54 protein-coding genes and 3 pseudogenes (1 of these 57 only partly in view) are annotated in these 55,382 nt (G+C 69.7%); 31 read left to right on the top strand and 26 right to left on the bottom strand.

The window, feature by feature from the left end:
* Together ACIBAG_RS40520 and ACIBAG_RS40515 are read left to right on the top strand one after the other, a co-directional pair.
* On the top strand, positions 1-1,199 hold the 3' portion of the coding sequence (locus tag ACIBAG_RS40520) for a putative T7SS-secreted protein (RefSeq protein ID WP_399112493.1). It extends 40 nt beyond the left edge of the window; only the last 1,199 of its 1,239 coding nucleotides appear in the window; its start codon lies off the left edge, out of view; its stop codon occupies positions 1,197-1,199.
* A gap of 40 nt (positions 1,200-1,239) precedes the next feature.
* Positions 1,240-1,734: a hypothetical protein gene (locus ACIBAG_RS40515; RefSeq protein ID WP_399112492.1), complete on the top strand. Its 495-nt coding sequence runs from the start codon at positions 1,240-1,242 to the stop codon at positions 1,732-1,734.
* A 78-nt stretch (positions 1,735-1,812) separates the two neighbouring features.
* Here the strand turns inward: ACIBAG_RS40515 and ACIBAG_RS40510 are convergent, their stop codons facing one another.
* Both ACIBAG_RS40510 and ACIBAG_RS40505 read right to left on the bottom strand, forming a co-directional pair.
* Positions 1,813-2,541, bottom strand: coding sequence for a hypothetical protein (locus ACIBAG_RS40510; RefSeq protein WP_399112490.1), 729 nt, complete (start codon positions 2,539-2,541; stop codon positions 1,813-1,815).
* A 98-nt stretch (positions 2,542-2,639) separates the two neighbouring features.
* Positions 2,640-4,031, bottom strand: coding sequence for an FAD-binding oxidoreductase (locus ACIBAG_RS40505; protein ID WP_399112488.1), 1,392 nt, complete (start codon positions 4,029-4,031; stop codon positions 2,640-2,642).
* Between the two features lie 169 nt (positions 4,032-4,200).
* Between ACIBAG_RS40505 and hemB the strand changes: the two genes are divergently transcribed.
* Positions 4,201-5,202, top strand: coding sequence for a porphobilinogen synthase (gene hemB / locus ACIBAG_RS40500; protein ID WP_399112486.1), 1,002 nt, complete (start codon positions 4,201-4,203; stop codon positions 5,200-5,202).
* Positions 5,203-5,243: 41 nt separating this feature from the next.
* Here hemB and ACIBAG_RS40495 read toward each other — a convergent pair whose 3' ends face one another.
* The gene (locus ACIBAG_RS40495; protein ID WP_399112485.1) at positions 5,244-5,447 is read right to left on the bottom strand and encodes a hypothetical protein; all 204 of its coding nucleotides are present in this window, start codon (positions 5,445-5,447) and stop codon (positions 5,244-5,246) included.
* A 425-nt stretch (positions 5,448-5,872) separates the two neighbouring features.
* Between ACIBAG_RS40495 and ACIBAG_RS40490 the strand changes: the two genes are divergently transcribed.
* Entirely contained in the window at positions 5,873-7,090 is a 1,218-nt protein-coding gene (locus ACIBAG_RS40490) for a PLP-dependent aminotransferase family protein (RefSeq protein WP_399112483.1), read from the top strand.
* Positions 7,091-7,350: 260 nt separating this feature from the next.
* Here ACIBAG_RS40490 and ACIBAG_RS40485 read toward each other — a convergent pair whose 3' ends face one another.
* From ACIBAG_RS40485 to ACIBAG_RS40475, 3 genes are all read right to left on the bottom strand, one after another.
* Positions 7,351-8,181, bottom strand: a complete 831-nt coding sequence (locus tag ACIBAG_RS40485; protein WP_399112481.1) for a DUF4253 domain-containing protein — start codon at positions 8,179-8,181, stop codon at positions 7,351-7,353.
* A gap of 360 nt (positions 8,182-8,541) precedes the next feature.
* The gene (locus ACIBAG_RS40480) at positions 8,542-9,609 is read right to left on the bottom strand and encodes a DUF2690 domain-containing protein (RefSeq protein WP_399112479.1); all 1,068 of its coding nucleotides are present in this window, start codon (positions 9,607-9,609) and stop codon (positions 8,542-8,544) included.
* Positions 9,606-10,448: a peptidoglycan-binding protein gene (locus tag ACIBAG_RS40475; RefSeq protein ID WP_399112478.1), complete on the bottom strand. Its 843-nt coding sequence runs from the start codon at positions 10,446-10,448 to the stop codon at positions 9,606-9,608. Before ACIBAG_RS40475 ends, ACIBAG_RS40480 begins: the two co-directional genes overlap by 4 nt.
* 321 nt (positions 10,449-10,769) lie before the next feature.
* Between ACIBAG_RS40475 and ACIBAG_RS40470 the strand changes: the two genes are divergently transcribed.
* Positions 10,770-11,213, top strand: coding sequence for a peptidoglycan-binding protein (locus ACIBAG_RS40470; RefSeq protein ID WP_399112477.1), 444 nt, complete (start codon positions 10,770-10,772; stop codon positions 11,211-11,213).
* A gap of 96 nt (positions 11,214-11,309) precedes the next feature.
* On the opposite strand, the gene argS is transcribed toward ACIBAG_RS40470, so the two are convergent.
* Positions 11,310-13,073, bottom strand: coding sequence for an arginine--tRNA ligase (argS, locus tag ACIBAG_RS40465; RefSeq protein WP_399112475.1), 1,764 nt, complete (start codon positions 13,071-13,073; stop codon positions 11,310-11,312).
* Positions 13,074-13,369: 296 nt separating this feature from the next.
* Here argS and lysS point away from each other — a divergent pair, with 296 nt between their 5' ends.
* The gene (lysS, locus tag ACIBAG_RS40460; RefSeq protein WP_399112474.1) at positions 13,370-15,115 is read left to right on the top strand and encodes a lysine--tRNA ligase; all 1,746 of its coding nucleotides are present in this window, start codon (positions 13,370-13,372) and stop codon (positions 15,113-15,115) included.
* Between the two features lie 58 nt (positions 15,116-15,173).
* On the opposite strand, the gene ACIBAG_RS40455 is transcribed toward lysS, so the two are convergent.
* The 3 genes from ACIBAG_RS40455 to ACIBAG_RS40445 form a co-directional block, all read right to left on the bottom strand.
* Positions 15,174-16,469: a DUF2637 domain-containing protein gene (locus ACIBAG_RS40455; RefSeq protein WP_399112472.1), complete on the bottom strand. Its 1,296-nt coding sequence runs from the start codon at positions 16,467-16,469 to the stop codon at positions 15,174-15,176.
* Positions 16,470-16,663: 194 nt separating this feature from the next.
* Positions 16,664-17,530 (bottom strand): DUF3558 family protein, encoded by an 867-nt coding sequence (locus tag ACIBAG_RS40450; RefSeq protein ID WP_399112471.1) that lies wholly within the window; start codon positions 17,528-17,530, stop codon positions 16,664-16,666.
* 137 nt (positions 17,531-17,667) lie between these two features.
* Positions 17,668-18,570 (bottom strand): DUF3558 domain-containing protein, encoded by a 903-nt coding sequence (locus tag ACIBAG_RS40445; RefSeq protein ID WP_399112469.1) that lies wholly within the window; start codon positions 18,568-18,570, stop codon positions 17,668-17,670.
* Between the two features lie 217 nt (positions 18,571-18,787).
* Between ACIBAG_RS40445 and ACIBAG_RS40440 the strand changes: the two genes are divergently transcribed.
* Positions 18,788-19,981, top strand: coding sequence for an RtcB family protein (locus ACIBAG_RS40440; protein ID WP_399112467.1), 1,194 nt, complete (start codon positions 18,788-18,790; stop codon positions 19,979-19,981).
* Positions 19,982-20,080: 99 nt separating this feature from the next.
* On the opposite strand, the gene ACIBAG_RS40435 is transcribed toward ACIBAG_RS40440, so the two are convergent.
* The 5 genes and pseudogenes from ACIBAG_RS40435 to ACIBAG_RS40415 form a co-directional block, all read right to left on the bottom strand.
* The gene (locus ACIBAG_RS40435; RefSeq protein ID WP_399112465.1) at positions 20,081-21,139 is read right to left on the bottom strand and encodes a recombinase family protein; all 1,059 of its coding nucleotides are present in this window, start codon (positions 21,137-21,139) and stop codon (positions 20,081-20,083) included.
* Between the two features lie 25 nt (positions 21,140-21,164).
* Positions 21,165-21,578, bottom strand: a pseudogene (locus tag ACIBAG_RS40430) (recombinase family protein); the annotation flags it as partial.
* A gap of 146 nt (positions 21,579-21,724) precedes the next feature.
* A complete protein-coding gene (locus ACIBAG_RS40425; RefSeq protein WP_399112464.1) occupies positions 21,725-22,990 on the bottom strand; it encodes a GNAT family N-acetyltransferase in 1,266 nt (421 codons plus the stop codon).
* Positions 22,991-23,033: 43 nt separating this feature from the next.
* Positions 23,034-23,255 carry a hypothetical protein gene (locus ACIBAG_RS40420; RefSeq protein ID WP_399112523.1) on the bottom strand — a complete coding sequence of 74 codons (222 nt, stop codon included), beginning with the start codon at positions 23,253-23,255 and terminating at the stop codon, positions 23,034-23,036.
* Positions 23,156-23,935 (bottom strand): SDR family NAD(P)-dependent oxidoreductase, encoded by a 780-nt coding sequence (locus ACIBAG_RS40415; protein ID WP_399112463.1) that lies wholly within the window; start codon positions 23,933-23,935, stop codon positions 23,156-23,158. Before ACIBAG_RS40415 ends, ACIBAG_RS40420 begins: the two co-directional genes overlap by 100 nt.
* A gap of 117 nt (positions 23,936-24,052) precedes the next feature.
* Here ACIBAG_RS40415 and ACIBAG_RS40410 point away from each other — a divergent pair, with 117 nt between their 5' ends.
* Both ACIBAG_RS40410 and ACIBAG_RS40405 read left to right on the top strand, forming a co-directional pair.
* On the top strand, positions 24,053-24,481 hold the full coding sequence (locus ACIBAG_RS40410) for an ester cyclase (protein WP_399112462.1): 429 nt from the start codon (positions 24,053-24,055) through the stop codon (positions 24,479-24,481).
* A gap of 95 nt (positions 24,482-24,576) precedes the next feature.
* Positions 24,577-25,041, top strand: a complete 465-nt coding sequence (locus ACIBAG_RS40405) for a hypothetical protein (RefSeq protein ID WP_399112461.1) — start codon at positions 24,577-24,579, stop codon at positions 25,039-25,041.
* A gap of 20 nt (positions 25,042-25,061) precedes the next feature.
* On the opposite strand, the gene ACIBAG_RS40400 is transcribed toward ACIBAG_RS40405, so the two are convergent.
* Complete coding sequence (locus ACIBAG_RS40400) at positions 25,062-25,481, bottom strand: winged helix-turn-helix transcriptional regulator (protein WP_399112459.1); 420 nt, start codon at positions 25,479-25,481, stop codon at positions 25,062-25,064.
* Between the two features lie 125 nt (positions 25,482-25,606).
* Here ACIBAG_RS40400 and ACIBAG_RS40395 point away from each other — a divergent pair, with 125 nt between their 5' ends.
* A complete protein-coding gene (locus ACIBAG_RS40395) occupies positions 25,607-26,497 on the top strand; it encodes an NADP-dependent oxidoreductase (RefSeq protein WP_399112458.1) in 891 nt (296 codons plus the stop codon).
* 143 nt (positions 26,498-26,640) lie between these two features.
* Here the strand turns inward: ACIBAG_RS40395 and ACIBAG_RS40390 are convergent.
* Positions 26,641-27,453 (bottom strand): annotated as a pseudogene (locus ACIBAG_RS40390) (DUF6597 domain-containing transcriptional factor); the annotation flags it as partial.
* A 79-nt stretch (positions 27,454-27,532) separates the two neighbouring features.
* Between ACIBAG_RS40390 and ACIBAG_RS40385 the strand changes: the two are divergent.
* The 6 genes from ACIBAG_RS40385 (at position 27,533) to ACIBAG_RS40360 (ending at position 32,881) form a co-directional block, all read left to right on the top strand.
* Positions 27,533-28,123, top strand: coding sequence for a TIGR03086 family metal-binding protein (locus ACIBAG_RS40385; RefSeq protein ID WP_399112456.1), 591 nt, complete (start codon positions 27,533-27,535; stop codon positions 28,121-28,123).
* 64 nt (positions 28,124-28,187) lie between these two features.
* Entirely contained in the window at positions 28,188-29,273 is a 1,086-nt protein-coding gene (locus ACIBAG_RS40380; RefSeq protein WP_399112455.1) for an LLM class flavin-dependent oxidoreductase, read from the top strand.
* Positions 29,270-29,854: an FMN reductase gene (locus tag ACIBAG_RS40375; protein WP_399112453.1), complete on the top strand. Its 585-nt coding sequence runs from the start codon at positions 29,270-29,272 to the stop codon at positions 29,852-29,854. The genes ACIBAG_RS40380 and ACIBAG_RS40375 overlap by 4 nt, the downstream gene beginning before the upstream one ends.
* A 73-nt stretch (positions 29,855-29,927) precedes the next feature.
* Complete coding sequence (locus ACIBAG_RS40370) at positions 29,928-30,656, top strand: response regulator transcription factor (protein WP_399112451.1); 729 nt, start codon at positions 29,928-29,930, stop codon at positions 30,654-30,656.
* Positions 30,657-32,078 carry an ATP-binding protein gene (locus ACIBAG_RS40365; protein ID WP_399112449.1) on the top strand — a complete coding sequence of 474 codons (1,422 nt, stop codon included), beginning with the start codon at positions 30,657-30,659 and terminating at the stop codon, positions 32,076-32,078. It begins immediately after the preceding gene.
* 101 nt (positions 32,079-32,179) lie between these two features.
* Positions 32,180-32,881, top strand: a complete 702-nt coding sequence (locus ACIBAG_RS40360; protein ID WP_399112448.1) for a bleomycin resistance protein — start codon at positions 32,180-32,182, stop codon at positions 32,879-32,881.
* Positions 32,882-33,040: 159 nt separating this feature from the next.
* Here the strand turns inward: ACIBAG_RS40360 and ACIBAG_RS40355 are convergent, their stop codons facing one another.
* Positions 33,041-33,655, bottom strand: a complete 615-nt coding sequence (locus ACIBAG_RS40355; protein WP_399112446.1) for a dihydrofolate reductase family protein — start codon at positions 33,653-33,655, stop codon at positions 33,041-33,043.
* 148 nt (positions 33,656-33,803) lie between these two features.
* Between ACIBAG_RS40355 and ACIBAG_RS40350 the strand changes: the two genes are divergently transcribed.
* Positions 33,804-34,388, top strand: a complete 585-nt coding sequence (locus ACIBAG_RS40350; RefSeq protein ID WP_399112444.1) for a hypothetical protein — start codon at positions 33,804-33,806, stop codon at positions 34,386-34,388.
* Positions 34,389-34,461: 73 nt separating this feature from the next.
* Here the strand turns inward: ACIBAG_RS40350 and ACIBAG_RS40345 are convergent, their stop codons facing one another.
* Both ACIBAG_RS40345 and ACIBAG_RS40340 read right to left on the bottom strand, forming a co-directional pair.
* Positions 34,462-34,656 carry a CGNR zinc finger domain-containing protein gene (locus ACIBAG_RS40345; RefSeq protein ID WP_399112442.1) on the bottom strand — a complete coding sequence of 65 codons (195 nt, stop codon included), beginning with the start codon at positions 34,654-34,656 and terminating at the stop codon, positions 34,462-34,464.
* Between the two features lie 16 nt (positions 34,657-34,672).
* Positions 34,673-34,993: pseudogene (locus ACIBAG_RS40340) on the bottom strand (ABATE domain-containing protein); the annotation flags it as partial.
* A 289-nt stretch (positions 34,994-35,282) separates the two neighbouring features.
* On the opposite strand from ACIBAG_RS40340, the gene ACIBAG_RS40335 reads away from it, so the two are divergent.
* From ACIBAG_RS40335 to ACIBAG_RS40320, 4 genes are all read left to right on the top strand, one after another.
* On the top strand, positions 35,283-36,725 hold the full coding sequence (locus ACIBAG_RS40335; protein ID WP_399112440.1) for a family 2B encapsulin nanocompartment shell protein: 1,443 nt from the start codon (positions 35,283-35,285) through the stop codon (positions 36,723-36,725).
* Positions 36,726-36,730: 5 nt separating this feature from the next.
* Positions 36,731-38,080: a family 2 encapsulin nanocompartment cargo protein terpene cyclase gene (locus ACIBAG_RS40330; protein WP_399112438.1), complete on the top strand. Its 1,350-nt coding sequence runs from the start codon at positions 36,731-36,733 to the stop codon at positions 38,078-38,080.
* 55 nt (positions 38,081-38,135) lie between these two features.
* Positions 38,136-39,011, top strand: coding sequence for a geranyl diphosphate 2-C-methyltransferase (locus tag ACIBAG_RS40325; protein ID WP_399112436.1), 876 nt, complete (start codon positions 38,136-38,138; stop codon positions 39,009-39,011).
* 89 nt (positions 39,012-39,100) lie between these two features.
* Positions 39,101-39,577 (top strand): 4-oxalocrotonate tautomerase family protein, encoded by a 477-nt coding sequence (locus ACIBAG_RS40320; protein WP_399112434.1) that lies wholly within the window; start codon positions 39,101-39,103, stop codon positions 39,575-39,577.
* A gap of 53 nt (positions 39,578-39,630) precedes the next feature.
* Here the strand turns inward: ACIBAG_RS40320 and ACIBAG_RS40315 are convergent, their stop codons facing one another.
* A complete protein-coding gene (locus tag ACIBAG_RS40315; protein WP_399112432.1) occupies positions 39,631-40,638 on the bottom strand; it encodes an arsenic resistance protein in 1,008 nt (335 codons plus the stop codon).
* A gap of 133 nt (positions 40,639-40,771) precedes the next feature.
* The gene (locus tag ACIBAG_RS40310) at positions 40,772-41,209 is read right to left on the bottom strand and encodes a hypothetical protein (protein ID WP_003974483.1); all 438 of its coding nucleotides are present in this window, start codon (positions 41,207-41,209) and stop codon (positions 40,772-40,774) included.
* A 618-nt stretch (positions 41,210-41,827) separates the two neighbouring features.
* Here ACIBAG_RS40310 and hemL point away from each other — a divergent pair.
* The 10 genes from hemL (at position 41,828) to ACIBAG_RS40260 (ending at position 51,889) form a co-directional block, all read left to right on the top strand.
* Positions 41,828-43,162 (top strand): glutamate-1-semialdehyde 2,1-aminomutase, encoded by a 1,335-nt coding sequence (gene hemL / locus ACIBAG_RS40305; RefSeq protein ID WP_399112430.1) that lies wholly within the window; start codon positions 41,828-41,830, stop codon positions 43,160-43,162.
* Positions 43,159-43,875, top strand: a complete 717-nt coding sequence (locus tag ACIBAG_RS40300; RefSeq protein ID WP_399112428.1) for a histidine phosphatase family protein — start codon at positions 43,159-43,161, stop codon at positions 43,873-43,875. The genes hemL and ACIBAG_RS40300 overlap by 4 nt, the downstream gene beginning before the upstream one ends.
* A gap of 162 nt (positions 43,876-44,037) precedes the next feature.
* Positions 44,038-45,366 carry a hypothetical protein gene (locus ACIBAG_RS40295; protein ID WP_399112522.1) on the top strand — a complete coding sequence of 443 codons (1,329 nt, stop codon included), beginning with the start codon at positions 44,038-44,040 and terminating at the stop codon, positions 45,364-45,366.
* A gap of 66 nt (positions 45,367-45,432) precedes the next feature.
* Entirely contained in the window at positions 45,433-46,062 is a 630-nt protein-coding gene (locus ACIBAG_RS40290; RefSeq protein WP_399112426.1) for a TlpA family protein disulfide reductase, read from the top strand.
* A 1-nt stretch (position 46,063) separates the two neighbouring features.
* Positions 46,064-46,834, top strand: coding sequence for a cytochrome c biogenesis CcdA family protein (locus ACIBAG_RS40285; protein ID WP_399112425.1), 771 nt, complete (start codon positions 46,064-46,066; stop codon positions 46,832-46,834).
* 3 nt (positions 46,835-46,837) lie between these two features.
* On the top strand, positions 46,838-48,571 hold the full coding sequence (locus ACIBAG_RS40280; RefSeq protein WP_399112423.1) for a cytochrome c biogenesis protein ResB: 1,734 nt from the start codon (positions 46,838-46,840) through the stop codon (positions 48,569-48,571).
* A 186-nt stretch (positions 48,572-48,757) separates the two neighbouring features.
* On the top strand, positions 48,758-49,855 hold the full coding sequence (gene ccsB, locus ACIBAG_RS40275; RefSeq protein WP_399112421.1) for a c-type cytochrome biogenesis protein CcsB: 1,098 nt from the start codon (positions 48,758-48,760) through the stop codon (positions 49,853-49,855).
* A 77-nt stretch (positions 49,856-49,932) separates the two neighbouring features.
* Positions 49,933-50,541 carry an RNA polymerase sigma factor gene (locus ACIBAG_RS40270; RefSeq protein WP_399112420.1) on the top strand — a complete coding sequence of 203 codons (609 nt, stop codon included), beginning with the start codon at positions 49,933-49,935 and terminating at the stop codon, positions 50,539-50,541.
* The gene (locus tag ACIBAG_RS40265) at positions 50,538-51,446 is read left to right on the top strand and encodes a CU044_5270 family protein (RefSeq protein WP_399112418.1); all 909 of its coding nucleotides are present in this window, start codon (positions 50,538-50,540) and stop codon (positions 51,444-51,446) included. Before ACIBAG_RS40270 ends, ACIBAG_RS40265 begins: the two co-directional genes overlap by 4 nt.
* Positions 51,447-51,484: 38 nt before the next feature.
* The gene (locus ACIBAG_RS40260) at positions 51,485-51,889 is read left to right on the top strand and encodes an SRPBCC domain-containing protein (protein WP_399112416.1); all 405 of its coding nucleotides are present in this window, start codon (positions 51,485-51,487) and stop codon (positions 51,887-51,889) included.
* Positions 51,890-51,967: 78 nt separating this feature from the next.
* On the opposite strand, the gene ACIBAG_RS40255 is transcribed toward ACIBAG_RS40260, so the two are convergent.
* The 4 genes from ACIBAG_RS40255 to ACIBAG_RS40240 form a co-directional block, all read right to left on the bottom strand.
* Complete coding sequence (locus tag ACIBAG_RS40255; protein ID WP_399112414.1) at positions 51,968-53,377, bottom strand: condensation domain-containing protein; 1,410 nt, start codon at positions 53,375-53,377, stop codon at positions 51,968-51,970.
* 136 nt (positions 53,378-53,513) lie between these two features.
* The gene (locus ACIBAG_RS40250; protein ID WP_399112412.1) at positions 53,514-54,527 is read right to left on the bottom strand and encodes an isopenicillin N synthase family dioxygenase; all 1,014 of its coding nucleotides are present in this window, start codon (positions 54,525-54,527) and stop codon (positions 53,514-53,516) included.
* Positions 54,493-54,978 carry a nucleoside deaminase gene (locus ACIBAG_RS40245; RefSeq protein WP_399112411.1) on the bottom strand — a complete coding sequence of 162 codons (486 nt, stop codon included), beginning with the start codon at positions 54,976-54,978 and terminating at the stop codon, positions 54,493-54,495. The genes ACIBAG_RS40250 and ACIBAG_RS40245 overlap by 35 nt, the downstream gene beginning before the upstream one ends.
* A 5-nt stretch (positions 54,979-54,983) precedes the next feature.
* Positions 54,984-55,160, bottom strand: a complete 177-nt coding sequence (locus tag ACIBAG_RS40240) for a hypothetical protein (RefSeq protein WP_399112410.1) — start codon at positions 55,158-55,160, stop codon at positions 54,984-54,986.
* Between the last annotated feature and the right edge of the window lie 222 nt (positions 55,161-55,382).

The raw sequence follows: 55,382 nt of genomic DNA, 5'->3' as shown, positions 1-55,382 counted from the left end.
TGATCCCCGGCGACGCGGGGAACCTGGAAAGTATTGCGCAGTCACTCAGGAAGTATTCCGGCAACTTCGAGGATGTTGGTGACGGACTGGGCGGCGTACGTATTTCCGGCTGGACCGGGCCGGCCAGCGACGGATTCTCCGAGAAGCTCGCCGGCGAGAAGAAGAACTGGCTTTACGCGTCCGACCAGATGTCCGAGGCCGCCTCGACGATCAGCACGTACGCCGCGGCGCTGAGCGAGGCGCAGCGGCAGGCCCGAGAGGCCATCGCGCTGTGGGACGGTGGCGACAAAAGCCACGCCGAGTTGACCTTGAACAATGCTCGGCAGTATCTGCGGGACGAAGGCGACAAGGCGGCAGACAAGCTCAAGGAACTGTCCGGCGACTCCGACAAGGCCCCGGACTGGCTGGCGCGGGCGGCGAAAACGGCCGAGAACCAGAAGGAATCCGGGAAGTCCAGCTACGGCAAGAATTTTTACGAGGCCCAGACCAAGGACCTCACGGGGGCAGAGCACCGTACCTGGGGCACGGCCAACGGCCAGTCCGCCGAGGATCCCAACGCCAAGCCCAAGGCAGGCCATGAGGCCAAGTTGTGGGAGAGGAGCGCCGAAGCGGAGGCATGGAAGGCCGAGGCCGAAGGCGAGACGGAGTGGGCGGGCGGGAAGGCCGCGGGAAAGGCCGGCGTCCAGGTGCTCTCGGCGCAGGCAACCGCAGGGGCGTCCATTGCCGAAGGCAGATTGCAGGCCGGAGTCGGCGCTTCCGCCAACCTTGTAGCAGCTTCCGCGGAGGGCAGTATCGAGAACGGCCCCTTTGCCGCCAGCGGAAAGGCCTCGGCATCCGTCGGCGCCGAAGCGTCAGCCAAGGCGGCCGTGGGAAAGGACGGTGTGCATGCCGGCGTTGAGGGATTTGTGGGCGGCAAGGCGGGTGTGGAGGGCCACGGCGATGTCGCCGGTGTCGGGATCGGTGGCAAGGCCGAGGTAAGTTACGGACTCGGCGGCAAAGCCACCTTTGATGCCGGTATGAAGGACGGGAAGTTCGTCATCGGTGGGGAGTTGGGTGCCACAGTTGGGGTGGGCGGCAGCGTAGGCGGGCAGATCGAGATCGACCCGGGTAAGGTCGTCGATTCGATCGGTGACGCAGCCGACTTTGTTGGCCTTGATGATGTCGGAGACACGGTGAAAGAGTGGAACCCCTTCGGCTGACGCTACTTCGAATTCCGCACACTGAAGGAGATGATCCACCATGGCGACCATGTTGCCGGTGAAGATCGAATTTTCATTGCCGGAGGGTTGGCAGCCCGTGTCCCCCGATGAGGTGGGTGCCCCGGAGGTCGCTTTCGTCGCGCTCCACCCCGAGTCCCGGGACGGGTTCACCGCGAATATCACCATCGCCGGCAAGATGCGGGAAGACCTGGTTGACCTGGTCACCCTCGCCGATGAGTCGGTCCAACGATTGAGTCAGGGCATGACGGTGCGCGTCGCCAAGCGGCATCAGGTGGGAACACCGGAGGCGCCCGTGCTCACCCAGACCCTCCGCCTCTCGGGCAGGCTGCGCGGGTTGCCCGTGGAGCTGGTGCAGAGCCAGGTGCACGTGACCATGCAGGATGTGCACGACCCGGCCAGGCGTGCGGTGCTCGAGTTCACGTTGACATCCAAGTTGTCCCAGCTCGATGCGGTCCAGGACGACTTCAAGGAGTTCGTTCGGTCAGTTCGCCCCGCGGACCCCGCCGCAGCGTAACTCTCATGCGTCACGGCACTCATGGGTGAGCCCCTCGCGGATCAGATCCGCGAGGGGCTCACCCATGAGCAGTTCCACTCAGACTGAGTGCCAGGCCTGTGCCGGCACCCGCTCCAGGGCGTCGCACAGGTAGTTCAGCTTCGCGTCGATCCCGTCCGGCCGCAGTCGTCCCTCGAACCACGTGATCAGCTCGTTCCCGTGGAACCGGAGAGGCCCATCCTTGACGCGCGGGTCGGAAAGGAGGAACCGCACCAGATCCTCGGTCATCACCGTTCGTGCGAACGGCTCGTCGTCAGTGATGATGCGAAAGTCCTCGTCGAATTCCGGGTTCCCCAGCTTCACCTCGTTGTCGCCGAGGCCGAACACGTTGTTGAGACGGTTGTCCGCCCGCTCCAGCATATTCGGCCTGTCGATGATCATCTCGGGCGTGGGTGTCGGCATCGTGACGGTGAACGCGACGAAATACCGGTGATCATTCGTCCCGGCGTCGTCGGCGTCGAAATCGCGCGGACGGTACTCGAAGCAGCTGACAGCGTGCCCCCGGAATTCACCGGCGACGTGGTCCCAAAGGAAATGACCCTTTGCGCGGAACGGCGGCGCTCCCACGTATCGCTCTGCCCCGCCGGGTATCTGTGCGGTGTAGTTCCAGCCGCGTTCCTGGGCGAGCTGGACAAGCCCCGCCTGATCCTGCTCGCTCCGCACGTCCCTTTTGTTCACACGTCTGATGCCGTAGATGACGCCGACGAAACCAGCGGCAATCACCAGGAACATGATCGTCGGCACGAGAACTTCCAGCACGTCATCCATGCTGCACGATTATGGCGGACACCTGTCTCTGCCCGCGGGTCGCCAAGGCCCCTGGCCGTGAGGGTGATGCGAGGACCGTGTGTGTTATTGGAGTCGGCCTACGCAGGGGCGACGATGTGGCCGAATCGGAGCAGGTTCTCCGGGTCGTAGGTCGACTTGTCCTTGCGCAGGCGGTCGTAGACCTCCGGGGTCCAGGCTCGGGCGCGGTCGGAGTCGTCGCCCGGGGTGCCGTGGATGTTGATCATTGTGAGGCCTGTGCCGTAGGGGGCCATCGCTGTGTGCAGGGCGGTTGTGGCCTCTTCTATGGCCGCGGCCAGGGGTGGCGCGGCCAGGACGCCGACCGCTTCCAGCAGGTAGTTCGCGTCCCGGGCGCAGATCGCGTCCTCCTCGCGGGCGGGGCGGGCGAGGGCGCCGCCCATGTGGCGGATCTCCACTATGAGCAGGGGGTAGTCGGGGACCTCGGGGCCCGCCTGGGACAGGAACGTGCGGATGGCGTCGGGTGGGAGATCGCGCATCAGGGTGCACGACTCGCGGGCGGGGAGCGGGTCCTGCGGCTCCAAGTGGATGCGGTCCAGGGCCGCGTAGGGCATCTCCTCCACCGTGTCGACCGCCACCGGTGCGGCCGCGCGGATCGGGGCCAGCAGGCGTTCACCCTCGGCCGGGTCTTCGGGCCAGGCGATCGCGACGCGGGCCCAGAAGCCGCCGCGCAGGGGTTCGGGGATCTCCGGGATGGGTGGCAGGCGGAGGAGGGCGAAGGCGCTGCACATCTCGTCCGGCAGTGTTCGTGTCCAGTCGATCCAGGTGCGCAGCACGGGTTCGGCGTGCTCGCCGGGGTAGTAGACGCCGCCGCCCAGGACCGTCGGCAGCGGGATCAGTTCGCAGGTCATGGAGGTGACCACGCCCACGTTGCCCTTGCCGCCGCGCAAAGCCCAGAACAGCTCCGGCTCGTTGTCGGGGTCGCACTCGTGGAGCCTGCCGTCGGGCGTGGCGACCTGGAAGGAGCGGACCAGGTCGGTCGCGTAGCCGTAGGCCCGGCCCATGACGGGCAGCCCGCCGCCGAGCGTGTAGCCGACCGCTCCCGAGTCGGTGGACGTGCCGCACAGTGCGGCCAGGCCGTGGGGTGCGGCCGCCTCCAGGACATGCGACCACTTCGCTCCGGCCGCGATCGTCGCCAGGCGCCGGTCCGGGTCGATGCGGACCTGCGTCATACGGGTCGTGTTCAGCAGCAGGCCGTTGGGGACGGGGAAGTTCGCTCCGTGGCCTGTCGCCTGTACCGCGACCGGTGTGCCGGTCGCCGACGCCCAGCGCAGCGCCGTCACCACGTCGTCGGCGCCCGTCGCGCCCACGACCACGTCCGGTGTGTGCAGCGCCGCCAGGTTGAAGCCGGTCACCTCGTCGGCGTAGCCGTCGTCGCCCGGGCGCAGGACCGGGCCGTGGATCTCGGACAGGGCGAAGAGGTCGGGGGTGTTGTGGTGGTGCGGGGCGGTCATGGTGGCCTCCGTTGTGTGGGTACGGAGGGGCGGTCCGGGGGGTGGGGGGCGGTGAGGATTTCCGGGCCCTTTTCAGGATGGACCCGTGCTCGTGGTCGTCGCATGCCGGGCCGCCGTCCCGACGTATCGTCGGCAAAGGTGCTGCCGGGGCGGGCGTAGCGTAGGTGGCATGACGACGTACGGATCCTTCCCCGGCACGCGGCCGCGGCGTCTGCGGACCACTCCCGCCATGCGGCGTATGGTCGCCGAGACCAGGCTGCACCCCGCTGATTTCATCCTCCCGGCCTTCGTGCGCGAGGGCGTCAGCGAGCCGGTGCCGATCGCCGCCATGCCGGGGGTCGTTCAGCACACCCGGGACAGCCTGAAGAAGGCCGCTGCCGAGGCTGTTGAGGCCGGTGTCTCCGGGATCATGCTCTTCGGGGTGCCCGAGGAGGGGAAGAAGGACGCCCTGGGTACGCCCGGGACCGATCCTGACGGGATTCTGCAGGTCGCCATCCGGGATGTGCGGGCCGAGGTGGGGGACGAGCTTCTCGTCATGTCCGACCTCTGTCTCGACGAGACCACCGATCACGGGCACTGCGGCGTGCTGGACTCGGAAGGGCGCGTCGACAACGACGCGACGCTCGAGCGGTACGCCGAGATGGCTCAGGTGCAGGCCGACGCCGGGGCCCATGTGGTGGGGCCCAGCGGGATGATGGACGGGCAGATCGGCGTCATCCGTGACGCGCTCGATCAGATCGGGCGCGAGGACGTCGCCATCCTCGCCTACACCGCCAAGTACGCCTCCGCCTTCTACGGGCCCTTCCGGGAGGCCGTCGCCTCCTCGCTGCAGGGGGACCGCAAGACCTATCAGCAGGATCCGGCGAACGTGCGGGAGTCGCTGCGGGAGCTGGCCCTCGACCTGGAGGAGGGGGCCGACATGGTGATGGTCAAGCCGGCCGGGCCCTACCTCGACATCCTGGCCCGGGTCGCCGACGCGGTGGACGTGCCGGTTGCCGCCTACCAGATCTCCGGCGAGTACTCGATGATCGAGGCCGCCGCCGAGAAGGGCTGGATCGACCGGGACCGGGCGATTCTCGAGACGCTGACCGGCATCAAGCGGGCGGGCGCGCGCAACATCCTCACCTACTGGGCGACTGAGGCGGCGCAGATGCTGGGCAGCCGTTCCTGACGCGGTAACCGCGTACCGGGTGCGGTACGGGGTCCGTCCGGTCATGGATTGTCGGGCGCCTTCGGCGTCGTGGTTGTGGTCGTCGTCGTGGTCGTGGCCGTGGGGGTCGTCGGGGTCGACGGCCCCTCGTCGCGCAGGCCCTGGCCGTCCTCGCACGCGGTGAGCGTGAGCGCGGCGATCGCCGCCAGCGTGGCGGCGAGGAGCCGGACGCGGGGGCGGCGGGCGGGGGGTGCGGACGCGGACATGGAGTGGCCCTCTCCTCGGGTGGGGGCTGGGGTCGTTCCACAGCCTGCGCGATCATCCCTCCCGGCCGCCACCTTCGCGCGGGAATTCGGGACGCCGGAGTGGCGGGACCGTCGTTGACCTGCGGGGACGGGCCGTCCCGGAGGCTGGGCGTGGGACGCCGGGCGGGCCGAAACCCTGGAGGCAGGGGCCCTCGGTGGAGCCATTGAGGGGTGTGGCGGGGCCATTTAGGTCCCTGCCGGCCCTGTCGGCCCTGTCGGCCCTGTCGGCCCTGTCGGCCCTGTCGGCCCTGTCGGTCTCTGGCGGTCCGTATTCCGGAAAGCTGCGTGTAGGCGGCATGTAGTTCTCTAGGCTGCCCGGCACGAGCCGTCGCTCTCGTCGTCGCAGCCGAAGGAGCCGTGTCATGAGTTCTGTCATGAGTCCTGTCATGAGCTTGACCGAGTCCGCGCCCGACCCCGTCCGGGCCGACGTGCCGTCACTCGCGGCGCGGGCCGCGTCGGTGGGCGGCTCGCCCGTGCGCGACATCCTCGCCGTCACCGCCCGTCCCGAGGTCATCAACTTCGCCGGCGGGCTGCCGGCGCCCGAGCTGTTCGACCGGGACGGCATCGCGGCCGCCTTCCGTGACGTACTCGCCGAGACGCCGGCTCAGGCGCTGCAGTACTCCACGACCGAGGGCGAGCCCAGCCTGCGTACGGGCCTCGCCGCGCGCATGTCGGCGCGAGGTCTTCCGACAGACGCCGACGACCTGCTCGTCAGCACCGGCTCCCAGCAGGGTCTGTCGCTCCTCGCCACCGCGCTGCTGGATCCCGGGGACACGGTCCTCGTCGAAGACCCCTGTTATCTGGCGGCACTTCAGGCCTTCGGGCTTGCGGGAGCGCGGGTCGTCGCCGTGCCGGGGGATGCGCAGGGCGTGGATCCGCAGGCCCTGGAGGAGCTGGTCGCGCGGGAGCGGCCCAAGCTCTTCTACACCGTGCCGACCTTCCAGAACCCGACCGGCAGAACCCTGCCCGCCGAGCGCAGGGCGGCCGTCGCGGAGGTCGCCGCCCGGTGCGGGGTGTGGATCGTCGAGGACGACCCGTACGGCGAACTCCGGTACGAGGGTGAGCGCGTGCCCTGGATCTCCTCCTACCCGGGGGCGGAGGACCGCACGGTGCTGCTCGGGTCCTTCTCCAAGGTGATGGCGCCGGGGCTGCGGCTCGGCTGGCTGCGCGCACCGGCCGCCCTGCGGCGCGCCTGCGTGGTCGCCAAGCAGGCCGCCGACCTGCACACCCCGACCCTCAACCAACTCGCCGCCGCCCGCTACCTCACCGGCCTCGACGCCCACGTGGCCCGCGTCAGGGACGTCTACCGTGAACGCCGCGACGCCCTGCTGGCGGGGCTGGCGCAGGCACTGCCGGAGGGTTCGACCTGGAACCGGCCCACGGGCGGGATGTTCCTCTGGGCCCGTCTGCCGGAGCCGTACGACACGACGGCCCTGCTCCCCGAGGTGGTGCGGCACGATGTCGCCTACGTCCCCGGGGCGCCGTTCTACGCCGGTGAGCCCGATCGGTCGACGATGCGGCTGTGCTTCGTCACGCAGACGCCGGAGGAGATCGGGGAGGGGCTGCGGAGGTTGGGGGAGGGGCTTCGGGCCTACGGCCGGTGACGGAGGGCCGGTGATCGAGGGCCGGTGATCGAGCCGCTGACGGCCAGTGTCGAGTTCCGGGACGCGGAACGCCGGCACCGGCTCGACCACGCGTCGCGCGACGGGCCGCTGGAGCTGTGGCTCCTCCAGGCCGGCACCGACCCGCGCTCGCCCTTCACCCAGCGCGTCTACGTCCAGAGCGTCATGGCCGAACGCCACCTCCTCCTCAACGGACGGCCGTTCCTGGGCCGGTCCGCGCTCGATGAGCGGTCAGTCTTCGGTCAGTCCCACCAGAAGTGCCAGGCCGGCTGGTTGAGCAGCCGCTTCTCGGCGTATGCGCGGACCGTGTTGTCTCCGCTCTGGAGGATGTTGTCCGGGCAGAACGCGAAGTGCTCGGCGGCGACGGCCTCCGCCTCGGCCAGGGTGGTCGGCGGGAAGGCCACGGAGACGAGGAGTTGGTCGAAGCCGAGTGCCACGACCCGTATGCCGAACCGGTCCTCCCAGGAGCGCAGCACCGCGCAGAGGCGGGCCACGTCACTCTCGTGGTTCACCGGGCCCGTCCAGCCGATCGCCGCCGGGATGTCGGCGCTGCGGCGGGCCGGGACGAGGGCGAGGCGGGGTTCCTCCAGCAGGCCGCCGCTCTCGGCCAGGGAGTCAGCGATGTCCATGGCGACCGCGTCCGGGTCGTCGGCGGAGACGGGGGCGGGAGCGGGGTCGTCGGCGGAGGCGGCGGCGGGGGCGTCGGCCAGGCCTGGCCATTCCTCTTCCGTCTCGCCCGCCGCGTATTCGTCCCAGAGATCCGCCAGTACCTCCTCGGCGTCGTGATCTCCCGGGTACGACATCGCCTCGGGCGCCAACTCCCACAGCTCCGGGCCGCCGTGGCGGCCGCCCGCGTCGAGGACGACCGACAGCAGGCCGGCGGTCCGCCGGGCCGGGGCCAGCGCGGCCCAGGAGCCGGGTGTTGCCTTCTCGTTCGCGAGCCACAGCAGCGGCTCGTGCCACGGACCCTCCACGGTCGCGTCCAGGAGTCTCCCGGGCGGGAGCTGGAGGCCGAGGGCGGTGCCCGTGGGGTCGGTGGCCAGCTTCGGCAGGGGGTTCGGAAGTGTCGCCATGTCGGTGACTGTAGGGGGTGCCACTGACAACGGGGCTTCGAGGATCCGGTGTGACGGGCACTGACAACCCGGGCCGGTGCGACTCCGCGATGACCAGGGGGATCGTGCGGGTCCTGTCGTGTATGAGTCAACCAACCGGGTTGTCGAACCGGTCGCCGATACCAGTGAGTAGGGGGACAAGCGCTGCCGTCGTGTGGGCGAAATGTGGCGTGGGGGTTGGTGAAGCAGCGGGTCGCCTCGGGGCATGCGTGGCTCCGTGCACGACAGTGACACCGAGTCTTCGCATACTGGGGTTCAGCGGGACTTGTCTGGATGAGATCCCCGATAGGAGACATTCCGGGCCTGGGCGTTGATTCCCCGCTACGCCGGGTTCACCCGGCCGTCGAAGCACTCCGGCTCGCCGCCCGCCGCCGGACGGAAGCAGGCCCGGGCGACGGTGCCGGGGGGAGCCGCGGTCATGGGGGTGTAGACGTAGGTGTCCGCGTCGACGGCGTCCTCGACCTCCGCACTGCGAACGGGCCCCGCACGACCGCCCGCGGTCATCTCGATCCGGTCCCCGACGCGCGTCCCCCACATCCGCGCCCAACTCGCCCCGCACGCCTCGCTGTAGCGCAGCTCCATCCAGGCTCCGGTGGCCGTACGGTGCGTGGCGACGGTCGTCGGCTCGGCGCCGCACCGCATGTGCATCGGGTTCTTGCCCTCGCAGACCGCTCCCAGACAGCGCGGGCCGGCCGCGGCCGGGGACGGGGGCGCGGACGACCGCGGTTCGCCGTTCCCGCCCGGCAGCAGGAGGGCCGCCGCCACCAGGCCCCCGACCACCACGGCACACGCGGAAGCGAGAACGGCCGTGGCCGCGGCGCTTCGGTGCACGGCACCGGGGGCGCCTCCGGCACTACCGCTGGAAGGCGTGACCTCATAGAGGGGCGGGGGCGAATCCGGGCAAGGGGCCGGGGACCGGGGCGAGTCCGAGGAAGAGGCCGGGGGCGGCGCCGAGTCCGGCGAAGGAGTCCGCGGCCGGGGCGAGTCCTGGGACGGGGGCGAGGGTGCGGGCGGTGAGCCCTGGGACTGGGCCGAAGGCACAGACGGCGAGTCCAGGGACGCGGCCGAGGGCGCCGGCGGCGGGGCCGGCGTCGCCCCGGGGGGCCGCGCTCCCCCCTCGGCCCGTCTGGTCGGCTCGCCCCGCCCGCTCTCCTGCGCCTCGGCGATCTCCCACAGCGCCAGACACCGCCCCTCCGGCTCGCCGGCGAGGCGGCACAGCTTGCGCACCGCGTCACGCGGGGGCAGCGTCCTGCCGTTGAGATAGCGGTCCCAGGAGGACTTGCTGTACGCCGTCTTCGCCGCCAGGCCGACCAGGCTCAGACCGGTGCGGTCCTTCAACTCCCTCAGGGAGGCGGCCAGTCGGGACCGTTCCGGAGACGGTGCCGTCATCGCCGTAGCGCCTTCCAGGTATGCGGGCCGACGATGCCGTCCACCACCAGCCCCGACCGCTGCTGCATCCGCCGGACCGCGCGTTCCGTCAGCGGACCGAAGATCCCGTCGATGTCGCCCGGTGAGACCCCTGCCCTGCGCAGCAGACACTGCGCCTCGGCCACCTCCGGACCGGCATGACCGTGCGTCAGAATCGCGTCACGCGTACGGCTGTGGCCCGCGAACCAGCGACCGCCGACCCGCTCGACCCGACAGCTGTACGCGGACGCCGACGCGTCGGGCGTGGCGGCCGTGCCGGGCCCGGCGACAGGAGCCGCTGCTCCCTCTCCAGCGCCGCCACCCAGTCGTACGACGAGCAGGACCGCCGCGGAGACGGCCAGCACCAGCGCCACGGCCCCCGCCACGAGCGCCACGAGCAGCCAACCCCCGGGCGACCAGCGCCCGTTGCCCCCGGCGGAAAGGATCTCCGGCTCGGCCGCCGCCGGTTCCGGCACGGACGTGTCCGCGTCCGCCGTGCTCACGACCCCGCGGCCCCCAGGTCCTGCCGATCGGATCACCCCGGCGTCGCGGCGCCTGGCCCACACCTCCGCGGCCACCTCGTGCAACGCCAGCAGCCGGGTCGGATCCTCGCCCCCGATCCGGGCCAGCGCCTCGACGGCCTCCCGGGGCGGCAGCGACCTGCCGCCCAGATACCGTTCCCAGGACTTCGCGCTGTACCCCGTCCTCGCTCCCAGCCGGCGCAGGCTCAGCCCGCTGTGGTCCTTCAGCCGGCGCAGCCGCACCACCAACTGCCGTACACGCGGATCCAGTTCCGCGGGCAGCGCTGCCCAACGCGACATGTTCCCCCCACTCGCGTTCCCGGTCCGGGCGCGCGGTCCGTGGTCAGCGTCCCCCGCGCCCCCGCCGCATTCTGCATCAGCATCCACGGACCGCACCGGGGAACGGTTCCCGCACCGGTACGGAATCGGCCACCGCCCGCCCCGTACGCATCCCGCCGTGCCGTCTCGGCCCGTGACGTCCGCGCAGGTCAACGGGCGGGACGTCCCACGACGACGTCACTTGCGCCGCACCCGTGGCAAGCCCCGCCACCGGCCGCGCACTCTCGTATCGCCAGCCCGGCGGCACAGGCCGCCACCCGACCCAGAGCGAGAGGGAAACGCATGCGACCGAATGTCTGGACCAGGACCCTCGTCAGCGTCAGCGCCATCGTCGGCCTCGCCGCCGGAAGCCTCGCGACCGCGGGCACCAGCTTCGCCGCGCAGGACACGAAGCCCGCCGTGAGCTCCGAGGTCTCCGTCCTCGCGGTGAACAACCTCGGCCTGACCACCGCCGAGGCCAAGAAGGTCCAAGGCTGGCTGAAGCAGTACTGGGGCTACACCGGAGCGATCGACGGCCAGCTCGGCACCAACAGCTGGAAGGCGTTCCAGCGCTGCCTCAAGCAGTACTGGGGTTACACCGGCGCCATCGACGGCATCGTCGGCACCAACACCATCAAGGCGCTGCAGCGCCTGCTGAAGGCGCACTGGGGCTACACCGGTGCGATCGACGGCATCGCCGGCTCCGGCACCAAGGCCGCCTTCAAGCGGTTCGCCAACGGCATCTGACCCGATCCGAGCCGAACGCGTCGCGGCCCGTCCTCTCGCGGGGGAGAGGACGGGCCGCGACGCGTATTCGGAGCCGGGTCGGAGCCGGCCGGGCGCTCAGAGCCGCTCGGGCGTCCTGATGCCCAGCAGGGCCATGCCCCGGTGCAGGGTGCGGGCGGTCAGGTCGACCAGGAACAGGCGGTTCTCCGTCTGCTCCGCGGTGTCGGCCTTGAGAACCGGGCACTGGTCGTAGAACGTCGTCAGGTGCGAGGCCAGCTGGTACAGGTACGCGGCCAGCTTGTGCGGGGCGTACTCCGCGGCCGCCTCGAAGACCGTGTCGCCGAACGCGTCCAGGTGAAGGCCCAGTGCCCGCTCCGCCGGGGCGAGTTCGAGCTCCGGGTGCGCGACCGGGGCAGCCCCCTCCGCCTTGCGCAGGATCGACTTGATACGGGCGTACGCGTACTGGAGGTAGACCGACGTGTCGCCGTTCAGCGACACCATCTGGTCCAGGTCGAACTTGTAGTCACGGTTCGGCGACGTCGACAGGTCCGCGTACTTCACGGCGCCGATCCCGACGTACCGCCCGTTCTCCACGATCTCGTCCTCGGTCAGGCCCACCTTCTCGGCCTTCTCGCGCACGACCGCCGTCGCCCGCTCGACCGCCTCGTCCAGCAGGTCCTCCAGCCGTACGGTCTCGCCCTCACGCGTCTTGAACGGCTTGCCGTCCGCGCCGAGCACCGTGCCATAACCCATGTTGTGCGCGGTGACGTGCTCGCTCAGCCAGCCCGCCCGGCGGGCCGTCTCGAAGACCATCTTGAAGTGCAGCGACTGACGTACGTCCACGACGTACAGCAGCGTCGTCGCGTGCAGGTCGAAGACACGGTTGCGGATCGCCGTCAGGTCGGAGGCCGCGTAACCGAAGCCGCCGTCGGCCTTCTGCACGATCAGCGGGACCGGCTGGTCGTCCTTGCCGCGGATGTCGTCGAAGAACACCACCAGCGCGCCCTCGGAACGCACCGCGACGCCCATCTCCTCCAGGAGGCGGGCGGTCTCGGGCATGCCCTCGTTGTACGCGGACTCGCCGACGATCTCCTCGTCCCGGATCTCCATGTCCAGCTTCTCGAAGACCGAGTAGAAGTAGACCTTCGACTCGTCCACGAACTGCTGCCACAGCTCGAGCGTCTCCTTGTCACCGGACTGCAGGGCGACCACCCGCTTGCGGGCCCGCTCCTTGAACTCCTCGTCCGAGTCGAAGACCGCACGCGACGCCTTGTACACCCGGTTCAGATTGCTCATCGCCTGCTCGCCGTCGACGTCGGCCGCCGGGGCCAGCTCGCCGGGGTTCTCGAACAGGTGCTGGATGAGCATGCCGAACTGGGTGCCCCAGTCGCCGATGTGGTGCCGGCCGATCGTCTTCTCGCCGGTGAAGTCGAGCATGCCGCGCAGGGCGTCGCCGATGACCGCCGACCGCAGGTGACCGACGTGCATCTCCTTCGCCACGTTCGGCTGGGCGTAGTCGACGACCGTGATGCCCGCGTTCTCCTTCAGCGGCACACCGAGGCGCTCGGTGTCCGCGTGCCGCGCGGCGAGATTCTCGGTGATCGCCCGGTCGGTGAGCGTGATGTTGAGGAAGCCGGGGCCGGAGACCTCGACGTCCTTGATCACATCACCGGTGACGATGTTGCCGACGACCTGCGTCGCCAGCTCCCGCGGGTTCGACTTGGCCTTCTTGGCGAGGGCCAGGATCCCGTTGGCCTGGAAGTCCGCCCGGTCGCTACGTCGGAGCAGCGGGTCGACTCCGTCGGCTTCCGGGAGGGCGGAAGCGAGGGCGTCGGCGAGCTGCTGGTTGACGGAGTCGCTGAGGGACGTGACCGGGGCCATAGGAATGGGTGCCGTTCTCCTCGTGGGGATGGATAGACACGGTCAGTATCCCATGGGGGTAAAGGGGTTTTTGCGGAGAGCTCGGGGGTGCGGTGCGTCGGCGGGTGCGGGTGGTTCGTGGCCGGTCGCGCCCACGCGGCCCAGCCGCACATCGATACCGCCCCGCGCCCCTGAACAGGCGGCTGCGCCGCCCATCGGGGCGCCGCTTGATAAGGCGTTTTCGTCGTGGCCGTCGGAGCTGGGAGAATAGAACGCGCCAGCCGTTGACCGTACGGCTGCCCTGGAGAAAGAAGGACGTGCCGATCGTGGCTCAGAGCACCGAGACCACCGACTGGGTCTCCCGTTTCGCGGATGAGGTCATCGAGGAGTCGGAGCGTCGGGCCCCGGGCAAACCGGTCGTCGTCGCGTCGGGACTCTCCCCCTCCGGCCCCATCCACCTGGGCAACCTCCGCGAGGTCATGACGCCGCACCTCGTCGCCGACGAGATCCGGCGGCGCGGTTACCAGGTCCGGCACCTGATCTCCTGGGACGACTACGACCGGTACCGCAAGGTGCCCCAGGGCATCGCCGGGGTCGAGCAGGAGGCCTGGAAGCAGCACATCGGCAAGCCGCTGACCTCCGTGCCGGCGCCCGACGGATCGGCGTACCCGAACTGGGCCGAGCACTTCAAGGCGGCGATGGTCGAGTCGCTCGTCGAGCTCGGCGTCGAGTTCGACGGGATCAGCCAGACCGCGCAGTACACCTCCGGCGTCTACCGCGAGCAGATCCTGCACGCCATGAAGCACCGCGGCGACATCGACGCCGTACTCGCCCAGTACCGCACCAAGCCCAAGGCCGGCGCCAAGAAGTCGCAGAAGCCCGTCGACGAGGCCGAGCTGGAGGCCGCCGAGGGATCGGGCGCGGCCGGCGAGGACGACGGCAGCTCCGGGTCCGCCGGGTACTTCCCGTACAAGCCCTACTGCGGCAACTGCGAGAAGGACCTCACCACCGTCACCTCCTACGTCGACGACACCACCGAGCTGTCGTACACCTGCAACGAGTGCGGCTTCGCCGAGACCGTCCGGCTCAACGAGTTCAACCGCGGCAAGCTGGTCTGGAAGGTCGACTGGCCCATGCGGTGGGCCTACGAAGGTGTCGTCTTCGAGCCGAGCGGCGTCGACCACTCGTCGCCGGGCTCCAGCTTCCAGGTCGGCGGACAGATCGTCGGGATCTTCGGCGGCAAGCAGCCCATCGGGCCCATGTACGCCTTCGTCGGGATCTCCGGGATGGCGAAGATGTCGTCCTCGCGGGGCGGCGTGCCCACCCCGGCCGACGCCCTGAAGATCATGGAGCCGCAGATCCTGCGCTGGCTCTACGCCCGCCGCAGGCCCAACCAGTCCTTCAAGATCGCCTTCGACCAGGAGATCCAGCGGCTCTACGACGAGTGGGACAAGCTGGACGGCAAGGTGGCGGACGGATCGGCTCTGCCCGCCGACGTCGCCGCGCACTCGCGTGCCGTGCGCACGGCCGAGGGCGAGCTGCCGCGTACGGCGCGACCGCTGCCGTACCGCACCCTCGCCTCCGTCGCCGACATCACCGCCGGACACCAGGACCAGGCCCTGCGGATCCTCTCCGAGCTCGACCCGGAGAACCCGCTGGCCACGCTGGAGGAGGCCCGCCCCCGGTACGACAAGGCCGAGGCGTGGATCAACACCCACGTGCCCGCCGACCAGCGGACCATCGTGCGTGACGAGCCCGACGCCGAACTGCTGAAGTCCCTCGACGAGGCCTCCCAGCAGTCGCTGCGGCTGCTGCTCGACGGCCTCGCCGAGCACTGGTCGCTGGACGGGCTGACCCACCTCGTGTACGGCGTGCCCAAGGTGCAGGCCGGATTCTCCGCGGACGCCACCCCCAAGGAACTGCCCGCCGAGATCAAGACCGCCCAGCGGACGTTCTTCGCCCTGCTGTACCACCTGCTGGTCGGCCGGGACACCGGGCCGCGACTGCCCACACTGCTGCTGGCCGTCGGGCAGGAGCGGGTGCGGCGCCTGCTCGGCGAGTAACGCACGTGAGCGGTACGCGAAAAGGGGCCCTCCTCACAGGGCCCCTTTTCGCTGCGCATCAGGCGATGTGGTCCTCTTCCAGCTCCATGTTGTAGAGCTTCGTGAACCGATTGACCATGCGCTTCGCCTCGTCCGGCAGAAGCGTGATGCTGAACTCCGCCTCGACGTTCTCGCTGAACTCGCGCGGGGTCGGGTAGCCCGTGCCGCCTATCGACTTCTTGAAGACCTGGTAGTAGTCCTCCTCGGTCGGATCAGGCCGCTCCGGAAGCCCGCCGCCCTCCCCGAGCTGGCGGGTGCGGTTACCGGTCACCGGGATCGGGAAAGTGCCGGTGTCCTCCGGAGAGGGTTCCAGGACGGGGGGTTCTTCCTGGTACTGGTCCTGGTACTGCTCCGCCTGCAGCTGTTCCTGGTACCAGTCGTCGTAGTGCTGGGGCTCGAACGACGGGTCATAACCGCCCTGGTACTCGACATGCCGCGGCGTGTTGAACCAGTCCTGCACATACTCCGCCTGCTCGGAACCCGGGACCCCGGCCGGCTCCGGGCGCTGCCCGTCGGCAGGTGCCGCCTGCCCAGGAACCGGCCCCGCCACAGCGGCCCGCGCGCCCGCGGCCACCTCGGGAACCGACCCGGCCACCTCCGCCGCAGGCACGGCGTCCAACGCCGGCTTCGGCGCCGGCGGCAGCAACGCCGGCTCGATCCCCGCCGCCGCCAACCCCGCCGGAGCCGTCTCCGCCAACGGAACCCCGTATCGCGCCAGACGCAGCGGCATCAACGACTCCACCGGCGCCTTCCTCCGCCACGCCCGGCCGAAACGCGACCGCAGGCGGGCCTGGTACACCAGCCGCTCCTGCTCCAACTTGATGACCTGCTCGTACGAACGAAGCTCCCACAGCTTCATCCGCCGCCACAGCAGAAACGTCGGCACCGGCGAGAGCAACCAGCGGGTCAGCCGCACACCCTCCATGTGCTTGTCGGCCGTGATGTCCGCTATACGCCCGATCGCGTGCCGGGCCGCCTCCACCGCCACCACGAACAGGATCGGGATCACCGCGTGCATACCCACGCCCAGCGGATCCGGCCACGCGGCCGCGCCGTTGAAGGCGATCGTCGCCGCCGTCAGCAACCAGGCCGTCTGACGCAGCAGCGGGAACGGAATGCGGATCCACGTCAGCAGCAGATCCAGGGCGAGGAGGACGCAGATGCCCGCGTCGATGCCGATCGGGAACACATAACTGAAGTTCCCGAAGCCCTTCTGGATGGCCAGCTCGCGGACAGCCGCGTACGAACCGGCGAAGCCGATGCCGGCGATGATCACGGCGCCGAACACGACCACGCCGATGAGAACGCGGTGCATCCGAGTCAGCTGCGGTGGCGCGGCCACTCGTACTCCCCTCCCATTGCGTGTTGTTGCGCGCAACAGGGTGGCACATCCGTGCGGCGTACGGATCGCCGGTACGGCACGAGCCCGGTCCCTGGCGGGGGCCGGGCTCGTCCAACAGACGGGGCTGAGCTGCGCTTTGTGACTCAGCGACCGGACAGATGTGACAGTCAGCTCTTCTTCGACGCTGACTTGGACGGGGAGCTGGACGCCGCCTTCGAGGAACCGCCGGACGGCGACTTCGAAGGGGCGCTGCTCGGCGTGCCCGCACCGCCGCCGCCGTTCTCCTTCGCCACAGCGGCCACCGCCTCCTTCGCGGCCTTCTGCGCGAGCTTGTTCAGGGCATCCGCGCTCGGCGTCTTCTCACCGGCCAGACCCGCGCCGTTGTAGTCGAGCGTCACGACCACGTTCTCCACCCGGGCCACCACCGTCTCCTGCTTGAAGGCGCCCTCCTTCTTCTTCAGGTCGTAACGCACCGCCGTCGCCTCGTCGCCCACCCCGGCCACCGGCTCCGACTTGACGTTCTTCGCGCCACTCACCGAGCGCGCGTCCTCCACCTGCGTCTCGAAGTACTCCCGCGCCAGCTCCTCACCCGAGCCACGCGTGACATCCGAGTCGAAACGCAGCAAAGAGACATTCAGCCAGCGGAACTGCGAGCCCTTCACACCGTTGTTGTCGAGACTGCTCCACGAGCACGAAGCGCGCGTCGAGGAATCGTCCGACGACCCCGCCTTGCCGGACTTGGCCTCCGGGACCAGATCCTCCAGCGTCTTCTTCGACAAGACCTTGCACGACTGCGGAAGCGACTCGTACACAGCCGCCTGCACCGTCGGCGACGGGCTCGCGGACGACTCCGACGCCGACGCCTTCGCGCTCTCCGCGGCTCCGTCGTCCGAACCGGAGTCCGAGGAACAACCCGTGGCGATCAGCATCACCGGGACGGCGGCCGCGCAGACAAGGACGCGGCGCAGGCCCCTCGCCCACTGCTCGCGCTGCTCACACCGGTCATGCTGGTCTCGCTTCGCTGCTCGCTGCATGGTTCCTTCACTCATGACTGACACTCGTGGTCCCTGCGTTCGGATCGGGTCCGAGGGGCCACGGTACGCGGTGAAGAAGCTGTGTGGTCTCGTTTCGGTTACGTCGCACACGGGCGCACAGGCGCGGCGCGGGGGCGCTACTCCGACAACTCGTCCGCCAGCTGCGAAGCCAGATTCAGGGCCCTGTCCTGCAATTCCTCACTGTCCGGGACCACACCGACGGTCGCCGGCTGCTCCTCGTACACGATCCGCACGATCACATTGGACGTGCGGAACGCCACAGTCACCGTGCGCTGCTGCGCCGTCGAACCGGAGGTACCGAGCCCGTCGTCGAGGAAGGCCTCGTCGCCGAGATCGTCGAGGACACGGGGCTGCAGTTCAGTGGGCGTCGCGCCGTCCGTGGGCGTCGCACCGGAGGACGAGGAGGACGCGGAGGACGACGACGAGGAGGAGGGCGAGGACGACGAGGGCGAAGGGGATGAACCGGACGCAGCGGTAGAGGAAGAAGCCGAAACCGACGGAGAAGGCGAACCGCTCGGATCGGCCGACGACGAACCCTCCGCGCCCTCACCGCTCCCCGAAATCACCGGCTCCGGAAGATCCGCCGCCTCCCGCTGCTTCGCGAAGATCTGCTCCGCCTCGCTGTCGTCGCTCACCGACGTGTCGTACGACACCACGCGCTCGAAATCGACGAACAGATGATCCGTGGCGTCCGCCGACTCCACCTTCCAACGGCAACCGGCCTTACGGCCCGTGTCGAACGTCACCGTCGGCGAACCCTCGTACGCCTTCTCGCGCTGCTCCCCGTCCGTGAGCTCCTTGATGCCGGGCAGCAGCGAGTCGAGCGTGTCCTGGCCGACCACGTCGCACGGCTCCGGAAGCGTGTCGTACCGGCCGGGCTCGGCCGTCACGGTCGCCGTACCGGCGTCACCCGGATTGGAGTCATCGGTCGAACCGCCGCTGTCGGAGCTGCCGGTGCAGCCGGCCAGCAACGCCGCGAGGAGCGCGGCGACGCCGGATACGTACGCCTTCCGCTGCACGGTCAGGCTCCTCTCCACGGTGGCCGTCCGGCCGGTCCGTTGCCGGGTCTCTCAGTGTCCCCGCTGGTTAATCGCTTGCCGCACGGGGGCTCCCACTGGAGACAATGTGTATCGCACGCACTGCCGTGGACGCCGGTCCGTTGTCCCTTTTCACCGACCCTGGCGCCGGTTTTGCGATTTCAGGCTTGTGTTTGGATTCCGGGGGATAGAGGACGATATGTCGTACGTGGAGATGCCGGGCGCGAAGGTCCCGATCCGCATGTGGACCGACCCGGCGACGGTCGAGGACGTGGCCCTGCAGCAGCTGCGCAACGTCGCGACCCTGCCGTGGATCAAGGGCCTGGCGGTCATGCCGGACGTCCACTTCGGCAAGGGGGCGACGGTCGGGTCCGTCATCGCTATGCAGGGGGCGGTTTGTCCTGCGGCGGTGGGGGTGGATATCGGGTGCGGGATGTCGGCGGTGAAGACGTCGCTCACGGCCAATGATCTGCCGGGGGATCTGTCGCGGCTGCGGTCGAAGATCGAGCAGGCTATTCCGGTGGGGCGGGGGATGCATGACAGTCCCGTTGACCCCGGGCGGCTGCATGGCTTTGGTACGGCCGGGTGGGACGACTTCTGGGGGCGGTTCGACGGGGTCGCTGACGCGGTGAAGTTCCGGGAGGAGCGGGCCGCGAAGCAAATGGGCACGCTTGGATCAGGGAATCACTTCTGTGAACTTTGTGTAGATATGTCCGGTTCGGTGTGGCTTATGCTTCACTCGGGTTCGCGGAACATCGGCAAGGAGCTGGCCGAGCATCACATCAGCGTGGCCCAGAAACTCCCGCACAACCAGGGTCTGGTCGACCGTGACCTCGCTGTCTTCGTCGCGGACACCCCGCAGATGGCGGCGTACCAGAACGACTTGTACTGGGCTCAGGAGTACGCGAAGTACAACAGGTCGATCATGATGGCGCTCTTCAAAGACGTGATCCGCAAGGAGTTCAAGAAGGCGAAGCCGATCTTCGAGCCTGAGATCAGCTGCCATCACAACTATGTGAGCCGCGAGCGTTACGAGGGCATGGATCTGCTTGTCACCCGTAAGGGAGCAATCAGCGCACGGGCAGGCGAGTACGGGATCATTCCGGGCTCGATGGGCACGGGTTCGTACATTGTGAAGGGTCTCGGCAACGAGAAGTCCTTCAACTCTGCGTCCCACGGCGCCGGTCGGCGCATGAGCCGCAACGCGGCGAAGCGTCGCTTTACGACGAAGGACCTGGAGGAGCAGACACGGGGCGTGGAGTGCCGTAAGGACTCCGGCGTCGTGGATGAGATTCCGGGTGCCTACAAGCCGATCGAGCAGGTCATCGATCAGCAGCGGGACCTTGTGCAGGTCGTGGCGAAGCTGAAGCAGGTCGTCTGCGTAAAGGGGTGACTTGCAGGCTTGAAGCAGAGGGCTCGGTTGCAGCTGACCTAGCCCTCTGCTGAAGCACATAGGGCTCGGTCAGCTATGCGACTTGATCAACGGGCCTGTTCACCGCCAGACCGGAACGATCGCGCTCGGTTCGAAGCGGTGAGACCCCTTGGTTCCGGGCAGAACGAACACCGACTTCAGCAGACTGAAGAGAATTTCCCGCCTCGCACCGAAGCTCAGCCCGTCCCAGTATGGCTGTGTGTCACAGCGTTCATACGCGGCGAGGTGATGTTCGACGACCCAGGCCTGCTGTTCGTTGACCAACCGCTTGATCCGGGTCTCCTCGCTTGTCAGCTGTGAGAAGTAATCGGAGTCGCTCATCTCCCCGGCGTACCAACGCTCTTGGAGGGCTGACTTGTGCTGCTTCGCGATCTCCAGGTCGCGGAGACCGGGCCAGGGAATGGTGGGCTTCAGCTCGAGCCCTTTTTGTGGGCCCAGCTTTTCGAGGGCGTATTCGGTGATGAGCTCGTCCATTGCGGGACCTTGGCGGCTCGTTCGCCCGCATCCTCCGTCCAGCGCGGAGCGACAACGGTACACATGCGACGTGCCGACGGGGTGCCCGTGCATCGGTGCGCCACACTGTCGTCCACCTGCAGTGGGTCGTCCGCACCGCACCAGGCCGGTGAGTAGGTACCGTGCGTCTTCCCGAGAGTGGACGCCGCTTCTTTTCCAGCCTCCGGAGTGGCGTTGTTTGTCCAGGATCTCCGTGACCGCGAGCCACTCTTCCGGTGACACGATGGGCTTCCACTGACCGACTACCGGCTTTCCGTCGCTGTCGCAGACGAGAATTCCGTCGATCTTGCGGTATCCGCCGATGCGCGGATTGCGCAGGATTTGCTTGACCGTCTGGTACTGCCAGGGGTTTCCCAACGTGCTCAGGCAGCCGGAGTCGGCGAAGTCCCGAGTGATCGCAGTGACGGTGTTCCCCCTCAATAGGCTTTGTACTCCGCGCCACACGACCTCCGACTCGCCAGGGTGCGGCCCGTGCGTGGGCAGCCCCAAGAAGGCCACGCTGTGCGGCGTCTTCGCGGTAGAGGTCGTGGGAGCCGAGGCCGTCCGCGTATGTGCGGCAAGGATGTGTCGTGAAGCACGCGAGGAATCGCTGATATGTGCGTACATCTCGGTAAAGTCGGTCGCCGGAGACGCAGACAACCCCGTCGATCGGGTATCCGGCCACAGTGCTGTCATCCTTGAGCGCGTCCAGCATCGCGTCGAATTCCGGGCGCCTGACGCCTGCTTTGGAAGCGGACTTGTCGTTGTCGACGTAGCGGTGAATGACGATCATGCGATATCGCGCCGCGATGCGGGCGCAGTGCTTGGCCTGGTCCACGACGCCGTGACCGTCTCTCTTGTGTCTGTCGTGGGAGATGCGGCAGTAGACGACGACCAGACGCCAGCCGGCCTCTCGGAGAGCCAGTGCCTCCGACAGCGCGGGGGCGTCGTCCGGGACGCCACGGAGATCATCGAGTAGGTGTTCCCGTTCGGAGGCGTGAGGTCTCCCCTTCGTACGTCGCTCGACTGAGGCGACTGAACGCGCGATACGCTCGCAATCAGCCATGAGGAAGCTTGACCCTTCCTTGCTGGTCAGGCCCTCGGTCGGGACCGGCATCCCGGTCGAGGGCCGTCGATTTGATGTTGTTGACGTGAGCCTAGATCGCCAGTTCAGGGCCCGTTCGGGTGATCGATGACGTTCACCCCTGTGGGTTACGCGAGCCGCTTCTCCAGCAGCGTCACCGCGTAAGGACTCCCCAACCCGCCCTCCTTCGCCCGTTGTTCACCGACCACCGTGTAGCCCGCCGACTCGTAGTACGCGCGCAGGCGGGGGTTGGAGGCGAGGCAGTCGAGGCGGGCGTAGGGGCGGCCCTCCGCGGCGATACGGGATTCCGCCTCGGCCAGCATCCGGCGCCCGGTTCCCGGCGGAGCCGTGTGCGGGGTGGTCATCAGGCGGTGGATGTAGCCCGCGTCGGCGGGGCGGGGGCCCCAGGCCGCCGGGTCGGTCCACCAGAGTTCCCAGGCGCCGGCCACATGGTCACCGGCGTGCGCCAGCCAGACCTCGCCCTCTCGCATGCGGTGGATGAAGTGGGCTTCGTCCTTCTCGCCGGGGCGCCACTGGTCGATTCCGTGGGCCAGTTGCCAGAGGGCGGCCGAGTCGCGGAGGTGGACCAGCAGGCCGGCGTCCGCGGGTGTCGCCTTGCGGTGGGTCAGGGGTGGCCAGGTGGTGGGGCGGGGTTCCAGGAGGGTGGTGCGGAGGGTTGCGGACAGGGCCTCCGTGTCGAGGGCCAGGGCGTTCGAGACGTAGCCCTCCAGTGAGCCGTAGCGGGTCCTCAGGGCCGTCAGGAACAGGCGCATGACCGACTCCGGTGCCCTGCCGAAGCCCGGCCAGGTGGGGGTGCGGCCGGCGTTGCGGGCCTTCCACTCCGCCAGCAGTGCCGGGGCCGCCAGTTCGGTGAGGCTGAAGTCCTCGGTGATGGTGGGCTCCGGGACGCCCAGCAGGCCCAGGATCAGCGCCGCCAGCAGGCCGGTGCGGTCCTTTCCGGAGGCGCAGTGGAAGACCAGGGGTTGGTCCGCCTTTGCCGACTCGGCCACCAGCTCCAGTGCTCTGCGGATCTCCTTGGTGCCGTCCTCCGCGACCTCCAGGTAGCGCTCGACCAGGTAGGGGCCGATTTCCGCCTCGGGGCCCAACCCGGCCTGGTTGTAGGGGCGGTGTTCGATGCTGAGGTTGTGGTAGGCGAAGGAGGGGTCGTCCGGGATGCGGCCCGCGGTGTCGATCTCCCAGGGGTAGCGCAGGTCGATCACCGTGCGGATGTCCAGGGAGAGGAAGCGTGACCAGTCCGGGGTGCCCTCGCTCAACTTGCCCAGGGAGTCCGTGCGGTAGAGGCGGCCAGGGCGGACGCGGTGGCCGTCCGCCGTCGAGTAGCCGCCCAGGTCACGGAAGTTGTGCAGTGCGTCGAAGCGTATGTGTCTGTCCACGTGGAGTGACCATATGCGGTCGCCCTGAGTGGTACCTCGCCATTTACTTCGGCGCGTGTTTCACCGCGTAGATCATCACGAACGCCACGATGTGGATGCCGAAGAGGAAGTAGCCGAGCCACCACCACATATGGCGTTCGTCGTGCGGGTCCTTGCGGCGGTCGGTCACTGCAGCTCCCGGTGGACTTTGGTGTTGGACGCCTGGGCGCGGGGGCGGACGACGAGGAGGTCGATGTTGACGTGGCTGGGGCGGGTGACGGCCCAGGTGATGGTGTCGGCGACGTCGTCGGCCGTGAGGGGTTCGGCGACGCCCGCGTAGACCTTGTCCGCCTTCTCCTTGTCGCCGCCGAAGCGGGTGAGGGCGAACTCGTCGGTCTTGACCATGCCGGGCGCGATCTCGATGACGCGGACCGGCCGGCCGACGATCTCAAGGCGCAGAGTCTCGGCGAGGACGTGGGCGCCGTGCTTGGCGGCGACGTAGCCCGCGCCGCCCTCGTAGGTGGCGTGGCCGGCGGTGGAGGAGACGACGACGATCGTGCCGTCGCCGCCGGCGTCCAGCTTGGGGAGCAGGGCCTGGGTGAGGTTCAGGGTGCCGATGACGTTCGTCTCGTACATGGTGCGCCAGTCGGCGGGGTCGCCGGTGGCCACGGGGTCGGCGCCGAGTGCGCCGCCCGCGTTGTTGACCAGGACGCCGATCGTGTTGAAGGCCGTGGCGAACTCGTCGACGGCGGCTCGGTCGGTGACGTCCAGCTGGTAGGCGGTCGCCGAGTGGCCGGCCGCGTTGATCTCCTCGGCGAGCGCCTCGATGCGGTCCTTGCGGCGGGCGGTGAGGACGACCCGGTAGCCGGCCGCGGCGAGCTGTCGTGCCGTGGCGGCGCCGATTCCGCCGCTCGCGCCGGTGACGACGGCGATGCGGGAGGCGGCGGACGGTGCGGCGGTGGGCATGGCTGCTCCTCGTACGTGGTCGGCGTGCGCAGTCGGGTCGAGCGTTTGTCCGGCCAGGATAGGCGGGCGGTGTGGTGGGACAATGAGATGGGTGATCCCCTGGGCAGGAGGTGGGTCATGGGACAGGCACGTGACGTGATGGACCGGCTCACGGACGCGATCACGACGCACGCGGACGCGAAGACGTTCAGTGAGCTGTATGCCGAGGACGCGGTCGCGCTCACGCCCGACGGTGGTGAGATCCGCGGGCGGGACGGCATCGTCGAGTACTGGCGTCAGATGACGGACGCGATCCCTGACGGGACGTACGAGTCGGTGCACGCGTACGAGGTCGGTGACACGGCCATCGACGAGGGCTACTTCAGCGGGCGGAACACCGGGCCGATCCAGCTGCCGACCGGGGAGACCCTTCCCCCGACGCAGAAGGAGATCAGGATCCGCGGGGTGGACTTCGCGACGGTCAGGGACGGCAAGATCGTGGAGTACCGGCTCTACTTCGACGAGATGGACTTCCTGGGACAGCTGGGGTTGCTGCCGCCGAGTTAGCGCCGGGCGTCACCTGTTGGACGGCGCCTGCCGGGCGCTTCGCGTGGGATACATCGGTATGACCGTATGACCACGCGGAGTGAGGAGTGGGCGCTATGCGGCGGATGCGGCGGACGCGGGTTGCTGTGGTGTGCGGTGCGCTCGTGGCGGCGGTCGGTGGGACGGCTCCGGGTGCCGGTGCGGTGGGCGGGGCCGAGGCGCCGCTCGCCTATCACGGGTCCGTGGCCCTGGCTGACGGGAAGGCCGATGTGCGGTTCGCGCCGCACCGTCCCGCCTCGGGCGGGGAGACGGGCGGGAAGGTGACGGTACGGCTGCGCTGGTCGGTGCCGCTGGCGGACCGGCAGGAGCTGCCGCGCGGGTGCGTGCGGGCGGAGTCGCAGGTGCTGTTGTGCCGGATCGGTGGGCCGGACGCGGACGGGGTGGGGCAGCGGGTCGGGTTGCGGGTACGGCTGCGGGACGCGCCGTCGGAGGTGCGGCTGGAGTTGGACACCGTGCACGGGGCGCCGTCCGGTCTGCAGCGGGTGCTGGCGCTGGACACGGGGGACACGTACTACTTCTGACGCCGGCTTCCCGTGACTTCTCAGTCGCCGGTGGCCTCGCCGGTCTCCTCGGCGTCGTACCGCTCGCGGGCCTCGCGGACCTCGTCGAAGTGGGTCTCCGCCCAGTCCTTCACCGCGGTCAGCAGCAGGGCGAGGTTGCGGCCGAGGGCGGTGAGTTCGTAGTCGACGCGGACCGGGACGGAGGGGGTGACGGTGCGGGTGAGGAGGCCGTCGCGTTCCAGTGAGCGCAGGGTCTGCGTGAGCATCTTGGGGCTGACGCCGGCGATCTTGCGGCCGAGGTCGCTGTAGCGCATGGGGCCGGCGGCGAGGGCGGCGACGACGAGGCTGACCCACTTGTCGCTGATGCGGTCCAGGAGCTGGTTGGTGGGGCAGCTCTTGAGGAACGCGTCGTACTCGATGCGGGCCTGTTCACGCCGCTGTGCCGCCGTCATGGTCGCCATGGCTCACCTCCGGGGTGCATACGCACTCTCGGGTAACTACTTACTAATCGATAGTAGCTCTTCCTAGGGTTGCTCGCAGTGGACGGCAGAACGCCCCACATGCTGACAAACCAAGGAGAGCTGCTGTGCGTGCCGTAGTGGTGAACTCGTTCGGTGGGCCCGAGGTCGTGGAGGTCGTGGAGACCGGGGTGCCGGAGCCCGGTGCGCGGGAGGTGCGGATCAAGGTCGCCGCGGCCGCGCTGAATCCGGTGGACGCCGGGGTGCGGGCCGGGGTCTTCGGAGGTGCGGGGAAGCGGATCGGGCTCGGCTGGGATGTCGCCGGGACCGTGGACGCGGTGGGTGCGGCCGCCGCGTGGAGTGTCGGGGACGAGGTGGTGGCGCTGGATTACGGCATGGTCAAGCCGGTGGGTACGCACGCCGAGTACGTCGTCGTGCCCGCGGACGCCGTGGCCAAGGCGCCGGTCACGGTGGACGCCGTCCACGCGGCGACGCTGCCGCTGAACGCGCTGACCGCCGTACAGGCGCTGGACCTGCTGGAGCTGGCGCCGGAGCGGTCGCTGTTGGTGACGGGGGCCGCGGGGGCCGTCGGCGGGTACGCCGTCCAGCTCGCCGCGCACCGGGGGATCGCGGTGACCGGGCTGGCGCGGGAGGGGGACGAGGAGTTCGTACGGTCGCTGGGGGCCGGGGAGTTCCTGAGCGGTGAGGTCCGGGCGAGGGGTTTCGACGCCGTGCTGGACGCCGCGGTCCTCGGCGCGCCGGCTCTGGAGTGGGTGCGGGACGGGGGCGCCTACATCGGCGTCATTCCGCGGGCGGAGCCGGCGTCGGCGCGCGGGGTGCGGACCGGGGCGGTCGAGGTGAGTGCCGATGGGGCGCGGTTGGCGGAGCTGGTTCGGCTGGTGGACGAGGGGGCGCTGACGCTCCGAGTGGCCGACACCTACGCCCTGGACGACGCGGCCAAGGCGCATGCCCGGCTCGACGAGGGTGGGGTGCGCGGGCGGTTGGTGCTCGTCCCCTAGGACCTGTCGTTTGGATCATGCCGGCGTCGCGGGCCCTGGCACGCGCTCCCCCGAGCTCTTCGCACCAGGCCCCGCTCGGGTCGGCTGAAAAGCGCAGTACCTCTCAGCCGACCTGATCCGAACGACAGGCCCTGACTCCCGGCTGCGGTCTCTGCCGCGTACGCCGTCGGCGGCACCCCCACCGTGGCCGTGAAGTCCCGTACGAGGTGGGCCTGGTCGGCGTAGCCGAGGTCGGCGGCGAGGGTGGCCCAGTCGATGTCGGGGCGGGTGCCGGCCAGCTCCAGGGCCTCGTGGATGCGGTAGCGGAGGATGCACCACTTGGGGCTTACGCCGACGTAGGCGGAGAAGAGCCGCTGCAGTGCCCGCACGGACAGGCCCTGTGCCTCGGCGAAGTCGCCGACGCGGCGGGCCGTGCGGTCGGCGCGGATGCGCTGGACGAGGCTCATGGCCAGGTCGGCGTGGGGGTCGGGGGTGTGGGGGAGGGCCAGGAGGAAGGTGTCCAGGGCGGTGACCCGGGCGGCGTCGTCGGGCGGGGTGACGATCGTGTGTGCGGCGTCGGCCGTGGCCTGCGGGAGCACCTCGTGGGCGGGCAGCGCGCGGCCCGTCCACCGCGACACCGGGTCCTCGGGGGCGTAGGGGCGGAAGCCGCCGGGCCGGAACTTCACCCCGCAGACCCGGCCGCGTCCGGTCAGCTTCCGGGTGAACAGGCCCAGTGCCACGCCGGTGACCTCGGCGTAGGGCGGCCCCTCGGCCTCGTCCCACTGGAACGTGAGGTTGACGGCCGGATGCGGGACGACATGGGAGGCGTAGGGCTGGGGCAGGTCCCAGTCGATGAGCCAGTACCACTCGATGTGACGGCGCAGTGGCTCGGCGGGCTCGTGGCGGCGGAAGCGGACGCGGTTCAGCAGTCCGGACGGGTCGACGATCCCGCGGGTGTCGTGGCGGGGGGCGTCCATGGCCGGATGGTACGTCGGGTTTCCCCGGGCGTCGCGTTTCTTCAAGAAGGGCGGCCTCGGGCGTCCCTACGGTCGGGGCATGGACACGAACGCGGTGAAGACGTACGGCATCGGTGAGCTGCTGGGTATGGCGCGGGAGCGGGCGGTTCCGGTGGTGCGGGGTATTGCGGACGCGGCCCTTGCCGGGCGTACGCCCTGTGCCGAGTACGACGTGAAGGCCCTGGTCAATCATGTGTTCCAGGTGGTCGTGCAGTTTCAGCGGCTGGCCGCGAAGGAGGCGTCGGACTTCGGTGAGACCCCCGATCGGGTCGCCGGCAGTCCCGAGTGGCGTGAGCGGCTCGTGGAGGAGGTGGACCGGCTGGTGGCGGCGTGGTCCGCGCCGGGTGCCGAAGAGGGCACGACGGGTGCGATGGACATGCCCGCGCGGCTCGTCGGCTCGATGGCGCTGCTGGATCTGACGGTGCACATGTGGGATCTGGCGAGGGCGACGGGGCAGGAGTACCCGGGTGCCGACGCGGCGGTGGTGGCGGAGCTGGCCGGCGCGGTGGACGAGCTGGCGCCGACGGCCAGGAGGATGGGCGTGTTCGGGGAGCCGGTGCCGGTGGCCGAGGGCGCGTCGGCGTTCGAGCGGCTGCTGGCGCGGACGGGGAGGAATCCGTACGGGGAATAGGCATGGGGCGGTCTCCGTTCTCCAGGTATAGTTGAACGGTCAACAATCTGGAGGGTGAGCGACCATGCAGTTCGGGATCTTCAGCGTCGGCGACGTCACGCCGGACCCCACCACGGGCCGTACGCCGACCGAGCGCGAGCGCATCAAGGCCATGGTCGCCATCGCGCTCAAGGCCGAGGAGGTCGGCCTCGACGTCTTCGCGACCGGTGAGCACCACAACCCGCCGTTCGTGCCGTCGTCCCCGACGACGATGCTCGGCTACATCGCGGCGCGCACCGAGAGGCTGGTCCTGTCCACCTCCACCACGCTGATCACCACCAACGACCCGGTGAAGATCGCCGAGGACTTCGCGATGCTCCAGCACCTGGCCGACGGGCGCGTCGACCTGATGATGGGCCGCGGCAACACCGGACCGGTCTACCCCTGGTTCGGCCAGGACATCCGGCAGGGCATCAACCTCGCCATCGAGAACTACGCCCTGCTGCACCGGCTGTGGCGCGAGGACGTCGTGACCTGGGAGGGCAAGTTCCGTACCCCGCTGCAGGGCTTCACCTCCACGCCCCGCCCGCTGGACGGCGTACCGCCGTTCGTCTGGCACGGCTCGATCCGCTCGCCGGAGATCGCCGAGCAGGCGGCGTACTACGGCGACGGCTTCTTCCACAACAACATCTTCTGGCCGGCCGACCACACCAAGCGCATGGTCGAGCTCTACCGGACCCGGTACGCCCACTACGGCCACGGCACGCCCGAGCAGGCCATCGTCGGCCTCGGCGGGCAGGTCTTCATGCGGCGCAACTCCCAGGACGCGATCCGCGAGTTCCGGCCGTACTTCGACGTGGCGCCGGTGTACGGGCACGGCCCGTCGCTGGAGGACTTCATGGACCAGACCCCGCTGACGGTCGGTTCCCCGCAGCAGGTCATCGAGAAGACCCTCGCCTTCCGCGAGTACGCCGGTGACTACCAGCGCCAGCTGTTCCTGATGGACCACGCCGGGCTGCCGCTGAAGACCGTGCTGGAGCAGATCGACCTGCTCGGCGAGGAGGTCGTCCCGGTGCTGCGCAAGGAGTTCGCGAACGGCCGTCCGGCCGACGTCCCCGAGGCCCCCACCCACGCTTCCCTCAAGGCCGCCCAGGAGGTGAACGTCGCATGAGGCTCGTCGTCGTTTCGGCAGGGCTGAGCGTTCCGTCCTCCACGCGGCTGCTGGGCGACCGGCTGGCGGCCGCGGTCGGCAGGCAGGCCGACATGGAGGTGGAGGTCGTGGAGCTGCGCGACCTCGCCGTGGAGATCGCGCACAACTTCACCAACGGCTTCCCGGGCCGGCAGCTGGCCGCCGCGATCGACGCGGTGACCGGGGCCGACGGGCTGATCGTCGTCACGCCGGTCTTCTCCGCGTCGTACAGCGGCCTGTTCAAGTCGTTCTTCGACGTGATCGACAAGGACGCCCTGACGGGTATGCCGGTGCTGATCGCGGCGACCGGCGGTACCGCCCGCCACTCCATGGTCCTGGACCACGCGCTGCGCCCGCTCTTCGCCCACCTGCGGGCCGTGGTCGCCCCGACCGGTGTGTACGCCGCCTCGGAGGACTGGGGTGCCGAGGGGCTGGACCGGCGGATCGAGCGGGCGGCGGGGGAGCTGGCCGGGCTGATGTCCGGACGGCCCGCGAAGAGGGCGGCCGAGCCCGAGGTGGTGCCGTTCGCCGAGCAGCTGGCGGCACTGCGACCGGCAGGGTGAGAGGCCAGTAAGAAGGGCGCCGGTGAGCCGCTCATCACGTCGTACGACTGCCGCGGCTTGGCAGTATGAGTCTGTGCCCCAGACTGTGCTCCTCGCCGAAGACGACCGCGCCATCCGCAACGCCCTGGAGCGCGCGCTGACCCTGGAGGGCTACCAGGTCACCGCGGTCGCCGACGGAGTCGAGGCGCTGGCGCAGGCCCACCGCACGCCGCCGGACGTGCTCGTGCTGGACGTGATGATGCCCGGCATCGACGGGCTGCAGGTCTGCCGGGTGCTGCGCGCCGAGGGCGACCGCACTCCGATCCTGATGCTGACGGCGCTCGTGGAGACCCAGGACCGGATCGCCGGCCTGGACGCGGGCGCCGACGACTACGTCGTCAAGCCCTTCGACGTCGAGGAGGTCTTCGCCCGGCTGCGCGCCCTGCTGCGCCGCACCAGCGAGGCGAACGGCGCCCCCGTCGACGTACCGAAGCAGGCCCCCGAGCCCGCCGAGCCGGCCGGCCGGCTGATCGAGGCGGCCGGGCTGCGGATGGACCCGCAGGCGCGGCGGGCGTGGCGGGGCGCGCGTGAGCTGGAGCTGACGCGGACCGAGTTCGAGCTGCTGGAGCTGCTGGTGCGCAACGCGGGCATCGTCCTCGACCACTCCACCATCTACGACCGCATCTGGGGCTACGACTTCGGCCCCGGCTCCAAGAACCTCGCCGTCTACGTCGGCTACCTGCGCCGCAAGCTCGACGAGCCCGGCGCGCCGCAGCTGATCCACACGGTGCGCGGGGTGGGTTACGTGCTGCGGGAGGACTGAGTGGGCACGGCCCGCCGCCGGCTGGAGCGGCTGCTGAGGGGGCGGCGCAGGTCGGGGCTCGGCAGCACCTTCGCCGTGTCGTTCGCGGCCGTGACGGCCGTGGTCACCGTCCTGGTCGGCCTGCTGTCGTACACCGCCGCCGCCCGGCTGGTGCGGGTCGACCAGGAGACCGTGTTCGACGAGGTCGTGCAGGATCTGCGGGGCGAGGTGCGGCAGCGGCCGATGACCACCGAGGACTTCTCCTCCTCCGCCCCCGGACACGATCTGGTACGGCCCGCCCGGACCGATGTGCAGGTGCTGGGCCCGGACGGCGCGGTCGTCGACCCGGGCAGTCCGGGGCTGCCGGTCACGGCCGCCGACCGGCGGATCGCGGGGGACGGCACGGCCGGGCGGATGGTGCAGCACAAGGACGTCGACGTCGGCAGCGACGTCTACCGCGTCGCGACCGTGGCGCTCGGCGGCGGACGGGGCGCGGTGCAGGTGGCGCAGGAGTTCAGCGACACCGAGGACCTGCTGCGGGCGCTGCAGCAGCGGACCCTGCTGCTGATGGCGGCGGTGGTGACGCTCGCGGGGCTCTTCGGCTGGTGGCTGGCCCGGCGCATCACGCGCCGCCTGGTCGTCCTCACCGCCGCCGCCGAGGACGTCGCCCGCACCCGGCGGCTCGGCATCCAGGTGCCGGTCACGGGATACGACGAGGTCGGCCGCCTGGGCCGGGCCTTCGACCGCATGCTGGGTCGGCTGGCGCAGTCGGAGGAGGACCAGCGGCGTCTGGTGCAGGACGCGGGCCACGAGCTGCGTACGCCGCTGACGTCACTGCGTACGAACATCTCGCTGCTGCGCCGCATGGACGAGCTGCCCCCCGAGACCCGGGACGAGCTGGTGGCGGACCTCGGCCAGGAGGCCCGCGAACTCACCGACCTGGTCAATGAGTTGGTCGACCTGGCGGCCGGCCAGTCCGACACCGGCCCGGTCCAGCGGGTGGACCTGGCCGAGATCGCCGAGGACGTCGCGGGGCTGGCCCGGCGGCGTACGGGGCGGCGGATCGTGGTCCGGGCGAGCGGTGAGACGGCGACGGACGGGCGGCCGGGGCTGCTGCAGCGCGCGGTGACCAACCTCGTCGAGAACGCGGCGAAGTTCGACCGCGACGGCACGGCACCGATCGAGATCAACATCGCCGGGCCCGCGCGGCCCGGGCCGGTTCGGGTGGAGGTCCTCGACCGGGGGCCGGGCATCGCCGAGGACGACCTGATCCGCGTCTTCGACCGCTTCTACCGCGCCGCCGACGCGCGATCGCTGCCCGGTTCGGGGCTGGGGCTGTCGATCGTGCGGGAGGTGGCGCTGTCCCACGGGGGAGCGCCGTTCGCGTTTCGGCGCGAGGGCGGTGGGGCGGTGATCGGGTTCACGGTGGGGGGTTCTGGCTGAGCCGGGCCGGTATCTGGTCGGCCTGGATCGGGCGGAGTGCGCGGGAGCGGTGTCGGGGTCACGTCGCCCGCACACTACTCAAGTTTGACTAGACTGCCTGCATGGGTGAGAAGACCATTCCGATCCTGCCGTGCCGGACCATCCAGCCCGTTCTCGACTTCTACACCGCCCTCGGCTTCGAGGTGACCTTCCAGCAGAAGAGCCCCAACCCGTACGCGGTGGTGGAGCGCGGCGGCATCCAGCTCCACTTCTTCGGCATGAAGCACTACGAGCCTGCCGAGTCGTTCAGCACGTGCTACGTCCAGACCGATGACGTCGATGAGCTGCACGAGGTCTTCCGGACCGGGCTCAAGGCGGCGTACGGGCGGGTCCCGACCCGCGGGCTGCCGCGCATCGGGCCGCTGAAGGACACGCCGTACGGCACGAGGCTGTTCCTCATGACCGATCCGGGCGGCAACTGCGTCCGGATCGGGCAGCGGACGAGTGAGGATCAGCACCACCGGCCCGCGCCGAAGGAAACGTTCTCCCGGGCCCTGCACCATGCGTCCCTCCTCGCGGACTCCCGGGAGGACCCGGCGGGCGCGGCGAAGATCATCGACCGGGTGTTGCGCCTGGAGGACGAGCGGCCCACGCCCACGCAGTTGCTTCGGCTCCTCGTGCTGCGTGCGGATGTCGCCGGACGCCTCGGCGACGAAGAGACCGCGAGCTCCGCGCTCGCCGAGGCCGCCGCGGTGCGGCTCACGGCGCGGGAGCGGGAGTCGGTGCGGGACGACCTCGAGCGTCTTGGGGAACTGCGTGGCTAGGTCGTGTCCGTGGCGTGGCGGATCGCGGCCGCGCCGGCGAAGTCGCACTCCATGGGCGTGGTGCACGGTGTTCGCTTCGGCCGGGCGGTCGCCGCCTTTGAGCAGCCGCTCACTCCGGCTGACTCCGGCTCACTCCGGCTGACTCAGACTGACTCCGGCTCACTTCACGAAGCGGTACTTCAGGTGGGTCGCCAGTGGCGTGGCGACCATCCTGACCGGTTCGATGTTCCGCCGCCCGGCGGGCAATCCCTCGAAGAGCCGCAGTCCCGGTCCGAGGAACGCGGGCACCACGTGCAGTTGCAGCTCGTCGATGAGCCCCTCCCTGAGGTACTGCTGCACCACGCTCGCGCCGCCCGCGATATCGACGTTCCGGTCGCCGGCCGCGGCCTTCGCCTGGTCGAGGGCGCTGTGGATGCCGTCCGTGACAAAGGTGAAGGTGGTGCCGCCCTCCTTGACCAGGGCCGGCCGGGGACGGTGCGTGAGGACGAAGACCGGGGTCCGGAACGGGGGGTTGTCGCCCCAGAAGTCCTCACCCGTGTCGTACATCGTCCGGCCCATGACCACCGCTCCGGTGGCGTCGAACCACTCGCGCATCAGCTCCGAGTCCCGGTTCTCCTCCCCTCCGGTCATGCCCTGACGCTGCCGCCAGCTCGCCAGGTTGTGGATCCACTCGAACAGCGGCTCGGCGCCGTCGCCTCCCGGGTTGTCGATGGAGACATTGGGGCCGGCGATGCAGCCGTCGAGGGAGATGGCCATGTCCGCGGTCACTGTCACGATGAGGCACTCCTGAACTCCTGGGATGTACTGCCTTCACTGTCGCGTCGATCGGGAACCGGCGAATTCGACAGCCCTCCGACGAACGGGCCATGCGATTGACTGGGGCGGGCAATGACCGACCGACGTGAATCATGAGGGCAACGCAGTGAAAAGCAACGACACTCCGCTGATACCGGACGCGGTGTGGCTGGAGGAACGGCTGGGCGAAGGATCGCTCTGGCGACCGGACGAGAGCGCTCTGCCGGCCGAGCTGACCCATGGCCCGTCGAGGGAGTTCCTGCTCACGGTCGGCTTTCCCGCCGTCCGCCTCGACGTCGTGGGGATCGACACCAGGCACTTGCGGGACGAGGACGGGCTCGAACCGTTCGACGCCGACGAGATCTACGGGGAACGCTACCCCGACGACGACTCCCCGCCCACGAACTTCTGCTTCGCGGTGGCCACCTGGTCCGACCAGCACTTGATGCTCGGCGCGGCGGACGGTGGCATCACCCACTACGACCCCAACGGGTGGGACCACGGCGCCGGATGGAAGGGACCGGCCGCCGATGACCTCCCGGTGCTGGCCGTGCTCCTCGGGCTGATCGCCGAGGCGGGCGACGCCCTGGACTCGGCCGACGACACCGTGCGCGCGGCCGCCGTCACCGACCTGCGCAAGCGCATGATCGGCCACGACCTGAACGTGGACGACTCCGAGTTCTGGGACGAGATCTTCGAGTCTCTGGTCTGAGTTCGGGTGTCCGGGCTGAGTTCGGGTGGCCGGGCTGAGTTCGGGCGTCCGGCCTGAGAACGGTGCGCCGAGCTCAGCCCGCCGCCGGCCGCGTGCGGCGGGCGTAGGCGCGGGCCGCGCGGGCGCGGTCCCCGCAGCGCGTGGAACACCAGTGCCGGCGGCCGTGCCGGAACAGGTAGCGGTTGCAGGGGGGCGGAGCCGCACGCCGTGAGGCGTTCGGCGTCGGGGGAGGTGAGCAGGTCGGCGGCGTCGGCGGCGTCGGCGGCAAGGGTCGCGGGCGTGGTCGACGATCTCGGTGGTGGGGTGCGGGGCGGCACGGTAGGGGCCGGACTTCTCGTCCCGCTGGAGGAGGGGGCCGTCGGGACCCTGGTCAGCGCTTCGTTCACGGCGGTCAGGGCGGCGGGGAGGGCGGGCAGTGCCGCGACCCGCGCGTCGAACAGGGAGCGGATCTGTTCCCGCAGCGAGCGGAGCTGCGCCGCGCACATCTCCCGCAGGCCGGCGTCCACCGGGGTGAGGCCACGGTCCACGAGCCAGTCGTTCGCAGCGGCCGGGGTGCCGAGAAAATCGACGAACTGCCCGCCCGGCAGCGCGATGACACTGTTCACGAGAGCGAGCGACGGGCCGGGGGGGGGGCATGCGGCCGCGCGGGTGTCACTCTACGTGCCCGTCTCGTCTGTGGGTGTGGTGCGGTGTTGATGTTGACTCACACTTGCTGCGACCTGCGGATTTTATTGTCAAGGGCGCACGGGGGCGCGGGTTTTCCGCATTGTTCACTATCGCACGCCGTACGCAACCATTACTCAACGTGATCAAACCCCTGATAGTCCTGTGCACGCAGCGTGACGGGCACTCAAGCCCGCCGAACCCCCGTGCCCACAGGAATGAGGGAGAGTCATGTCTCTTGACACCGCGACAGCGACCGCGCCGGACGCCCAGGCGGCAGGGCAGCAGGAACAGCAGAGCCTCAGCACCGCCGCAGCGCGGAATCTGGCCACGACGACCAAGTCCGAGCCCCAGATGCAGGGGATCAGCTCGCGCTGGCTGTCCCGGATGCTGCCCTGGGTGAACGTGCCGGGTGCGACGTACCGCGTGAACCGCCGGCTGTCGTACACGCTGGGAGACGGCCGGGTCTCGTTCGTGAAGACCGGCTCGAAGGTCCAGGTCGTCCCGGCCGAACTGGGCGAACTGCCACTGCTGCGAGGCTTCTCGGACGGGGACGCGCTCGGCGCGCTGGCCGAGAAGTTCGTGCAGAAGGAGTACGAGCCGGGCCAGGTCATCGTGCAGGCCGGCCGCAAGGCCGACCATGTGTACCTGGTCGCGCACGGCAAGGTGGAGAAGATCGTCGACGGCCCCTACGACAACGACGAGTCGGTCGTCGGACTGATGGCCGACGGCGACACCTTCGGCGGCCAGACCCTTGCCGGGGGCGGCCAGAAGTGGGACTTCACGGCCCGCGCGCTCACCGCCACCACGCTGCTCGCTCTGCCCGTGACGGCGTACAAGTCGGTCGCCGACCGGCACGCGAAAATGCGCGAGCACGTGCAGATGATCAGCTCCAACGGGCACCAGAGGACGAACAGGTCCGGCGAGGCGGAGATCGCGCTGAGCTCGGGACACGTCGGCGAGCAGTCCCTGACGCAGACCTTCGCCGACTATGAACTCTCCCCGCGCGAATACGAGTTGAGCGTGGCGCAGACCGTGCTGCGGGTGCACAGCCGGGTCGCCGACCTCTACAACGAGCCGATGAACCAGACGCAGCAGCAGTTGCGGCTGACCATCGAGGCGCTGCGCGAGCGGCAGGAGCACGAGCTGGTCAACAACAAGGAGTTCGGCATGCTCCACAACGCCGACTTCGACCAGCGGATCTCCACCTTCTCGGGCCCGCCGACCCCGGACGACCTGGACGAGCTGCTCGCCATGCGGCGCAAGACCCGCTGTTTCTTCGCCCACCCGAAGGCCATCGCGGCGTTCGGCCGCGAGTGCAACAAGCGGGGCATCTACTTCGGCGGCGTGGAACTCCACGGAAACCATCTGCCCGCCTGGCGCGGGGTGCCGCTGCTTCCCTGCAGCAAGATCCCGGTCACCAAGCAGGGCACGTCGTCCATCATCGCCATGCGTACCGGCGAGGACGACCAGGGCGTGATCGGGCTGTACCAGACGGGGATCCCGGACGAGGTGGAGCCCGGCCTGAACGTCCGGTTCATGGGGATCAACGAGCAGGCGGTCATCTCCTACCTGGTCAGCACCTACTACTCGGCGGCCGTCCTGGTGCCGGACGCCCTCGGGATCCTGGAGAACGTGCAGGTCACCCGCTCGAACGGGACGAACGGGAGCTGACGGCGGTGTCGCTGATCTCCCGGATCGCCGCTCCCGCGGCAGGTCACGACGTGGCGGGGCTGGTGCGGGCGCTGCTCTCGGCGGGCGCGTCGGCCCCGCCCCGGCCGCCGGCCCCTGCGGAGCGCGGTCCGCGGCTCCCCTCCGCCCCCACGGGGCTCGGTACGACGGGGGTGCGGATCTCCTCGCGTACGGGCAGTGCTCCGTTCCGTACGGCTGGGTCGAACGGCGGCGCGGCACCGGAGGGTGCTCACCGCGTCGTAGGCATGCCTGCCACGTCGGCCGTCCTCCCGTCCGGCCCCACCGGCCTCGGCACCTCGGCCGCCCGGCCGGTACCGGCACCCCAACCCGCCCGGAACCCGAGCCCCCAGCCCGCCCGGAACCCGCCCCCGGCCGACCCCGCCCCCCGCCTCCACTGCCCACCGGCCCTCCGCGACGACCGCGCCCTCGGAGACACCGTCACCGAACGCCTCGTCGAGTGGGCCGACGAGATCGGCATCTACCCCGGCCGGCTCGACATGATCCGCAAGGCCGACTTCGGGCGGCTGATCATGCTCGCGCACCCGGAGTCCGACGACCCCGACCGGCTGCTTGCGGCAGCCAAGTGCGCGCTGTCGGAGTGGGCGGTGGACGACCACTACGTGGACTGCGAGGTGGAGGAGCCCCGGCACGAGCTGCTCGGCCAACGGCTCGCCATCGCCCACTCGGTGATCGACCAGGCGAACCTCCCCCTGGCCTACGCGGGCCAGTTGGAGGAGGTCGTCACGGCGGACCCGGTCTGCCGGGCCCTGCGGGACAGCCTGCGCAACCTCCACTCGTACGCGACGACCTCCCAGGTGCGCCGGCTGCGCCACGAGCTGGGCATCATGTTCGTCGCCTACGGCCAGGAAGGGGTCTGGCACACCCAGCAACACACCCCGCCGGTCTGGGAGTTCCTGATGCACCGGCACGAGAACAGCTTCATCCCGTGCATGGTGCTCGTCGACGCGATCGCCGGCTACGAGCTGCCCTACGGCGAGTTCGCCGACCCCCGGGTCCGCCGGGCGTTCACCCTGGCCGGCACCGCCAGCGTGATCGTCAACGACCTCTACTCCATGGGCAAGGAGGATCCGACGGACTTCAGCCTGCCGAGGCTGATCGTCGCCGAGGACGGCTGCTCGCTGGAGGAGGCCGTCGACCGCACCGTCGACATCCACAACGAGCTCATGCACACCTTCGAGGCCGAGGCGGCCGCCCTCGCCCTGACCGGCTCCCCGGAACTGCGCCGCTTCCTGGCCGGCACCTGGGCCTGGCTCGGCGGCAACCGGGAGTGGCACGCCGGCAGCGCCCGCTACCACGGCGACGCGGCCGCGGCCTGAAACCACCCTCGCCGCCCATCCCCTGAGACCACCTGAGCAAAGGACTCGTCTTCCCATGTCCAAGATCTCCACCAAGATGGAAACCATCGCCATGCGCGAGGTCCTGCGCACCGACTACCAGAAGTCCGTAGCGGAGTACTGGAACGCGGAGAAGGACCCCGTCAACATCAAGCTCGGCGAGGTCGACGGCCTTTACCACCATCACTACGGCCTCGGCGAATGGGACCCGTCCGTCCTGACCGGGCCGGCCGAGACGCGCGACCAGCGCGTCATCGAGGAACTGCACCGACTGGAGACGGCCCAGGCCGACGTACTCCTCGACCACCTCGGCGACATCGGCCCGAACGACCGGCTGCTGGACGCCGGTTCCGGCCGCGGCGGCACCAGCATCATGGCCAACGCCCGCTTCGGCTGCCACGTCGACGGCGTCAGTATCTCCGAGCAGCAGGTCGCGTTCGCCAACGACCAGGCCGCGCAGCGGGGTGTGGCCGACAAGGTCCGCTTCCACTTCCGCAACATGCTCGACACCGGCATGGAGTCCGGATCGCGCCGCGCGATCTGGACCAACGAGACGACCATGTACGTCGACCTGTCCGAACTCTTCGCCGAGTTCTCCCGCCTTCTGGAGTACGGCGGCCGCTACGTCTGCATCACCGGGTGCTCCAACGACGTCACCGGCATGCGCTCCAAGGCCGTCAGCAAGATCGACGAGCACTACACCTGCAACATCCACCCCCGCAGCGAGTACTTCAAGGCACTCGCCGCCAACAACCTCGTCCCCATCCAGGTCGTCGACCTGACCCCGGACACCATCCCGTACTGGGAACTGCGCGCCAAGTCGTCCGTGGCGACCGGCATCGAGGACGCCTTCCTCACCTCGTACAAGGAGGGCAGTTTCCACTACCTGCTGATCGTCGCGGACCGGATCTGAATCTGTTCGCGACACCTCGCTATGACGGCCGTTATAGAACCGGGGTAGCCTCCTCTTCTATAACGACCGTCATAGAAGAGGAGATCACGATGACGATCATCACCGTGACCACACCCACGGGCCGCCTGAGCCTCGAACAGCGCCGCGAGCTGGCCGAGACACTCACGGACGCCGTGCTCGTCCCCGAGATCGGCCGGTTCGCGCCGGCCGCGCGGGTCGGATTCCAGGTGCACTTCGTCGAACGTGAGCCGGACATGATGGCCATCGGCGGACGGCTGCTGGCGGACGCCGGGCAGGGGCTCGACGTGATGGTGATCGACGTGGCGGTCATGGACGCCGCCTGGCAGCCGGAGGTCCGCGCCGAGGTGATCGAGCGGGTGCTGGCCGCGCTCGCGGCGGCCTGCGGGATGGAGCGGCCGTCACCGAGCTGGTGGGTCAATTTCCGGGTGATCGAGGAGGGCAGCTGGGGTTCCTCGGGCGGGGTGCTGTCCGTTCTGTCCCTGCTGGACAGCGGTGTGTTCACAGAGGAGAGGGCCAAGGCGGTGCGCGCCGCTCTGAGTGAGTGAGCGGGCGGCAGGCACCGGCGCGGCCGACCGCTCCATCACGGCGGCGGCGCTGGTCAGCGTGCGGCGGGCCGGCTCCCGGCCGGTTGCGTGGCGGGCATCAAGCGGGGGACGAGACGGACGTACGCGACCATGCCGAGGACTTCGACGAGGGTCTGCGTCACCACGACGACCGCGGCGACGGCCAAGGCGTCGGGCAGAGCCAGGGCCAGGGGCAGCACGACCAGGGAGTTGCGGGTGGCGCCGGTGAAGACGATCGCCCGCCCGGCCGGGGCGTCGAGCCGGAAAAGACGCGCGACGGCCTTCCCGGCGAACGCCATGACTACAAGAAACGCCGCGTAGAACGGGATGACGGCGGCGACGTCGGTGAGGTTGTCGTCGAGCTTGGGCACCTGGGAGGCGACCACCGTCAGCAGGGTCGCGGCCATCAGCGGCACCATCGTGGTGGTCGCCGCGCCGGCCACCCGCCGTCCGGCCGGGCGGCGCGCCGCCCACCCCTGCAGGGACCAGGCCAGCGCGAGCGGGACGACGATCAGGACGACGAAGGCTTCCAGGAACGGGCCGACGTCCACGACGTCGGCGAGGCCGGAGCCCATGAACAGGTACAGGAACCCCGGCAGCAGCAGCATCTGCGCCACCAGCAGGAGCGGGGTTGCGGCCAGCAGGCGTCGGCTGGAACCGCCGGCCAGCCCGGCGAAGACGATCACGTAGTCCACGCACGGGCACAGCAGCACCAGCAGGACCCCTGCCCGGACGGCCTGGTCCGCGGGCAGGAACGCGAACATCGCGGCGACGACCAGCGGCACGACCACGAAGTTCACCACAAGCGCGGCGGACAGGAACCTGCCGTCGCGCAGGGAGCGGAACAACTCCGCGGCCGGGACCTGGAGGAAGGTGACGAACAGCAGCGCGCCGAGGACGGGGTTGATGGCGTGCTCCAGGCCGGGGCCGGCGCCCGGGACCGGCCACGCCAGCAGCGCTCCGCCGGCCATCGCTCCGAGGTAGATGGCCACCTGGCGGTGTTCCATCCGCTCGACCAGGCCGCGCGGCCCTTGCCCAGGCATTTCAGACTGCTCCCTCATCGCCTGCGCAGGCTATACGGGGCCGCTTGGCACGGCCCGGGTACATGACGAGGGCGGGGTCGTAGAACCCCGCCCGAATTCAGCGAAACCCCAGGTCAGGGGCGCTCAGGGCCAGTCAGGGCCACACAAGGCAGTACGGCTGATGCCCCGCCTCATGCAACCGATGGCTGAAGTCCTGCCACTCGTGCAGCAGTTGGTAGACGTTGAACGCGTCCCGGGGCCCGCCCCGGTCCGGCACCGTGGACCAGATGAACGCGGCCGCGCCGACCGCTTCCTCTCCTATGCCCCGCAGCGGGTCCACCACCGTCATCGGCAGCTTGACCACCGCGTAGTCGGGGTGCAGGACGACCAGCTCCAGCGGCGGGACCTTGTGCAGGGGGACGCCCTCGATGCCCGTGAGGACCATCGCGGCCATCGTCTCCGGCTTGATCTTGGTGAACATGCCGTTCATGCCGAGCTCGTCGCCGCCGAGTTCCTCGGGGCGCATCGAGATCGGGACCCGGGCCGCGGTCGCGCCGTCGGGCGCGCCGAAGTACTTGTACGTCACCCCCACCCGACCACCATTCCTGCTCACCCTCAGCCGATCACTGCGTCGGTCGGCCCGCTCTGACTCATTGGGAACACCCGGCATAGGCATATCCGGTACTACGTGTTCCTGACGTGCTTCGTTCGAATCCTCCGCGTCGCGCCGGTGCCTTCCCCGCCGGGCACGTCGAGGACCCAGGTCATCAGTCCCCTCGCCCAGTCCGCCACCGCGATGCATATCTCCACCCGACTGCTTTTCTAGGACGCGTGGCCCCCGCCGCGCAACCCGATCATCGTGTCAGTGACCTCCCCCACGGCCGCCCGCCGAAACGTGCGCTGAAACACCTGTCCGCAGGATCTTTTCAGTCCCTGACCATCACACCCCGCATGAGCTGTGAGTATCACGTCCAGTCTCGCAGATCGCGGACGGGGGGCGGGGGTGAAGGGGAGTGGAGGGGATGGGGGGAGGGGGTGCGGAAGAGCGGAGGGGGGCGGACGGAAGGTCGGAGGCGCAGGGCAGGCCGGGCGCCGGGTCAGCAGTGCCCCGCTGCCGTCGCCGCCCGCTGGCCTACCCTGAGGAGGTCACTGGCAACCGGAGTCCGAGATCATCGGAGAAGGTCAGAGAAGGTCGGAGTAGTCGCAGGTCATGAGCGAAGCGCCCTCTTCAGGAACGCCCTATCCATACGATGCGCCTGCCTCGCAGGCTCTGTTCGACCGTGCGGCCGCCGTCACGCCCGGCGGCGTGAACTCCCCGGTGCGCGCCTTCCGCGCCGTGGGCGGTACCCCCCGGTTCATGGTCTCCGGCACCGGTCCGTACCTGACCGACGCCGACGGGCGCGAGTACGTCGACCTCGTCTGCTCGTGGGGGCCCATGATCCTCGGGCACTCCCACCCGGAGGTCATCGCCGCCGTCCAGGACGCCGTCTCGCGCGGCACCTCCTTCGGTACGCCCGGTGAGGGCGAGGTCGCGCTCGCCGAGGAGATGGTCGACCGGATCGAGCCGCTCGAGCAGGTGCGGCTGGTGTCCAGCGGGACCGAGGCCACCATGTCCGCCATCCGGCTCGCCCGCGGGTTCACCCAGCGGTCCAAGGTGATCAAGTTCGCCGGCTGCTATCACGGGCACGTCGATTCGCTGCTCGCCGCGGCCGGGTCGGGGGTCGCCACGTTCGCCCTGCCCGACACCCCCGGCGTCACCGGCGCCCAGGCCGGCGACACGATCGTCCTGCCCTACAACGACCTCGAGTCCGTGCACGAGGCCTTCCACCGCTACCCCGGTGAGATCGCTTGCGTCATCACCGAGGCCTCGCCCGGCAACATGGGCGTCGTCCCGCCGCAGCCCGGCTTCAACGAGGGGCTGAAGGACGCCTGCCGGAAGAACGGCGCCCTGTTCATCTCCGACGAGGTCATGACCGGCTTCCGGACCAGCCGCGCCGGGTGGTACGGCATCGACGGGGTCAAGCCGGACCTCATGACCTTCGGCAAGGTGATGGGAGGCGGCTTCCCGGCCGCCGCCTTCGGAGGCCGGGCCGACGTCATGGCCCACCTCGCGCCCGCCGGGCCCGTCTACCAGGCCGGCACCCTCTCCGGGAACCCGGTCGCCACCGCCGCCGGCCTCGCCCAGCTGCGGCTCCTCGACCAGGCCGCGTACGACAAGGTCAACACGGTCTCGGAGACCATCCAGTCCCTCGTCACCGAGGCCCTCACCAAGGAAGGCGTCGCACACCGGCTGCAGAACGCCTCCAACATGTTCTCCGTCTTCTTCACGGACCGGGAGGTCCGCAACTACGAGGACGCCAAGCGGCAGGAATCCTTCCGCTTCACCGCCTTCTTCCACTCGATGCTGGCCCAGGGCGTCTATCTGCCGCCCTCGTCCTTCGAGTCCTGGTTCGTCTCCACGGCCCACGACGAGCAGGCCGTCCAGCGGATCGCCGACGCCCTCCCGGCGGCGGCCCGAGCGGCGGCGGAGGCCACGGCGGCATGAGCACCGACAGCAACAAGAGCGACGGCGTCCACAAGAGCGACAGCGACGTCACCGTCGTCCACGTCATGCGGCACGGCGAGGTCGCCAACCCGGACGGGATCCTCTACGGCCGTCTCGCGGGCTACCACCTCTCCGACCTCGGGCGGCAGATGGCCGACCGGGTCGCCGAGCATCTCGCCTTGCGCGACATCACCTACGTCTGCTCCTCGCCGCTGGAGCGGGCCCAGGAGACCGCGACGCCGATCGCCAAGACCCACGGGCTGGACCTCGCGACCGACGAACGGCTCATCGAGGCCGACAACGTCTTCCAGGGCAAGACCTTCGGCGTGGGGGACGGTGCCCTGAAGAGGCCGGAGAACTGGAAGCATCTGGTCAACCCGTTCAAGCCGTCCTGGGGTGAGCCGTACGTCGACCAGGTCATCCGCATGATGGGCGCCCTCGACTCCGCCAAGGAAGCGGCGCGTGGGCACGAGGCCGTACTGGTCAGCCATCAGCTGCCGATCTGGATCGTGCGGAGCTATGTCGAGAAGCGGCGGCTGTGGCACGACCCGCGCAAGCGGCAGTGCACGCTCGCGTCCCTGACGAGCTTCACGTACCAGGGCGACCGGATCGTGTCCGTCGGGTACTCCGAGCCCGCCATCGACCTCGTGCCCGCCCATCTCCGCGCCGGCGCGAAGCCGGTGAAGGGGAAGGACAAGGCCTTCGGCGCCTGATACCGAAAAGGTGTCCTGGACGCGTGAGCGCCCAGGACACCTGACGGCCAGGACACGTTTGTGACATTTGTTGCCGATCCTCCGTGATCAGGAGGAACCTCCCCGTTCGTCGTGCCCTCTGACTGGGTGACCACCAGAGCAAGTACGACGGACGGGGCAGTAATGCGCAACTTCAGCCGAAGGGGAGTTATCGGACTCGGTGCCGGAGCGGCCGCCGCCGTCGGACTCTCCGGATGCGGTGTCCTCACCGCGTCAGACGGGTCGAACCAGGGCGGAGGTTCCTCGGGCGGCGAGGGCAACGATCCCGGAACGCAGACGAACCGCGCCCGTCCCATAGGCGACGGCTCCACCTCCCACACCGGCAAGCAGCCCCACCAGCCCGGCAAGCCCGAGCCGCTGGAGCCCGGCCAGGAGCCGCCGCAGTTCGTCGTCTTCTCCTGGGACGGCGCCGGCGAGGTCGGCAACGGCCTCTTCCCGCGCTTCCTCGACCTCGCCAAGGAGCACGACGCCCGCATGACCTTCTTCCTCTCGGGGCTCTATCTGCTCCCCGAGTCGAAGAAGCGGCTCTACGACCCGCCGAACAACGCGCGCGGCGCCTCCGACATCGGCTACCTCACCGACGGCCACATCAAGGAGACGCTCAAGGGCGTGCGCCGCGCCTGGCTCGAGGGGCACGAGATAGGCACCCACTTCAACGGGCACTTCTGCGGGGAAGGCTCCGGCTCGGTCGCCCACTGGACGCCGAAGCAGTGGCGCAGCGAGATCGAGCAGGCCAAGGGCTTCGTCAAGGAGTGGCGGACCAACACCGGCTGGACCGACCTGCCCTCCCTGCCGTTCGACTACGACAAGGAGCTCGTCGGCGGCCGTACGCCCTGCCTCCTCGGCCAGGACAACCTGCTGCCCACCGCCCGCGAGCTCGGCTGGCGCTACGACGCCTCGTCGCCGGGCGGGCGTCAGGTGTGGCCGACGAAGAAGCAGGGGCTGTGGGATCTGCCGTTGCAGCAGATACCTTTCCCCGGACGCTCGTTCGAGGTCCTGTCCATGGACTACAACATGCTCGCCAACCAGTCGATCAACTCGACGAACGCGCCCAGCCACAACTACCCGGCCTGGCGCGAGCAGTCGGCGCAGGCGTACATCCAGGGATTCAAGCGGGCATACGAGACAAACCGCGCCCCCTTCTTCGTCGGCAACCACTTCGAGCAGTGGAACGGCGGCATATACATGGACGCCGTCGAGGAAGCCCTCAAGCACATCGCGCGGGAGAGGGAGAAGGGTGCCGACATCCGGCTCGTCTCCTTCCGTCAGTTCGTGGACTGGATGGACGTACAGAAGTCGGATGTTCTGGACAAGCTGCGCACTCTGGAGGTCGGGCAGGCGCCGGCCGGTGGCTGGAACGCCTTCCTGAAGGGCGGTTCCACCGGCTCCTCCACCGGCTCCTCCAGCGGCACTTCCGCCGGCTCCTCCACAGGCGCCCAAAACGCCGCCTGAAATGCGGGTTTACGCCCGGGAGGGGGGTGCGCAAGATCCCCGGAACGGACATGCGAAACTTTTCACATGAGTGCCGCCAGCCGCGCCCCCCTGCGCCCTACCGCCTGGATTCGCTCGCGCCGCGCCGCCCTGACGACCGCCGGTGCGGCCGTCGCGGCGCTGCTCGTCTCCGCGTGCGGCTCCGGAGGCGTCTCCGGCGGAGGCGGCGACACCAAGTTCATCATGGGCAAGGACGGCATCTCCACCGTCGCGAAGGGCGAGCGCGACGCGGCCCCCGACCTCTCCGGCCGGACCATCGACGGCAAGCAGCTCGCGCTCTCCTCCTTCAAGGGCAAGGTCGTGGTCCTGAACGTGTGGGGATCCTGGTGTGCGCCCTGCCGCGCGGAGGCCCCCAACTTCCAGAAGGTCTCCACGGATCTCGAGTCGAAGGGCGTGCAGTTCGTAGGCATCAACGTCGCCGACCCCCAAATCCAGAGCGCCGTCGCCTTCGAGAAGCAGTTCGGCGTCACCTACCCCAGCCTGTACGACCCGAGCAGCAAGCTGATGCTCCGCTTCGAGAAGGGCACGCTCAACCCGCAGGCGATTCCCTCCACGCTCGTCGTCGACCGTGAGGGGAAGATCGCGGCCCGCTCCCTGGCCGCGCTCAGCGAGGAGAAGCTGCGCTCCATGATCGACCCGGTCCTCGCGGAGAAGTGACGTGAGCGCGGTCACCACCCTCGCCGCGGAGGGCTACAACGGCACGGTACTCAACGGCGCCCTGCTGGTCGCCCTGCCGATCGCGCTGCTCGGCGGACTTGTCTCCTTCTTCTCTCCGTGCGTTCTTCCGCTGGTCCCTGGCTACCTGTCCTACGTCACCGGAGTCACCGGTACCGACCTGGCCGAGGCCCGGCGCGGCCGGATGGTCGCGGGCGCCTCGCTGTTCGTGGCCGGGTTCACCGCCGTGTTCGTCTCCAGCGGGGCCTTGTTCGGCTACTTCGGGTCGACGCTCCAGGAGCAGCAGGGCGTTCTGTCCAAGGTGCTCGGTGTGCTCATGATCGTCATGGGCGTGTTCTTCATGGGGCTGATGCCCTGGATGACCCAGCGGGAGTTCCGCTTCCACAAGCGGCCCGTGACCGGGCTGATCGGCGCGCCCCTCCTCGGCGCCCTGTTCGGTATCGGCTGGACACCCTGCATCGGCCCGACCCTCGCCTCCGTGCTCGCCCTGTCCTCGCAGCAGTCGAGCGCCGGCCGCGGTGCCATACTGACCGTCGCCTACTGCCTCGGCCTCGGTGTGCCGTTCGTGCTCGCCGCGGTCGCCTTCCGCAAAGCGCTCGGCGCCTTCGGCTGGATCAAGCGCCACTACGTCTGGGTGATGCGGATCGGCGGGACGATGATGATCGTCACCGGTCTGCTGCTGCTGACCGGTGTCTGGGACAGCCTCGTCCAGGACATGCAGTCCTGGTCCGCCGGATTCACCGTGGGGATCTGATCCATGAGCAAGAGCACAGTCGGCGCGGTATCCGGGGAGACCCCGGCCGCCGCTCCCGACGACCAGGACCTCGGTGCCGCGGGCTCCCAGCTGTCCACGGCGCCCGTGGAGGCTCCGCCCAACGTGCCCGCCCTGGGGGTGATCGGCTGGGCCCGCTGGTTCTGGCGCCAGCTGACCTCGATGCGGGTGGCTCTCCTGCTCCTTCTGCTGCTGGCGCTCGCGGCCATCCCCGGTTCGCTGATCCCGCAGACCGGCCAGGACCTCACCAAGGTCGCCGATTTCCGGAAGAACCACCCCAGCCTTTCGCCGATCTACGACAAGCTCGGCCTCTTCGAGGTCTACAGCTCGGTGTGGTTCTCCGCGATCTACATCCTGCTGTTCATCTCCCTCATCGGCTGCATCGTGCCCCGCACCTGGCAGTTCGTGGGCCAGCTGCGCGGCCGTCCGCCGGGCGCGCCCAAGCGGCTGAACCGGCTGCCCGCCCACACCACGTGGCGTACGGAAGCCGAGCCGGAGCAGGTGCGCGAGGCCGCGCTGGCGCTGCTGAAGAAGCGCCGTTTCCGCGCCCACATCGCGGGTGACGCCGTCGCCGCCGAGAAGGGCTATCTGCGCGAGGTCGGCAACCTCGCCTTCCACATCGCCCTCATCGTGATGCTGGTCGCCTTCGCGTGGGGGCAGCTCTTCAAGTCCGAGGGCAACAAGCTCCTCGTCGAGGGCAACGGTTTCTCGAACACGCTGATCGCCTACGACGACTTCAAGTCCGGCAACCTCTTCACCGCCGACGACCTGACGCCGTACAGCTTCCGCCTGAACGACTTCGCCGGCACCTACGAGGTCTCCGGCCCCAACAAGGGCACGCCGCGCACCTACCAGGCCGCCCTCACCTACTCCGAGGGTGCCTACGGCAAGGACAAGAAGACGGTCGTCGAGGTCAACCACCCACTGGAGATCGGCGACTCGAAGGTCTATCTGACGGCTCACGGTTACGCCCCCGTCATCACTGTCCGGGACGGCAAGGGCAACGTGGTGTTCCGTGACGCCGTCCCGTTGCTGCCGCTCGACGCCAATGTCACCTCCACCGGTGTCATCAAGGTCTACGACGGCTACAAGAACGCCAAGGGTGTCACCGAGCAACTCGGCATCTCGGCCTTCTTCCTGCCGACCTACACCCAGGGCAGCGAGACGGCCTCGACCTTCCCGGCGCTGCTGAACCCGGTGCTGAACCTGACGCCGTACTACGGAGAGCTCGGCGTCAACTCGGGCATCCCGCAGAGCGTGTACCAGCTCGACAAGTCGCACATGAAGGAATTCAAGGACTCCAAGGGCGAGCAGCTTCGGGAGAACCTGAAGCCCGGCGAGACCATGAAGCTCCCGAACGGTGCCGGCACGGTCACCTACGAGGGCACCAAGGAGTGGGCGAACTTCCAGATCACGCAGCAGCCGGGCAGTGGCTGGGCGCTCGCCGGTGCCGTCGCCGCGATCTTCGGTCTCGCCGCCTCCCTGTTCATCCAGCGCCGCCGCGTCTGGGTGCGGGCGGTCAAGGGCGACGACGGTGTGACGGTCGTCGAGATGGCCGGGCTCGGCCGCAGTGAGTCCGCCAAAGTGCCCGAAGAGCTCGGCGACCTCGCCGGGATCCTGTACGAGCAGGCGCCCGGGGCACCCGACGGCACGGAGACGGAGCCGGACGATGGATCCGACCCCGACACCGCAACTACGGAAGGGGCTGGGACCAATTGAATCCTCTCCCTCGCGGATCCAGGGAGATTCCTGGCTCACGCCGCCCGGCGGACCAGCGGTCCTCCAGGTCTTCCACGATCAACGCCAGCCGGGTTGAAACCAGCCCGGTAACACGACTGCAAGCTTCCTGCAGACCTCACCGCCCGACCGCAAGTCGCCGGGATATTCACCCGAAGGAGTGCTGAGGTGACCCTCGCCGCCGCGACCGAGCTGGCCGCCGCCACCAACGAAAACCTCGCGAACATCAGCAACACGCTGATCTACTCGTCGATGGCCGTCTACACGCTGGCCTTCTTCGCGTACATCGCCGAGTGGCTCCTCGGCAGCCGCAGCAAGGTCGGCCGCACGGCCGCCGCGCTCACCCCGGCGAAGGCCAAGGCCGCAGCGCCGGCCGTCACCGTGAAGAAGGGCGGCTCCACGGCCGTACTGGAGCGGCCGAAGGTCGTCGTGCGGGCCACGGCCGGGCAGCGGGACGTGCCGGACGGGCCCGGGGCGCACGGCGGGGACGAGCAGGGCGACCTCTACGGGCGTATCGCCATCTCCCTCACCGTCCTCGCCTTTCTGATCGAGTTCGGCGGTGTGCTCACGCGGGCCCTGTCGGTGCAGCGGGCGCCGTGGGGCAACATGTACGAGTTCAACATCACCTTCTCCACCGTCGCCGTCGGCGTGTACCTCTCGCTGCTCGCGCTGAAGAAGAACGTGCGCTGGCTCGGGCTGTTCCTGATCACCACGGTCCTCCTCGATCTCGGCCTCGCCGTCACTGTCTTGTACACCGCCAGCGACCAGTTGGTTCCCGCCCTTCACTCGTACTGGCTGTACATCCACGTCTCCACGGCGATCTTCTGCGGCGCGGTCTTCTACGTGGGTGCCGTCTCCACGCTGCTCTACCTCTTCAAGGACAGTTACGAGACCAAGCTGGCCAACGGCGGTACGCCGGGCCGCTTCGCGAACTCCGTCCTGGACCGGCTGCCCGCCTCTGCCTCCCTGGACAAGTTCTCGTACCGCGTCAACGCCGCCGTCTTCCCGCTGTGGACGTTCACGATCATCGCGGGCGCGATCTGGGCGGGCGACGCCTGGGGCCGCTACTGGGGCTGGGACCCCAAGGAGACCTGGTCCTTCATCACCTGGGTCGCCTACGCCTGCTACCTGCACGCCCGTGCCACGGCCGGCTGGAAGGGCCGCAAGGCCGCCTACCTGGCCCTCATCGCCTTCGGCTGCTGGCTGTTCAACTACTACGGCGTCAACATCTTCGTCTCCGGCAAGCACTCGTACGCCGGGGTGTGAGGCCTTGCGGCGAAGGCCGGTTCCCTGTGACCTGAGTCACGGGAACCGGCCTTCGCCGTACGGACAGGTGGAGAGGCGTGGAGACGAATCTGCGGAGCCGCATCCGCGCGGGGGACCACAACGCTTTCGGTGAGCTCTTCGACGCCTGCGCACGCTCCGTCTACAACCATGCCTTCCGGCTCACGGGCGACTGGTCGACCGCCGAGGAGGTCGTCTCGCTGACCTTCCTGGAGGCCTGGCGGCTGCGTGAGCGGCTCGACGAGGAGGGCGGTTCGCCTCGCCCGTGGCTGCTCGGCATCGCCACCAACGTCACACGCAACCTGCGCCGGGCGACCCGGCGGCACGCCGCCGCCATCGCCCGGCTGCCGCGCGACGAGGCGGTGCGCGACTTCGCCGACGAGGTCGCCGGCCGCGTCGACGACGCCGCGCAACTGGCCCGCGTACGCATCGCGTTGAGCAGGCTGCGGCGGGCCGATCGTGAGGTGCTGGCCCTGTGCGTGTGGTCGGGGCTGGACTACCAGGCCGCGGCTGAGGCGCTCGGCGTGCCCGTGGGGACCGTCAGATCGCGGCTTTCGCGTGCGCGTACAAAACTCGCGAAACACATGGAACTCCCGCAAAGGGACGGACAGATGAGAGGTGACGACCGCACCAGCGCGGTCCGGCCCATCAGGGAGGGAAACCGATGAACCAGCTTCCCGAACGCGACCTTCCGCCGGGCCGTCACCGACTCCTCAAGGAGCATCTGATGACCGAGATCCGGCAGGAACCGTCCGACGTCCCCGTCCGCCGGCGCTTTGTGCGCACCATGCTGATCGCGGGAGCCGTCGCCGCGGTCACCGCCGTCGCCGTCACCCTCGCCGTGCCGTCCGGCGACCGGCCCGCGCCGCCCGCCACCAACAAGGCCGCGGCCCTGCTGGAGGACATCGCGCTCGCGGCCGAGCACGGCGAGGTGCCGAAGGACATCCGCGACGACCAGTACGTGTACATCAAGAGCAAGGTCGGCTGGAGCGTGTACGAGGAGGGCAAGCCGCCGCGGCTCGAACCGATCCACCAGCGCGAGGTGTGGCTCTCGGTGGACGGCACCCGCAAGGGCCTGCTGCGCGATGCCGACGCCGGCTGGGACGACCAGCCACTGGACGCACCGAGCCCGGACGACCGGTCCCGCACCAACTACCGCAACCTCCAGACGCTGCCGACCGACCCGGACAGGATGTACGACTGGCTGAACAGTGTCAGCGAGGGCAGCAGCAGCAAGGACGAGGCCAACTTCGTCCTGGTCGGCGACCTGGCCCGCGAGTCCCTGATGCCGCCCGCGCAGGCCGCGGCCCTCTACCGGGCCGCCGCGAGGATCTCCGGCGTGTTCGTCATCGACGACGCCGTGGACGCGGCCGGCCGGCACGGTGTGGCCGTGGCCCGGGTCGACGACGGGGAGCGTACGGAGCTGATCTTCGACAAGGAGACCAAGGAGTTCCTGGGCGAACGCGAAGTGGCCGTCGAGGACCAGCCCGGGGGGTACAAGAAGGGCGACATCACCGGGCGCGTCGCGGTCCTGGAGCGCACGGTCGTCGACAAGGCAGGTCAGCGGCCGTAAGGGGTGCGAATCGTCCCCGGCGGAGTCAGGCTGGTGCTATGAGCGGTTCCATCGAACAGGGCACCAGCCAGGCCCACGGGAACACGCACATCCTGCACTTCCTCGTGCGGCTTCCCCGGCCCATGGAGACGGTCTGGCCGGCCCTGGCCACCCGGGACGGGCTCGCGGCGTGGTTCACACCGGCCGACGTCCTGGAGCCCCGCCTCGGCGGTGCGGTCACGCTGCGTGACATCGGCGCCGGGCGGGTCACCGCATGGGACGTGGAGCGGATCGCCGAGTACACCCTGGAGGGCGGCGGCCGGCTCAGGTTCCATCTGGAGCGCGACGGCGACGAGGGCAGCGCCCTGCGCTTCACCCACGAGTTCCAGGGCGGGGAGGAGTCGGAGCAGCGCTGGCGGGCACGCTTCGAGCGACTGATCGCCCTGTGGGAAGCGGAAACATGATCCGGCCAGGCGTCGGGCGAGACCGGCGGGGTCCGCGCCGCGCGTGATGTCCGGCCGGCTGACGGAACCGGTCGTGGATCACGAAGCCGGCGGCGGAGGCAGGACCGTCGAGGCGACGACGTCCCGCAACCGTTCCATGTACAGCCGCATGTTCTTGCCCGCGACATCGGTGTCCGGGTGGCGGCTCGCGAACCACAGGCCCTCGTGGAGCCGGGTGATCCAGGCGCACACCTGGTCGCCGTACGACACCCGGATCAGCCCGTACGCCTTCTGCTCGGCCCAGCGCCCGGATCCGGGGACGCCGCGGGCGTCGACGTAGGAGACGATCGAGTACAGGTCGGGGGAGGTGGGGCGGAAGTCGTCGCCGAGCAGCCGCAGCACCCGGGCCAGCGGCATGCGGGCCATGTGCCGGTTGGCGTGCAGCGCGGCGCGTACCGTCCGCAGGGCGCTGGGCAGGTCGCGGGCCTCGGCCATGGGGATCTCGACGGGGGCGCCGCCCACGTACCAGCCCACGGAGTCCGACCAGCGGGACTTCACCCGGGTGTGGAAGGGCACGACGGTGCGGTAGACGGGTTCGCCGCCGATCTCGTGGACGATCAGGGCGGTGGCGGCCAGGATGCCGACCGCGCCGCCGCCGTAGGGGCGGCAGTACGCCTCGAAGGCGGCGGCGGTGTCCCGGTCCGCGAGCTCCTCGCGCAGGAGCTTCTGGGTGGGCAGCCCGGCTTCGGGGTCCAGGCCGAGGTCGACGGGGAAGTTCGGCAGCCTGCCGTCGCAGCGGCCGACGAACTCCCGCCAGCGGGCGACGATGTCGTGGCTGTCGTCGATCCGGTCGGCGTCCGTCCGCTCGATCTCGCAGAAGTCGACGTAGCTGCTGACCGGCCCGAGGTCCATCGCCCGGCCCGCGACGCGCGCCGCGTAGAGCTCGTGGATCTCGCCGGGGATGCGGTGGATGGAGTGGCCGTCGACATTGCTGTGGTCGAAGGCCATGTACACGCTGGTGGAGTCGTCCCGGAGGACGGCCGCGTAGATCAGGTTGGGCCAGCGCAACGCGTCCGCCGTGGCGTCGAAGCGGTCCTGGAGGTACCCGACCAGCTCGGCCGGATCGGTGAAGTCGCCGACGTCCGTCCGCCGCAGGGACACGGCGTCGGCGTCCAGTGTGAACCGGCGCATCTCGTCGCCGGACTCCCCGCACCAGCGGAAGCCGCTGCGCAGCGTCTCGTGCCGCAGTGTCCAGCCGCGCAGCGCCTCCTGAAGCGCGTCCAGGTCGGCCCGGCCCGGGATGTCGAAGGCGGTACCGAGCCAGGTCGGCACGAACAGGCCGTCCTCACGCACGGACCGGGCGGTCCTGATGTGGGACTCCTGGATGTACGCCGGTGGCCGCGTGTCCTCGGGCAGGCCCGTCGCCGTCGCGACGGTCGCCGGGCTGAGCGTCCATTCGACGAGACGTCCGGGCCGGACCTCGCAGCGCTGGATGTCAGTGATTCGCACGGGCGGCTCCAATCGCGGCGGGGGACACACCCGAAAGGGTGGTATCCCGCCCAACGAGGCAACCCTTGCTCAGAAACGGTTCGCGACGATCAGTCGGACGTGATCGGCCACGGTGAGACGCGATCGGTCAGGCTGATCAGTCCACGGTGATCGAGTCCAGCTTCTCCCGCAGGTACACGTGCGAGTCGACCGGCTCGTACGCCACCCGGCCGACGGGCGCCGGTACGGACTCGACCCGCGTCCCCGGCGTGCACTCACCGAAGTAGACGAGGGACATCAGCTCCTCGGCCGGCGCGTCGGCGGGCGGCGGCAGCACGCGGTGCCGGCCCGACCGCCATCGGTCACCGGTCCAACGGGCCATCAGGTCCCCGATGTTGACGGTGAAGGCGTCCGGATCGTACGGCGCGTCCTCCCATCCGACACCTCCGTCCGCCGGGTCCGTGTAGACCTGCAGTCCGCCCTTGCCCGCCTGCCGGTCGAGGATCGTCACCGTCCCGAAGTCGGTGTGCGGCCCGATGCGGAACTGGCCGGGTTCCGGTTGCCCGACGACCTCGGTACCCGGGTACCAGTTGATGTTGAAGCCGTACGTCGGATGGTCCATGTGCCGTGAGAAGAAGTCCGGTTCCAGGCCCAGGGCCTCCCCGAGCAGGGACAGCAGCTCCTTCTCCAGCTCGGCCATCCGCGCCAGGTACTCCTCCACCAGCGCCCGCAGTTCGGGCACCTCGGCGGGCCACACGTTCGGCGCGCACCACTCGGCGTTGGTCGCCGGGTCGTCGAAGGGCTCGTGCGTCGCGAAGCTCAGCGACTCCTTCAGGTCCGGCGGGGTCTCGGTGCCCTCCGAGTAGCCGTTGGCCTCCGCCCCGGGGCCGAGCCAGCCGCGGCCGCCGACCTTCACGGCGTAGGGCTGCTTGACGTCCGGCGGGAGGGTGAAGAAGACGCGGGCCACCTCCCGGATCCGGGCGCGCAGGGCCGGGTCCACGCCGTGCCCGGTGAGCAGGAGGAAGCCGGCGGTCTGGAGGGCCTCGTCGACGGTGCGGGCGATCGCGCCGCGCGCCTCGGCGTCGCCGTCGAGCCAGGGCCGGAGGTCGATCGTGGGGATGCGTGGCTCGCGTGGCCTACTCGCGGATGCCGCCGATGTCGTCGATGTCACCGATGTCCTCGTTCCACAGTGCCGGATGGTCCTTGATGAAGTCGCGCATCATCCCGATGCACTCGGGGTCGTCCAGGAGCACGATCCGCACACCGTGCTCCGCCAGCCAGTCGTGCCCGCCGCAGAAGGTGACCGCCTCCCCGATCACCACCCGCGAGATCCCGAACTGCCGTACCAGCCCTGAGCAGTACCAGCACGGCGACAGCGTGGTCACCATGGTCGTACCCCGATACGACCGCTGCCGCCCCGCCGCGCGGAAGGCCGCCGTCTCCGCGTGCATGGACGGGTCGCCGTCCTGCACCCGCCGGTTGCGCCCGCGCCCGAGGAGGGCCCCCTCGGGGTCGTAGAGGGCGGCGCCGATCGGGATACCCCCTTCGCCGAGCCCGGCACGCGCCTCGGCGACGGCGGTGGCGAGCCAGGTACGGGCGGTCGTCTCGTCCAGCGGATCCATGGCTCTCACTCTCCGCCGCACCCCAGGTAGTCGTCCAGGCGGCCCGCGCCGGACAGCATGGCCCGGGTGCGGGCCGTCAGCTGTTCCCCGCGCGTCGTGAGCGCCGCCGCCAGGGCCTCGCTGCTGCCCTCGCGGCGCAGGCGCAGGAGGTGGCCCGGGCCGGGGGGCGCCGACTCAACCACCGCTGCGTATCTGTCGGGCCGGCTGTCGGCGCCGGGCTCGAAGGGGCGGGGGAACGCCGACCGGGCGCTGGTGATCCGCGGGGCACGGGCGCACAACCTCAAGGACCTCACCGTACGGATCCCGCTCGGCCGTCCGGTCACCGTCACCGGGCCGTCCGGGTCGGGCAAGTCCACCCTGCTGCTGGAGATCCTCGGCAGGGCGGCCCGCCGGCACTTCCACGG

The organism is Streptomyces sp. NPDC051243, assembly GCF_044455405.1.
Taxonomy (GTDB): domain Bacteria; phylum Actinomycetota; class Actinomycetes; order Streptomycetales; family Streptomycetaceae; genus Streptomyces.
This window is presented reverse-complemented; position numbering and strand designations above follow the sequence as displayed.

Coding starts and splice junctions, on each gene's coding strand:
- ACIBAG_RS40515 (WP_399112492.1), top strand. CDS start 1,240: ATGGCGACCATGTTGCCGGTGAAGATCGAATTTTCATTGCCGGAGGGT.
- ACIBAG_RS40510 (WP_399112490.1), bottom strand. CDS start 2,541: ATGGATGACGTGCTGGAAGTTCTCGTGCCGACGATCATGTTCCTGGTG.
- ACIBAG_RS40505 (WP_399112488.1), bottom strand. CDS start 4,031: ATGACCGCCCCGCACCACCACAACACCCCCGACCTCTTCGCCCTGTCC.
- hemB (WP_399112486.1), top strand. CDS start 4,201: ATGACGACGTACGGATCCTTCCCCGGCACGCGGCCGCGGCGTCTGCGG.
- ACIBAG_RS40495 (WP_399112485.1), bottom strand. CDS start 5,447: ATGTCCGCGTCCGCACCCCCCGCCCGCCGCCCCCGCGTCCGGCTCCTC.
- ACIBAG_RS40490 (WP_399112483.1), top strand. CDS start 5,873: ATGAGCTTGACCGAGTCCGCGCCCGACCCCGTCCGGGCCGACGTGCCG.
- ACIBAG_RS40485 (WP_399112481.1), bottom strand. CDS start 8,181: ATGGCGACACTTCCGAACCCCCTGCCGAAGCTGGCCACCGACCCCACG.
- ACIBAG_RS40480 (WP_399112479.1), bottom strand. CDS start 9,609: ATGACGGCACCGTCTCCGGAACGGTCCCGACTGGCCGCCTCCCTGAGG.
- ACIBAG_RS40475 (WP_399112478.1), bottom strand. CDS start 10,448: ATGTCGCGTTGGGCAGCGCTGCCCGCGGAACTGGATCCGCGTGTACGG.
- ACIBAG_RS40470 (WP_399112477.1), top strand. CDS start 10,770: ATGCGACCGAATGTCTGGACCAGGACCCTCGTCAGCGTCAGCGCCATC.
- argS (WP_399112475.1), bottom strand. CDS start 13,073: ATGGCCCCGGTCACGTCCCTCAGCGACTCCGTCAACCAGCAGCTCGCC.
- ACIBAG_RS40455 (WP_399112472.1), bottom strand. CDS start 16,469: ATGCACCGCGTTCTCATCGGCGTGGTCGTGTTCGGCGCCGTGATCATC.
- ACIBAG_RS40450 (WP_399112471.1), bottom strand. CDS start 17,530: ATGCAGCGAGCAGCGAAGCGAGACCAGCATGACCGGTGTGAGCAGCGC.
- ACIBAG_RS40440 (WP_399112467.1), top strand. CDS start 18,788: ATGTCGTACGTGGAGATGCCGGGCGCGAAGGTCCCGATCCGCATGTGG.
- ACIBAG_RS40435 (WP_399112465.1), bottom strand. CDS start 21,139: ATGTACGCACATATCAGCGATTCCTCGCGTGCTTCACGACACATCCTT.
- ACIBAG_RS40415 (WP_399112463.1), bottom strand. CDS start 23,935: ATGCCCACCGCCGCACCGTCCGCCGCCTCCCGCATCGCCGTCGTCACC.
- ACIBAG_RS40410 (WP_399112462.1), top strand. CDS start 24,053: ATGGGACAGGCACGTGACGTGATGGACCGGCTCACGGACGCGATCACG.
- ACIBAG_RS40405 (WP_399112461.1), top strand. CDS start 24,577: ATGCGGCGGATGCGGCGGACGCGGGTTGCTGTGGTGTGCGGTGCGCTC.
- ACIBAG_RS40400 (WP_399112459.1), bottom strand. CDS start 25,481: ATGGCGACCATGACGGCGGCACAGCGGCGTGAACAGGCCCGCATCGAG.
- ACIBAG_RS40385 (WP_399112456.1), top strand. CDS start 27,533: ATGGACACGAACGCGGTGAAGACGTACGGCATCGGTGAGCTGCTGGGT.
- ACIBAG_RS40380 (WP_399112455.1), top strand. CDS start 28,188: ATGCAGTTCGGGATCTTCAGCGTCGGCGACGTCACGCCGGACCCCACC.
- ACIBAG_RS40375 (WP_399112453.1), top strand. CDS start 29,270: ATGAGGCTCGTCGTCGTTTCGGCAGGGCTGAGCGTTCCGTCCTCCACG.
- ACIBAG_RS40360 (WP_399112448.1), top strand. CDS start 32,180: ATGGGTGAGAAGACCATTCCGATCCTGCCGTGCCGGACCATCCAGCCC.
- ACIBAG_RS40335 (WP_399112440.1), top strand. CDS start 35,283: ATGTCTCTTGACACCGCGACAGCGACCGCGCCGGACGCCCAGGCGGCA.
- ACIBAG_RS40325 (WP_399112436.1), top strand. CDS start 38,136: ATGTCCAAGATCTCCACCAAGATGGAAACCATCGCCATGCGCGAGGTC.
- ACIBAG_RS40320 (WP_399112434.1), top strand. CDS start 39,101: ATGACGATCATCACCGTGACCACACCCACGGGCCGCCTGAGCCTCGAA.
- ACIBAG_RS40315 (WP_399112432.1), bottom strand. CDS start 40,638: ATGCCTGGGCAAGGGCCGCGCGGCCTGGTCGAGCGGATGGAACACCGC.
- hemL (WP_399112430.1), top strand. CDS start 41,828: ATGAGCGAAGCGCCCTCTTCAGGAACGCCCTATCCATACGATGCGCCT.
- ACIBAG_RS40300 (WP_399112428.1), top strand. CDS start 43,159: ATGAGCACCGACAGCAACAAGAGCGACGGCGTCCACAAGAGCGACAGC.
- ACIBAG_RS40295 (WP_399112522.1), top strand. CDS start 44,038: ATGCGCAACTTCAGCCGAAGGGGAGTTATCGGACTCGGTGCCGGAGCG.
- ACIBAG_RS40290 (WP_399112426.1), top strand. CDS start 45,433: ATGAGTGCCGCCAGCCGCGCCCCCCTGCGCCCTACCGCCTGGATTCGC.
- ACIBAG_RS40280 (WP_399112423.1), top strand. CDS start 46,838: ATGAGCAAGAGCACAGTCGGCGCGGTATCCGGGGAGACCCCGGCCGCC.
- ACIBAG_RS40265 (WP_399112418.1), top strand. CDS start 50,538: ATGAACCAGCTTCCCGAACGCGACCTTCCGCCGGGCCGTCACCGACTC.
- ACIBAG_RS40260 (WP_399112416.1), top strand. CDS start 51,485: ATGAGCGGTTCCATCGAACAGGGCACCAGCCAGGCCCACGGGAACACG.
- ACIBAG_RS40245 (WP_399112411.1), bottom strand. CDS start 54,978: ATGGATCCGCTGGACGAGACGACCGCCCGTACCTGGCTCGCCACCGCC.